A 51997-nucleotide genomic window follows, 5' to 3' on the forward strand; every position below is an offset into this window, starting at 1 on the left:
GAACCCTTCGAATACTTGTGCTGCCGGTCTCGTTGCCCGGCTGCCAAGCAAATCCAATCAGCCGTTGACGGCTTCCTTCAGGCCCTTGCCGGGCGTGAACTTCGGCACGTTGCGTGCCGGAATGTCGACTTCAGCGCCGGTCGACGGATTGCGGCCCTTGGTGGCAGCGCGATGGGAAACGGTGAAGCTACCGAAACCAGCGAGGCGAACGTCGCCCTTGCCCTTGAGTTCAGCCTGGACAACTTCGAAAACAGCGTCGACGGCCGAAGCGGCATCGGTCTTCGAGAGTCCTGCCTTTTCGGCAACTGCGGACACGAGTTCATTCTTGTTCATGTTTCCACCCCTTTCAAATGGTTCGAAACGACTCAAATCTATAGCCGGGCACGGAATTTGGTGCATCAGGCCCGCCGCACCCCAAAGAGCCTGCAAATAAAGGAAAAGCAAGCGTCTCCGTACGGTTTTCACAAAAAAAGGCTGGCAAAAATGCCAGCCTTTTCAGGGTTTTTAAGCAATAGGGCACGAATGTGGCAAACAAGGCTCAATGAGCGATGGAAGTGCCGCTTTCGTCGTGCCCTTCGACCGTTGCGATAACAGGCGTTTCCACCGTGCCATCCCACTCGATCGCCTCCGGTCTGCGGACCAGAGCATGCTTGATCACCTCGCCCATACGGGACACTGGGATGATCTCCATGTTGTTCTTCACGTTATCCGGGATCTCCGCCAAGTCCTTGGCGTTTTCTTCCGGGATCAGAACAGTCTTGATACCGCCGCGCAGTGCGGCGAGCAGCTTTTCCTTCAATCCGCCGATCGGCAGAACGCGACCACGAAGCGTGATTTCGCCCGTCATCGCCACGTCCTTGCGAACAGGGATACCGGTCATGATCGAGACGATCGCGGTGGCCATGCCGACGCCGGCCGATGGGCCGTCCTTCGGCGTGGCGCCTTCCGGCACGTGGACGTGGATGTCCGACTTGTCGAAGCGCGGCGGCTCGATGCCGAAATCGACAGCGCGCGAGCGGACGTAGGACGCCGCAGCCGAAATCGATTCCTTCATCACGTCCTTCAGGTTGCCGGTGACGGTCATGCGACCCTTGCCCGGCATCATGACGCCTTCGATCGTCAGCAACTCACCACCAACCTCGGTCCAGGCCAGACCGGTGACGACACCGACCTGATCCTCGCCCTCGGCTTCGCCGTGACGGAAGCGCGGAACACCCAGATAGTCCGAAATGTTCTCGGCGGTAACCGCGACCGATTTCGTCTTACCCTTGATGATCTCGGTGACCGCCTTGCGGGCGAGCTTCATCAGTTCGCGCTCGAACGAACGGACACCGGCTTCGCGTGTGTACTGCTGGCTGATCGCCATCAGGGCATCGTCCGAAACCGAGAATTCGTTCGGCTGCAGAGCGTGTTCCTTGATGGCCTTCGGCAGCAGGTGCCGCTTGGCGATCTCGCGCTTTTCGTCCTCGGTGTAGCCGGCGATACGGATGACTTCCATGCGGTCCATCAAGGGCGCAGGGATATTCAGCGTGTTCGCCGTCGTGATGAACATCACGTCCGACAGATCGTATTCGACCTCAAGGTAGTGGTCCATGAAGGTCGAGTTCTGTGCCGGATCCAGCACTTCGAGCAGAGCCGACGACGGATCGCCACGGAAATCCTGGCCCATCTTGTCGATTTCATCGAGCAGGAAGAGCGGGTTGGACTTCTTCGCCTTCTTCATCGACTGGATGACCTTGCCGGGCATCGAGCCGATGTAGGTGCGGCGATGACCGCGAATTTCAGCTTCGTCACGAACGCCGCCGAGCGCCATGCGGACATACTCACGGCCGGTCGCCTTGGCGATCGACTGGGCGAGCGAGGTCTTGCCGACACCCGGAGGGCCGACGAGGCACAGGATCGGACCCTTGATCTTGGTCGCGCGAGCCTGGACAGCCAGATACTCGACGATGCGCTCCTTGACCTTGTCGAGACCGAAGTGATCGGCTTCGAGGATCTTTTCGGCGTTGTTGAGATCCGTCTTGATCTTCGACTTCTTGGACCACGGAATACCGAGCAGCCAATCGAGATAGTTGCGCACGACGGTGGCTTCCGCCGACATCGGGCTCATCTGACGCAGCTTCTTCAGCTCGGCATCGGCCTTCTCGCGACCTTCCTTGGAGAGCTTGGTCTTGGAGATGCGCTCTTCCAGTTCGGCCATCTCGTCGCGGCCTTCCTCGCCGTCGCCGAGCTCCTTCTGAATCGCCTTCATCTGCTCATTCAGGTAGTATTCGCGCTGGGTCTTCTCCATCTGGCGCTTGACGCGCGAGCGGATGCGCTTCTCGACCTGAAGGACCGAGATCTCACCTTCCATGAAGCCGAGCGCCTTTTCGAGGCGTGCCTTGACGCTGGTGGTTTCCAGCATCTCCTGCTTCTCGGTGATCTTGATCGACAGGTGCGAGGCAACCGTATCGGCCAGCTTCGAGTAGTCATCGATTTGGCTGGCGGCGCCAACGACCTCGGGCGAGATCTTCTTGTTGAGCTTCACGTAGCTCTCGAATTCGGACACGACCGAGCGGCTCAGCGCTTCCAGTTCGACCGGATCGTCGTGCGGCTCTTCGAGCACATGACCGAGGGCTTCATAGAAATCCTCGCGGTCGGTGTAGGCGTCGATTTCAGCGCGCGCGCGACCTTCGACGAGAACCTTGACGGTTCCATCGGGAAGCTTCAGCAGCTGCAGAACGTTGGCGACGGTGCCGACATTGTGGATGGCGGACGGTTCGGGATCATCGTCGCTGGCATTGATCTGCGTGACGAGCATGATCTGCTTGTCCGAGCCCATGACTTCTTCGAGCGCGCGGATCGATTTCTCGCGGCCTACGAAAAGAGGTACGATCATGTGCGGAAAGACCACGATGTCGCGCAGGGGCAATACTGGATAAGCGGTGCTCGCAACTGACGTTTTCTTCGTCATTTTATTTCCTTTCCATCGTCCCGTTGCCGGGCTCTTCTGGCGCGACCGTTTGGGACCGGCCGCACTCTCACTTGGATTAACAAGTGGAGGTTCTGACTATGCTTTTCAAGCTGCCACATGGCCCGTGTCCGCTTGGACATGACAGCTATGCTACAACGGAACACCTCACTATGTCGCGCCTAGCTGGACCGGCGCTGACCATTTCCGAACCGGCTAAAATACAACGCCGAAACACACCAACGGAATCATTGCATAATTGCCAAGGGCGGATGAATTCGCAACGGCAACGAACGTGGTTTCAGGCGTCATCAGCAAGTTTTATCGGCATTTGGAGGTGCCGCGAACGGTTTTTCAAATAGAAAGGGGCCCGCCAACGGCAAGCCCCTTAAATTCACGGTTCGTATCGCGCTGATACTTAGGCCGAGGCGTTGGCCTTTTCTTCCTGGCGATCCGCGTAGATGTAGAGCGGCCGCGAGGAGCCGCGGACGACTTCGTCGGAAATGACGACTTCGCGCACGCCTTCGAGCGTCGGCAGTTCGAACATCGTGTCGAGCAGGATCTTTTCCATGATCGAACGAAGGCCGCGGGCGCCGGTCTTGCGGGTAATCGCCTTGCGGGCGATTTCGCGAAGGGCGTCCTCGTGGAAAGTCAGCTCGACGTCTTCCATCTCGAACAGGCGCTGGTACTGCTTGACGAGCGCGTTCTTCGGCTCCGACAGGATCTGGATCAGTGCGTCCTCATCGAGGTCCTCGAGCGTCGCCAAAACAGGCAGACGACCGATGAACTCAGGGATCAGGCCGAACTTGACGAGATCTTCCGGTTCCAGTTCGCGCAGCACTTCGCCGACGCGACGGTCATCCGGAGCGGCAACGCTTGCGCCGAAGCCGATCGAGGTCTTTTCGCCACGGGCAGAAATGATCTTGTCGAGACCGGCAAAGGCGCCACCGCAGATGAACAGGATGTTCGTCGTGTCGACCTGCAGGAATTCCTGCTGCGGATGCTTGCGGCCGCCCTGCGGCGGTACGGAAGCGACCGTGCCTTCCATGATCTTCAGAAGCGCCTGCTGCACGCCTTCGCCCGACACGTCGCGGGTGATCGACGGGTTGTCGGACTTGCGCGAAATCTTGTCGACTTCGTCGATGTAGACGATGCCGCGCTGCGCGCGCTCGACGTTGTAGTCGGCAGCCTGCAGAAGCTTCAGGATGATGTTTTCGACGTCTTCACCGACATAGCCGGCTTCGGTCAGCGTCGTGGCATCGGCCATCGTGAAGGGAACGTCGATGATGCGGGCGAGCGTCTGGGCAAGATAGGTCTTGCCGCAACCGGTCGGACCGACCAGCATGATGTTCGACTTCGCAAGCTCGATTTCGCCGTTCTTGGTGGCGTGCGCGAGACGCTTGTAATGGTTGTGAACGGCAACGGACAGGATCTTCTTCGCCTGACGCTGGCCGATGACGTATTCGTCGAGGACCTTGATGATGTCCTGGGGCGTGGGAACGCCATCACGGGACTTGACCATCGAGGACTTGTTTTCCTCGCGGATGATGTCCATGCACAATTCGACGCATTCATCGCAGATGAAAACTGTCGGTCCGGCAATCAACTTGCGGACTTCGTGCTGGCTCTTTCCGCAGAAGGAGCAGTACAGGGTGTTCTTAGAGTCGCCGCCGTTGCTGCCGCTGACTTTGCTCATATCACTTTCCTTCCAGCACGCCGCATTTCAAGGTGAAAGTGCGGTCAACTCATTGGCCTGCCCCACTTGGAGCTACAGCCGGCCAAGGCCGTCAAGGGGTACGAACCGGGTCCAGACTAGGCCGTCTTGGCCCCGGCGGCAACGAACTCCCCTTCGAAGCCAAATGCTATGTCATAAAAATTCAACATAGCATTAATACTTGAGAATGGTTCACCCGCCACTCGGTTTATTCCCTAGTTCGATCACAAATGAGATAGAACTGTGGCGGGGAAAACACCATCCCTAGTTCTGACTAGGCGCAGCGCCTTCGATCTCGACGCGAGACGTCAGGACCTTGTCGATCACGCCCCAGTCCTTGGCTTCCGCCGCATCCATGAAATGGTCACGGTCGAGCGTCTTTTCAACTTCCTCGTAGGTCCGGCCCGTGTGCTTGACGTACACTTCGTTCAGGCGGCGCTTCATCTTGAGAATGTCGCGTGCGTGACGCTCGATGTCCGAAGCCTGGCCCGAGAAGCCGCCCGACGGCTGGTGAACCATGATGCGCGAGTTCGGTGTCGCGAAGCGCATGTCCTTGTCGCCGGCTGCGAGAAGCAGCGAGCCCATGGAGGCGGCCTGGCCGATGCACAGCGTCGACACGGCAGGCTTGATGAACTGCATCGTATCGTAGATCGCCATGCCGGCGGTGACGACGCCACCCGGCGAATTGATGTAGAGCGCGATTTCCTTCTTGGGGTTCTCGGCTTCGAGGAAAAGCAGCTGGGCGCAGACGAGCGTCGCCATGTGATCCTCGACCGGACCCGTCAGGAAAATGATGCGTTCCTTGAGCAGGCGCGAATAAATGTCGTAGGAGCGTTCACCGCGATTGGTCTGTTCCACAACCATCGGCACGAGGGCCATAGCGGTATCGACTGGGTTTCTCATGTGCGTCCTTTGTCAACGTCTTTCCGGCCCGACGCCGGGAATCAAAGAAAATGCCTTATCCCTACATAGAACTTCCCTACCCTTCTCTTCAAGACGCGCCTTGGGATAACGTTAAGACGGTGGGAAACCATGCCTGTTTTCATAGCCCCTCTGTAGGGAGATTCTTCAAAACCGTCATTAACGGCGGCGGGCCATACTCCCGGCTCACAGCTTTTCTCTTCAGCAAGATGAAGAAATGCTGAATTCGCCCAGTATGGGACGCCTGTCATTTACCTCGTGGAAAGCCTATCGCCAGATAACGGACGAGGCCCGTGGGCTGCCGCTCCGCGATTAACAAAGTCGCCAGCTTATTTAGCGAGGATGCGGCAATACAAGGGGTATTGCCGTGTTCAATGTTACGACAGGACTGGCCATTTGGTGCTCCGAGGCTATGACGCTCGCGCTGGTCGCGTTCATTGCCTGGCGCCATAATGTCCGAGATAAAACTTATTTCTATTGGGGCTGGGGCTTTGCGCTCAGCGGCATCGGATTTGCACTGGTCGCGTTGCGCGGCCACGTTCCAAGCTACCTGTCGGTCGAGGTGGGCAATACCATCGCGCTTGTGGGCCAGAGCGCCTGGGTGGCGGGATATCTGGCGCTCGACCGGCGAAAGATCGAATGGTGGGTGCTTTTGCCGCCGGTCGTCTGGCTAGCCGGCGTGTTCCTGCCCTGGGTGCACGACGACTACCCGAACCGGGTTGCACTCTACAACCTCGCCTCGGCAACGGGCGCGACGGCGCTGACCATGGCGGTCAGTTCGCCCGGTCTCAACCGGGAATCGGCCCGCGCGAAGCTCGCGGTCATGTTTATTCTGCAGGCTTGCGTCTGTTTTATCGCCGCCGGAGCGGTTGCGGTGCTCTCGCCTGATGATATGGAAGCGGCCAATATCGCGGGCCTCGCCGCCATGGGTACGGCGCTGATGCTGACGCTCGCCTGCGCGCTGACGGTTCGTCTCATCATGGAGCGCTCGGAGCAGAAATTGCGTATTCTCAGCCTCACCGACACGTTGACTGGTGTTCTCAATCGCCGCGGCCTGTTTGCGCAGTTCACGCGCATCCAGACGAAGGCATTTGACGAGAACCGGCAGGTCGCCGTTCTCCTGTTCGATCTCGACAATTTCAAGCGCATCAATGATCGCTTCGGCCATCAGGGTGGTGACGCCGTGCTGACGGTCTTTGCCCGCATGGCGCAGCAGTTTACGCCTGCTGGCGTGTTCGGCCGCATGGGCGGCGAGGAATTCGGCGCGTTCGCAAGCGTCGCCGACCAGACGGAGGCCGAGGCGCTCGCCGAAACGATCCGCACCGAGTTCTGCCGCGTTCCCGTCAGCACCGGCGATGCCATCATTCCGGCCACCGTCAGCATCGGCGTCGCCCTTGCCTCGCCCATCGAGGCCAATATGGACAAGCTGGTATCGGCAGCCGACCGCGCGCTCTATGCCGCCAAGGCCGCGGGCCGAAACTGCACCGTCACCTTCGGCGAGGCCGAGGCGGCAGCGCCGCCACCGCCGGAAGAAAAGCCGGATCACACGACGGGCGAACTCGTGCCGACGCTCGACGACCAGATCCATGCGCTGCGTCGTGTGGGATCACTTGGACGCTGACAATAGGTTGTGCTCTCTTCCCGAGGTTGGGCAAATCCGCTAAGCCTCGGGCATGATCACATTGCCTTACATGTCCATTGACCCTGCTGCGCGCCGCGTCTCTATCGATGCGCGCAGCCCCTTGTTCTACAGCAATCCCAATGCCGCATACGCGGCACTGCATACCCACTGTCCCACATTTTACTGGGAAGAGCAGAAGCAGTGGTTTTTCACTTCATATGACCATGTGAACGCGCTGTTGCGCGACCGCCGCTTCGGCCGGCAGATCCTGCATATCGCCAGCCGCGAGGAGCTGGGGCTTCCCGAGCCCGACCAGCACGTCGTCAACTTCGATCTCGCCGAACGCTATTCCCTGCTCGAACTTGAGCCGCCGGAACACACGCGCCTGCGCACGCTCGTCAACCGCGCCTTCGTTTCGCGCCATGTCGAGAAGATGAAGCCGGAGCTCGAAGAGCTCGCCAACCGGCTGATCGACCAGTTCGAGCACAAGGGCGAGGTCGAGTTGCTCTCGGCCTTCGCCGACATCATACCGGTCACGATGATCGCGCGGATGATCGGCATCCCGGAGGAGATGGGGCCGCAGCTTCTGAAATGGTCTCACGCCTATATCCGCATGTATCTCTTCGGCCGCACCCGCGCCGACGAGGATGGCGCTGAAAAGGCCGCGAAGGAATTCTCCGACTACGTGAAGACCGTGATCGCCGAGCGCCGCGCCAATCCGCGCGACGATCTTTTGACGCACATGATCCACACCGAGCACAAGGGCCAGTATCTGACAGAGGACGAGCTCGTCTCGACGACGATCGTGCTTTTGAATGCCGGGCATGAGGCGACGGTGCACCAGATCGGCAATTCGGTGCGGATGATCCTCGACAGCGGCTTTGCGCCTTCAGAATTGTTCAAGGACGAGGAAACGACGGAGCGGACCGTCGAGGAATCGCTGCGCATCTGCGCGCCGGTTCACATCTTCCAGCGCTGGGCGCTGGAGCCGGCCGAGATCGACGGTATATCGTTCAAGCGCGGCGACAAGGTGAGCCTGATCCTGGCCGCGGCCAATCTCGATCCGCTGAAGTTCACCGATCCGCTGACCTTCAAGCCGGATCGCCGCGAAGCGGCCAACCTCTCCTTCGGCGCCGGCATTCACTTCTGCATCGGCGCGCCGCTGGCGCGGCTGGAGCTCAACGTGGTGCTGCCGATCCTGTTCGACCGCCTGCCCGGCCTGAAGTTGGCCAAGACGCCCGAGGTCAAGGACGTCTACCATTTCCATGGGCTCGACCGACTCGATCTCAGCTGGCCCTCTCGCTGAGAAACGGCCAAATAAAACGACCGCGCTCCCTCTCGGGAGCGCGGCCATCCGCCTTGGGAGGCACAGCTGCCTGTTAACGCAGGCTGTTCTTTGGTTTGTTTGCCTTACTCGGCAGCCTGCAGCGTCGGAACCGGCTGATCGAGCTCTTCCGGCAGCTGACCGGCCATGGCGGCGGCGAACTTTTCCTGGTCGAGTTCATTTTCCCAGCGGGCGACCACGACGGTGGCGACAGCGTTGCCGACCAGGTTGGTCAGAGCGCGGCATTCCGACATGAAGCGGTCGATGCCGAGGATCAGCGCCATGCCGGCGACCGGGACCGAGGGGACGACCGACAGGGTCGCGGCCAGCGTGATGAAGCCGGCGCCGGTGATGCCTGCGGCACCCTTGGACGACAGCATCGCAACGAGGAGCAGCAGGATCTGGTCGCCGAGCGACAGATCGATGCCGGTTGCCTGGGCGATGAACAACGCCGCCAGCGTCATGTAGATGTTGGTGCCATCGAGATTGAACGAATAGCCGGTCGGGATGACCAGGCCGACGACCGGGCGCTTGCAGCCGGCGCGTTCCATCTTCTGCATCAGACCCGGCAGAGCCGCTTCCGACGAGGAGGTGCCGAGGACGAGCAGCAGCTCTTCCTTGATGTAGCGGATCAGCGACAGGATCGAGAAGCCGTTATACTTCGCAACCGCACCCAGCACGACCAGCACGAAGAGAAGAGCCGTGATGTAGAAGGTGAGGATGAGGTAAGCGAGATTGGCGACCGAACCGATACCGTATTTGCCGATGGTGAACGCCATGGCGCCGAACGCTCCGATCGGGGCGGCCTTCATCAGGATGGCGACGAGGCGGAAAACCGGGGCGGTGAGCGCGGTCAGGAAATCCGTGACGGGCTTGCCCTTCTCGCCGACCATGCCGAGCGCGATGCCGAACAGAACCGAGAAGAACAGCACCTGCAGGATGTCGCCCTGGGCAAATGCGCCGACGATGGTTTCCGGGATGATGTTCATCAGGAAGCCGGTGATCGTGGTTTCATGCGCCTTGGTGGCGTAGGTCGAGACAGCCTTGCCGTCGAGCGTCGCCGGATCGATGTTCATGCCGGAGCCCGGATGCAGCAGATTGCCGACGATGAGGCCGACGATGAGCGCGAGCGTCGAGAATACGATGAAATAGAGCATCGCCTTGCCGGCGACGCGGCCGACCTTCTTCAGGTCCGACATGCCGGCGATGCCGGTTGCGACAGTGAGGAAGATGACCGGCGCGATGATCATCTTGACGAGGCGGATAAAGGCATCGCCGAGCGGCTTCAGGCTGGCGCCGAAATCAGGCCAGAAATGGCCGATCAGCATGCCGGCGATGATGGCGACGACGACCTGGAAATAGAGATGCCGGTAGAACGGCATCTTGGTCCGCGGCTCGGCGGCTGGAATTTCAACACCCATAGTGTCCTCCATAAAGCCCCCAAACCTGACCGGCCTCCCGGGGCAACTGCGTTTCAATCAACAGCCTTCCGGCTATTCGCAGCTACTTAGCAATGACCGTGCCAGTTTCCGCGCGCCGCAATATCGCCATGATTCAAAAGACTTTTCTTCCGGGCCGAAACGTAGCCGGAGCGCCATTGCGCGAATTGTCGCACAATTTCATTTGACGTATGTGCGAAAATCCGCACACTGAACCCCATGCCAAATACGCCGAGCATTCAGGGATTTGAGACCATTGACGACGTCGATCGCAGGACGCGGCGCGGCTGGATCCTCTTCGTCGCGTTCTCGGCCGCCTTGCTTGTCGCAGCCCTGATCGGTGCGGCACTTTACGGGCGCAGTTCGTCGATCAACGCGCTCGCGACCCAGAGCCAGACTGACGCCAGCCTGAAGGTGGCGCTACTGACGGCCGTGCTTGAGCGCCCGCGCGCGCTGCCATTGCTGCTCGCCGAGGACCAGCAGGTCCTCAACGCGCTGTCCTCCACCAGCGTCAACGATATCGACATATTGAACCGCAAGCTGGAGCGGCTAGTAACGGGCACGCAGGCGGCGGTCCTCTATGTCATCGGCACCGATGGCCTTGCCATCGCGTCCAGCAACTGGCGTGAACCGATCAGCTTCGTCGGTAACGACTATACATTCCGCGACTATTTCAAGCGGGCGATGCAGCAGGGAACGGCGGAGCATTTCGCGCTCGGCAGCGTGAGCAAGCGGCCGGGTCTCTACATCTCCCGCCGGGTCGGCAGCGCCGACGCGCCGCTCGGGGTCGTGGTGGTGAAGCTCGAATTCGACCAGCTCGAGACCGACTGGCGCGACACGCGCCGGCCGGTCTATGTGACCGACGAGCACGGCGTCGTCCTGATCACCAGCATCCCCTCATGGCGCTTCATGACGGCGGTGCCGGTCCCGCAGCAGGAGCTTGCCGCCATCCGCGAGAGCCTGCAATTCGGCGATGCGCCGCTGACGCCGCTGCCGGTCGTCAGGCCCGATATCATCGACCCCAAGACATCGCTGGTTTCCGCGATCCTTCCCGGCAGCAGTGCCGCGGAATATCTGCGCCTCTACGCCACGGTGCCGACGACGCCCTGGCGACTGGAGTATCTGGTGCCGACGGAGGCCGCCGTCGCCTCGTCCGTACGGGAAATGCGTTTGCTCTCGCTCGCCGTGCTGGTGCCCATCCTCGCGGTCGCGGCGTTCCTGCTCAGGCGCAGGCAGAGTGCGGCCATGCGCATCGCGGTGGAATTGTCGATGCGAGAGGAGCTCGAGCGCCGGGTCGTCGCCCGCACCGAGGACCTCAGCCGCGCGCGCGACCGTCTGCAGGAAGAGATCGCCGACCACAGGAACACCGAATCCAGGCTGCAGGTCGTGCAGCAGGAGCTTGTCCAGGCAAACCGGCTTGCCATTCTCGGCCAGGTCGCGGCCGGCGTCGCGCATGAGATCAACCAGCCGGTCGCGACCATCCGCGCCTATGCTGATAATGCGCGCGTCTTCCTCGATCGCGAACAGGCCGAGCCGGTGAAGGAGAACCTCGGCGCCATCGCTGCGCTGACCGAGCGGATCGGTTCGATCACCGAGGAGCTGAAGGCCTTCGCACGCAAAGGCCGGACGGCGCCGGAGCCGGTGGAACTGCGCGACGTGATCGAGGGCGCCGTGGTGCTGCTCAAGAGCCGCTTTGCCGGACAATTGCAGGCGCTCAGTATCAAGCTGCCGCCGCCGGGGCTGCAGGTTCTCGGCAACAGGGTTCGGCTCGAGCAGATTCTGATCAACCTGTTTCAAAACGCGCTGGAAGCGCTGGAGGGGCGCAGCGATGCGCGGGTGGAAATCTCGGCGGTCGCGACGGATGAGGACGTCGAGGTGATCGTCGCCGACAACGGCCCGGGCATACCCGCCGCCATCCTCGCCTCGCTGTTTACGCCCTTCAACACCTCCAAGGAAAAGGGCCTCGGCCTTGGTCTGGTGATCTCGAAGGACATCGTCGCCGATTACGGCGGGCGCATCGAGGTCTCGAGCAGCGACCAGGGAACAAGCTTCATCGTGCATCTCGTGAGAGCAAAGCCATGACAGACGCCGCATCCATCTTCCTCGTCGACGACGACAAGGACCTTCTGCGCGCCACCAAGCAGACGCTGGAACTGGCGGGCTTTTCAGTTTCCGCCTTTTCGTCGGCGGTCGATGCGCTGGGAGCGCTGACGGCGGATTTTCCGGGGATCATCGTCTCCGATATCCGCATGCCGCAGATGGACGGCCTGCAGCTGTTCGACCGCGTGCAGCGACAGGACCAGGATCTTCCCGTCATTCTGGTGACGGGTCACGGCGATATCCCGATGGCGGTGAAGGCGATCCAGCAGGGTGTGTATGATTTCATCAGCAAGCCCTTCCCCGCCGACCGGCTGGTGCAGAGCGTGCGCCGGGCGGTGGAGAAGCGGCGTCTGGTGCTGGAGAACCGGGCCTTGCGCAAGGCGAGCGAGCAGGTGCGCGACGACCTGCCGCTGATCGGCCAGACGCCGGCGATGGAGCGGCTGCGCCATACGCTGCGGCAGATCGCCGATACCGATGTCGACGTGCTGGTGACAGGCGAGACCGGCAGCGGCAAGGAAGTCGTGGCCAGCCTGCTGCACCAATGGGGGCGGCGCAAGGCCGGGAACTTCGTGGCGCTCAACTGCGGCGCACTGCCGGAGACGGTAATCGAAAGCGAGCTGTTCGGCCACGAGCCCGGCGCCTTTACCGGCGCGCAGAAGAAGCGTGTCGGGCGTATCGAGCACGCCAGCGGCGGCACGTTGTTCCTCGACGAGATCGAGAGCATGGCGCCATCGACGCAAGTGCAGATGCTGCGTGTGCTTGAAATGCGCGAGGTGACGCCGCTTGGGACCAACGAGGTGCGGCCGGTCGACCTGCGCGTGGTCGCCGCCGCCAAGGTCGATCTCGGCGATCCCCGGCAGCGCGGCGAGTTCCGTGAGGACCTCTATTACCGGCTGAATGTGGTGACGATCTCGATCCCGCCGCTCAGGGAACGGCGCGACGACATTCCGCTGCTCTTCGGCTATTTCGCCGAGCGGGCGGCGAAGCGCTTCAAGCGCGATATGCCGGTTGCGTCTTCCGTTGTGCACCGGCATTTGCAGGGCCACGACTGGCCCGGCAACGTGCGTGAGCTATCGCATTTTGCCGAGCGTTTCGTGCTTGGCGTCGAGCAGTTCGGCAGCAGCGCGGCCGAGGCGAAGCCCACGGATCTCGGCGAGGGCTTGCCCCTGCCCGATCGGCTGGACCGCTACGAGGCCAGCATCATCCGCGACGTGCTCGACGCCAATGACGGCGATGTGCGCAGGACGATCGCGGAACTCGGCATTCCGCGAAAGACCTTCTACGACAAACTGCAGCGCCACGGCATCGTGCGTGCCGACTTCGCGCCGAGCGACGAGCGCGGCTAACCCGCCGTCACGCTGTAACGCGCTGCCGGCTTGTTGTGCGAGAGGTTGGGCCCAAGCGCCAGGCGCGCTGTCGTTGCGGCATCGAGATCGCCGCTATCGGGCAAGGACGGGATGGTGACCAGCTCGCCCTGATCGAAGCCCGCAAGGGCCGCGTCCACCATGTCGTTCACGTCCATCACCATCGAGGGCGGCATCTGGTCGAAGGAGCGGCCGACGCGCTCGAAGATTTCCGTGCGGGTCAGGCCGGGCATGACCGCCTGAACCTTGACGCCCTTTTCCGCGACTTCCGAATGGATGGCCTGGGTCAAGTTGAGGACAAAAGCCTTGGTGGCGCTGTAGGTGCCGTTGAAGCGCTCCGGAATATAGGCGACGACCGATGCGATGTTGACGATGGCGCCCCTGCCCCGCTCGGCGAAAGCTTGGGCAGCGGCAACGGCAAGCCGATTGGCGGCAACCACGTTCAGCTCGATCATCGTCTCGAGATAATCGATGTCATCCTCCACCAGAGTACCCTTGGGGCCGATACCGGCATTGTTGACGAGCAGGCTGATATCCGTGTCCTCGCGCAGGCGCTTTTCCACAATCCTGACGTCGGCGCGATCGGTAAGGTCGGCCGGCAGCACGCTCACTTTCACACCGGTCTCACCAGTCAACCGGTCGGCCAGCGCCTGCAGGCGCGCGGCATCGCGGGCGACGAGAATGAGATCATGGCCGCGCTTGGCAAGGCGATCGGCATAGGTGGCACCGATGCCGGACGAGGCGCCGGTGACGAGTGCGGTTCCGAGAGTAGCGGTGGACATGGTGGCATTCCTTCCTTGTTTGAACTCACCCTGCCCGATCTGGCAAGGCGCGTTGAAATTTACTGGTATATGCCACTATATCTAGGTGACGGATCTGTGCGCGCAAGAGGCGATGAAAGAGATGTGCCGTTTAGCGGTTGACGGATCGCCACCAATCGGAAGACATCACCGATGGAGAACATGCGATGGCAGACAACAACACCCCTGACGGGGCATGGAATTATTGCAGCAACAGCGCGCTCAAGCGCGCCTCACGGCAATTGGGCCAGCTTTATGAAGACGTGCTGGCGCCGAGCGGCTTGAAGATCACGCAGTACACGCTGCTGACGCAGATCAAGCTTGGCCGCGAAACGCCGCTGAAGCTGCTGGCCGAGGCGATGGTGATGGATCTCTCGGCGCTTGGCCACACGCTGAAGCCGCTGCAGCGCGACGGTCTCGTCGAACTCGTGGCCGACGAGCACGACCGGCGCGTCAAGCGCGTGCGGCTGACCGAGAAGGGCAATCAGTTGTGGAGCGACACGAACGGCCTGTGGCGCGAGGCACAGGCGCGCTTCGACGCAGCATTCGGCAAGGATGCCTCCGAAAATCTGCGGCGGACCATGGACCTCATCGCATCACCCGGCTTTGCCGCGGCATTTTCCGGCGCCCGAGAGGATCAGGACTGAACGGCGCAACAAGGATGTCCCTGCACGGGGACAATGCCATCAGAGCCTGATGACATAGTCCTTGCGAGTCGTTTCAATGACTTCCCAGGTTCCCTTGAAGCCAGGTCTCAGGATCATCCGGTCGCCGGCGCGCAAGTGGACGGGCTGGCCACCGTCCTCGGTGACGATCGAGTGGCCAGAGAGAATGTTGAAATACTCCCACTCGTCATAGACGATGCGCCACTTGCCCGGCGTCGCCTCCCAGATGCCCGCATAGAGGCCACCATCGGCCTCCTCCAGGTTCCACGTCCGAAACTGCGGATCGCCCGCGATCAACCGATCCTCCGCCGGGGCGCCGACTTCAGGTTCGACGCCCGAGATATCGAGCTTGAGCTGCTTTGCCATTGCGCCTCACACCTTCGCCAGCGACTGTTCGAGATCGGCGATGATGTCCTTGACGTCCTCGATGCCAATAGACAGGCGCACGACATCCGGGCCGGCGCCGGCGGCGGTCTTTTGCTCGTCGGTCAGCTGGCGGTGGGTCGTCGAGGCCGGGTGGATGACCAGCGAGCGAGTGTCGCCGATGTTGGCGAGGTGGGAGAAGAGCTGAAGGCCCTCGACCAGCGACTTGCCGGCCTCGTAGCCGCCCTTGACGCCGAAGGTGAAGACGGAGCCCGCCCCTTTTGGCGAATAGCGCTGCTGCAACGCATGGTTCGGATCGTCCTCCAGGCCGGCGTAATTGACCCAGGCGATCTTGCTGTGCGCCTTCAGCCATTTGGCGACCGTCGCGGCGTTTTCGCTGTGGCGCTGCATGCGCAGCGGCAGCGTTTCGATGCCTGTGAGGATCAGGAAAGCGTTGAAGGGCGAGATGGCCGGACCGAGGTCGCGCAAGCCGAGCACGCGGCAAGCGATGGCGAAGGCGAAGTTGCCGAAGGTCGAATGCAGGACGACGCTGTTATATTCCGGCCGCGGGCTCGATAGCATCGGATAGTTGCCGGATTTCGACCAGTCGAAGGTGCCGCCGTCGACGATGATACCGCCCATGGAATTGCCGTGGCCGCCGAGGAACTTTGTTAGCGAGTGCACGACGATATCAGCGCCGTGTTCAACCGGGCGGATGAGATAGGGGCTGGCCATCGTGTTGTCGACGATCAGCGGCAGGCCGTGCTTGTGGGCGACATCGGCGATTGCCGCGATATCGACAAAAGTGCCGCCGGGATTGGCGAGGCTTTCGATGAAGATCGCCCGGGTGTTTTCGTCGATCTGGCTTTCGAAGCTCGCCGGATCGGCGGAATCACCCCAGCGCACCTGCCAGCCGAAATTATCGAAGGCGTGGCCGAACTGGTTGATGGAGCCGCCATAGAGGCGCTTGGCTGCGACGAAGTTTTCGCCTGGGCGCAGCAGCGTGTGGAAGACGATCATCTGCGCGGCATGACCAGAGGCGACGGCGAGCGCTGCCGTGCCGCCCTCAAGCGCTGCGACACGCTCTTCGAGCACAGCCTGGGTGGGGTTCATGATGCGGGTGTAGATATTGCCGAATTCCTGCAGGCCGAAGAGTGCGGCGGCGTGATCGGCATCGTTGAAGACGTAAGCCGTCGTCTGGTAGATCGGCGTGGCGCGGGCGCCGGTCGCCGGATCGGGCTTTGCGCCCGCATGCACGGCCAACGTATTGAAACCCGGATCATTCGCGGTCATGAAGTCCTCCCGTTCTGATTTGACATTATGGCGGCGAGCATAGCGGACGATCGGCAAAAGTTAATCGCCATCCGTTTCAACCGAGGCGCGTTTGGCGAAAAATTTGCCCTTCTCAGCCGATGAGGCGTGGGTACTCGATTGCCGGGCAGCGGTCCATGACAACCTTGATGCCGGCGGCCTCGGCTTTGGCGGCAGCGGCATCGTCGCGCACGCCGAGCTGCGCCCAGATCACTTTCGGCCGCGGGTTCATCGCTAACGCCTCGTCCACCACCTCCGACAGATAGTTTGAGGCGCGGAAGACATCGATCATGTCGACCGGCACGGGCACGTCAGCGAGGTGGCCGAAGACCTCCTGCCCCTGGATGCGCTTGCCGACCTGCCCGGGATTGACGGGCATGACCTCGTAGCCGCGCGACAGAAGATAGCCCATGACGCCATTGCTCGGCCTTGCGGGATTGGGCGACGCGCCGGTGAGCGCGATCGTCTTCACCGACCGGAGGATATCGAGGATGTATTCGTCGCTATAGTGATCGTGATCCATCTTGCCTTGTCTCCAACTCAATGACAGCGCTAAAGCGCTTCCTATATATAATAGGTACGCCGGATGCCTAAGGAGGAGATTGCCGTGAGAAAAGTGCTTGTGTTCACCGCCGCGCTGCTCGCAGCAACCCCGGCGCTCGCGATATCGCGCTATAACTCACAGACGATCAGCTGCGACCGGGCGCGCGCCGCGATCCATAACGAGGGAGCCGTCATCTTGCGCTACCCCTCCACCCGCGTTCGCGGCATGACGCTCTACGACCGCTATGTGCGCAACAGCCGGATGTGCGACGCCAACGAATATGCCGAATGGACCACTGTTCCGACCAAGGACAACCCGAAATGCAGGGTCCTGAACTGTCAGAATATCGACAACCTGGACGGGATGCTGTTCATTCCGGACTATTCGCTCTGAGACACGAAATTCCGGTCGAGCGGCTGCCCATCAGACGGGCATAAAACCCACCAATTTTGACAGGCCGGACTCGCCTCCGCGTGGTCTTTTGTGATCTATTTGCATCACCCATCCGGGTTAATGCACTCACCTCAGCCAATGTTCACTGTATATACTGTTTATGTCCTCATTTGTTCACGGCCATTTTAGAAACACCTCATAGTTGAATGAGGGAAAAATGTTTGAAACTTCTGGCGTACGTATCGCAACGGCCGCTTGACGATATGATCGTCCGAAGGTTGCATAATCGATTAAGCAGAGAGGGAACTGCATAGCTTCATCTCAATGGCCGCTGTTGCATTTTCCTGATGACGGCGTAACAAGCTTTGTCCCGTCTTTTCGCCACACCATCAGGTAGTTCTTTTGTCCCTCACCGTCATCCTGTTGGTCCTGTTCGGCGCGCTTCTTCACGCGACCTGGAACGCCTTGATCAAGGCCGGGACGGACAAATCGCTGGACGCGAGCCTGATCTCGGCGGGCGGCGCAATCGCGGCCCTGCCTTTCCTGCCCTTCCTGCCCTTTCCCGCTATCGAGGCCCTGCCCTATATCGGCGCTTCGGCGATTTTGCAGTTCGCCTATTTCCAGCTGGTCGCAGGCGCCTATCGAGCCGGCGACATCGGCCTCGTCTATCCGCTGATGCGTGGCTGCGCGCCGCTCTTGGTGGCGGCGACGAGCGGCTTTGTTCTTGGCGAGAGCCTGTCGGGCGGCGCGCTGATCGGCACGATCACCATCTGCGCCGGCATTTTGACGCTCGCCTTCGAGGCCAAGCGCGGCAGCGGCAACGCCATTCGTCTGGCGCTCGCCAATGCCGTGGTCATCGCCACCTACACTTATGTCGACGGCATCGGCGCGCGGATATCGGGCAATGCGATCTCCTATACGCTGTGGATGTCGCTGTTGCCGCCGGTGCTGCTGCTCAGCTGGGCGATCTCGCGGCGCGGCGCCTATGCGGTTGCGATGCACGTGAAGGTGAACTGGTGGCGTGGCCTGATCGGCGGCACCGGATCGATCGCATCCTATGGGCTGGCGCTCTGGGCCATGACCAAGGCGCCTGTCGCCACCGTCGCAGCGCTGCGCGAAACGTCGATCCTCTTCGCGCTCATCATCTCCGTCGTATTCCTGAAGGAGAAAGCCAGCCCCTGGCGCTATCTCGCCGGCGCGATCATCGCGCTCGGCGGGCTATTGCTGAAGCTGGCGTAGCAGGCATCATCTGAAACCAAACTCTTTGCCGAGCAGATCGAACAGTTGCTTCGCAGCACTCTCGTCGAGTTGGATGGTCTGGCTTAACTTTCCAGGCTTTTGGCGACTGTCTCTGCCATAAGTTGATATTTGCATAAGACGTCGGCCATCATACTCGTGCACGAATATCTTGGCGTCGATGGGATCGTGCAGCTGAAACCGCTGCATTGAAGCTAACTCAAACTGCGTAATTCTTGCCATTTTCTCAGTCCCTCGACCAATCCGGCATCCTGTTCTCCAGGAATGCCCCGATCCCCTCTTCCGCATCCTCCGTCATCATGCTGTCCACCATGACTTCGGCGGCATAGCCGTAAGCTTCCTCGATCGGCATTTCGACCTGTCGATAGAAGGCTTCCTTACCGATCTGGAGCGCCATAGGCGATTTGCTTGCAATCACCGACGCGTATTTGGTGACGACCTGCTGCAGGTATTGTTTCGGCACGATGCGGTTGACCAGGCCGAAATCCTTGGCTGTTGAAGCGTCGATCGTTTCGCCGGTCAAAAGCATCTCCATCGCCTGCTTGCGATGGGCGGAGCGCGTCAGCACCACCATCGGCGTCGCGCAGAAAAGCCCGATGTTGACGCCCGGCGTGCAGAAGGTCGCCGTGTCGGTGCAGATTGCGAGATCGCAGGAAGCGACTAGTTGGCATCCGGCGGCGGTCGCAAGTCCGTCGATCTCGGCGATGACGGGCTTCGGCAGCTTGGTGATCTCCAGCATCAAATCGACCGCAAGAGCGAAGGTCTCCTCGAAGAACGCCTCGCCGTCATCGGCATCGGCGCGATGCTCGGCTAGTTCCTTGAGATCATGGCCGGCCGAGAAAACATCGCCCGTCGATGCGATGATCACTACGCGCACGTCGTCGTCCTCGGCCGCATTCTGCAACTCGCCCATCAGCGTCTCCATCATGGCGAGCGACAGGTGATTGGCGGGAGGATTGTTCAGGGTCAGCCGCAGCACGCCATCGGAAAGCTGGCGCAGCACGAGCGAACCGCTGGCTTTGCCGGCATCGGTGCGGAACGATAGAACTTCGGCCATGATGAAACTCCCTGCATGTCGATTTCGTGCTATCAGTCCTGCCACAAAAGGCCAGTCATTTCGAGGACAAGCGATGCCGTTGGCGCCAAAGCGTTGACATCGAAGCGTTGAAAATTGAGGTATCAAAATACCACACACTTAACGCATTGATTTCATTTATTTGTTTTTGCGGCCGTAGCCTGCGGCAATATTGACGCTATCGGCCGCAACCTCTATACACACCGCCAGAACGCAGCCTTTCCCGGCTGCTTTCTTTTTGGTGCGCCCCAGGGCTCCCAAATCAAGCAACAAGAAACGCCCTTTCGCCTTCGGGCCAAGGGATCAAAAGAGAGTAACTACTATGGCAACCTTCTCCCAGAAGCCTGCAGAGGTAGAGAAGAAGTGGGTCATCATCGACGCCGAAGGGCTTGTCGTTGGTCGTCTCGCTTCTGTTATCGCCATGCGTCTGCGCGGCAAGCACAAGGCTACTTTCACTCCTCACGTTGACGACGGCGACAATGTCATCGTCATCAATGCCGACAAGGTCGTATTCACCGGCAAGAAGTATTCCGACAAGGTTTACTACTGGCACACGGGTTTCGCCGGCGGCATCAAGGAGCGTACCGCTCGCCAGATCATGGAAGGCCGCTTCCCGGAGCGCGTTCTTGAAAAGGCAGTCGAGCGCATGGTTCCGCGTGGCCCGCTCGGTCGTCGCCAGATGAAGAACCTGCGCGTTTACGCTGGTTCCAACCATCCTCATGAAGCTCAGCAGCCTGTCGCTCTCGACGTCGCCTCGCTGAACAAGAAGAACGTAAGGAGCGCCTAAGAATGGCTGACCTCTCCTCCCTGAAGGATCTCGGCACGACTACCGAAGCTTCGGCTCCGGCACACGTCCGTAAGGTCGATTCGCTTGGCCGCTCCTACGCGACCGGCAAGCGCAAGAACGCTGTTGCTCGTGTATGGGTCAAGCCGGGCTCCGGCAAGATCGTCATCAACGGCAAGGAATTCACGGAATACTTCGCACGTCCGGTTCTGCAGATGATTCTGCGTCAGCCGATCGTCGCTGCTGCCCGTGACGGCCAGTTCGACATCATCGCAACGGTTGCAGGCGGCGGTCTTTCCGGCCAGGCCGGTGCCGTTCGTCACGGCGTCTCCAAGGCACTCACCTACTTCGAACCGGGTCTGCGCTCGGTCCTGAAGAAGGGTGGCTTCCTGACCCGCGACAGCCGCGTCGTCGAGCGTAAGAAGTACGGTAAGGCCAAGGCCCGCCGTTCGTTCCAGTTCTCCAAGCGTTAATCGCTTCGGACTTCGGAATGTGGAAAGGTCGGGTGCAAACCCGGCCTTTTTTTTCGTTTTGGCATGCGCTTTGACAATCCGGTGCCGTGAATTATGATTCATGCATGATGGATATCGCCGCAGGCGAAAGAGATCTGAACATGCCTCTCGATATTTCTGTCGTTTCCAACAAACACCCAGTTTGACGATGTCGGATCATAAGCCCTCGCCCTTCGCCAAAACGCCACAGCCACCCTACTACGTGGTGACCTTCTCCTCGCAGCGGACCGAAGGGCAAAACGAAGCCTATTGGGAAACGGGTGACGCCATGGTGGAGCTCGCGAAGCAACAACCAGGCTATCTGGGTTTCGAAAGCGTGCGCGCTGCAAACGGCTTCGGCATTACCAATTCCTACTGGAAGGACGAAGCAAGCATCCTGGCGTGGAAGGCGCAGATCGACCACATGGAAGCGCAGCGACGTGGCCGTGTTGACTGGTATTCACACTATGAAATCCGCGTCGGCCTGGTGCAGCGCGCCTATGGATTTAGCGCAGTCGAGCCTGATGGAGAAAAAGACCTTGGCGAATAAGACAATCGATCACGCTTTCACGGCAACGAGCCTCACCTCGGCGGCAACGGACCCGACGTTCGCCGGTGCGCTGTCCTTCATGCGCCGGCGTTTCACCAAGGATCTGACCGGCGCCGACGTGGTGGTCTGGGGTGTCCCGTTCGATGCCGCGACCTCCAACCGGCCGGGTACGCGTTTCGGGCCGCAGGCGATCCGGCGGGCTTCGGCGATTTTCGACAACGATCCGCAATATCCCTTCAACCGCGACCTCTTCGCTGAGATGGCCGTGATCGACTATGGCGATTGCCTGCTCGATTACGGCAACCACCAGGAGACGCCAGCGGCAATCGAGCGGCAGGCGAAGACGATCGTCGATGCTGGCGCCTTCATGCTGACGCTCGGCGGCGACCATTACGTGACATGGCCGATCCTCAAGGCGCATGCGGCCAAGCATGGCCCGCTGGCGCTGGTGCAGTTCGACGCGCATCAGGATACGTGGTTCGACGACAGCAAGCGGATCGACCACGGTTCCTTCGTGGCGCGCGCGGTTCGCGATGGGATTATCGATCCCGATCGTTCAATCCAGATCGGCATCCGCACGCATGCGCCCGACGATTTCGGCATCAACATTCTCTACGGCCATCAGGTCGAGGAGATGAGCGCTGCCGAGATCGCCTCGACGATCATCTCTCACACCAAAGGTACGCCCAGCTATCTGACCTTCGATATCGACTGTCTGGATCCGGCTTATGCGCCTGGCACCGGCACGCCGGTTTCGGGCGGCCCGTCCAGCGCCAAGATCCTCTCGGTGCTGCAGCGGCTGCACCAGCTCGATATACGCGGCGCCGACGTGGTCGAGGTGTCTCCCGCCTACGACCATGCCGACATCACCGCCATTGCGGGGGCGACGGTCGCAATGTATATGCTGGGGCTGCATGCCGAACGACGCGCGACAGCGTCACACGGCTGACTCATCCATCTTCCAAAATGATTCCGGACTTCTTTCTAACCTATTGAAAGTGTGAGCAAGACAATGGCACCGAAGATCTTTATCGATGGCGAACACGGCACGACGGGCCTGCAGATCCGCACGCGCATGGCCGGCCGCCGCGATGTCGAGCTTCTGTCCATTCCGGAAGCGGAGCGCCGCAATGCCGCGATCCGCGAGGATATGCTGAACAGCGCCGATATCGCCATCCTCTGCCTGCCCGACGACGCGTCGAAGGAAGCCGTGCAGATGGTCTCGGCCAACAACAATGTCCGCGTCATCGACACCTCGACCGCCTACCGCGTCGACCCATCCTGGGCCTATGGCTTCGCAGAGATGGACAAGGAACAGGCTGGCAAGATCAGTTCGGCGCGCTTCGTCGCCAATCCCGGCTGCTATCCGACCGGCGCCATCGGCCTGATGCGCCCGCTGCGCGCCGCCGGCATTCTTTCGGATGGCTATCCCGTCACCGTCAACGCGGTCTCCGGCTATACCGGCGGCGGCAAGCAGATGATCGCGCAGATGGAAGACCAGAGCCGCGACGACGCGATCAGCGCGCCGCACTTCCTTTATGGCCTGACGCTGACGCACAAGCATGTGCCTGAGATGAAGATCCACGGCCTGCTTGATCGCGCGCCGATCTTTGCGCCATCGGTCGGCAAGTTCGCGCAGGGCATGATCGTGCAGGTTCCGCTGCATCTCGACATGCTGGCCGCAGGCACGACGCTGGAAAGCATTCACGCGGCGCTGACCGCGCATTATGCCGGCCAGGATATCGTCACGGTCGTGCCGCTCGCAGACAGCAGCAAGATGGCGCGCGTCGATGCCGTCGAGCTCGCCGGCAAGGACACGATGAAGCTCTTCGTCTTCGGCACGCCTGGTGGTTCGCAGGTCAATCTCGTCGCCCTGCTCGACAATCTCGGCAAGGGTGCTTCGGGTGCCGCCGTGCAGAACATGGACCTGATGCTGGCCTCCTGAGCGAGGCCGGGGTTCCATGTCGTTTTCCACTAGCATGGCCGATGTCGGTGCGTGGCTTTCCGCCGCGCTGCCGGATCATGGGCTTTATACGCTGATCGCCATCGCCTGCATTGCCGGGCTCGCTCGCGGCTTTTCCGGCTTCGGGGCGGCGCTGATCTTCATTCCGCTTGGCGGCGCTATCATCGGGCCGAAGCTGATCTCGCCGGTACTGCTCGTCATCGACGGGCTGGCGACGCTGGGCATGATCCCGCCGGCTTGGAAGCGGGCGAACCGGCGCGAGGTGTTCACCATGGCTGGCGGCGCGATGCTCGGCGTTCCCGCTGGAACCGCCGTGCTGACGCTGATGGACCCGCTGCTCTTGCGCTGGTCGATCACCGTCATCGCGCTGCTGCTGCTTGCGCTATTGGTCTCGGGCTGGCGCTATCACGGGGAACCGCATTCCTATCTGAGCGCTGCGGTCGGGCTAGTGGCCGGATTGTTCAGTGGTGCGGCCCAACTCGGTGGGCCGCCCGTCGTCGCCTATTGGCTGGGCGGAAAGACGGAGTTCACCAAGGTCCGCTCCAACATCATCATCTACTTCGCGATCTCCACCTGCTTCAGCGTCGCCAGCTATTATGCCGGCGGGCTGTTCGTCGATACGGTGTTCGCGCTGACGCTGGTCATCCTGCCGAGCTATACGATCGGCCTGTATCTCGGCTCCAAGCTTTTTGGCTTCGCCAAGGAAAGCACTTTCCGGATCATATGTTACGGACTGATCGGCGCCTCGGCCTTCCTCGGCATGCCCGCTCTCGACGGCCTACTGCGCTAGGGCGGACGGCGGGCGGGCTTGGCTGCTCTTGACGACTAGCGCCTCGCCGGGGCCGTGGACCGCCGCAAAGAGCAGGCCCGCCAGGAAGGTGAAGTGGTCGATGAAGAAGCCGAACTCCGCCTGATTGCCGGCCCAGCGTCCAGGTCCGTGGAATGCAACGGCGAGGAAGATTACATAGATCCCCGCCAGCAAGGCTGCGGGTGAAAAGAAGATGCCGGTCAGGAAAGCGAGCGCCAGCCCCAGTTCGAAGAAGGCCGCGATCCAGGCGAGAAAGAGCGGAAATGGAAAACCGGCGGCGGCGATGTAGCCGGCTGTGGCCGTGATATCCATGAACTTGAAGCTCAGCGCCATGATGAACACGCCGGCGAAGATCAGCCTTGCGATCAGAATTGCGATTGTCCTGCCCATATCTCTCTCCCTGTGCCGATAGCGGCCTGATACGTGAACTCTCCGCAGCGCGATTGCGCCGCTCATGATGCAAGGACGAACGGCATGACGCGCTCCCGACATGCCCTTGCACAATCTCCTCCCGCGCCTTGTCATTCTGATTCAAGTGCTTCGCAAGTCGAGTCCGAAACGCGCCGCAAGTCCATGATTTCGGATTCGATTTAGCGATCGCTGTCCGCCACGAGCCGGCCCCACCTTTATGAGATTTCTATTTTCACTCGAAGACCCGCGAATGGATTTCATACGCCGCGCGGCGTTAGCCTTTGGTCGAAATTCAGAGGTAGACGCCATGCGAGACTCCCTATTTTCCCACCCTCCAACCGGCCGGCCCCGACGGCCGATGGTCAAGCGACAGATGCGCGAGAAGCGCACGGCGCACCTGCTGATCATCTTTGGCATCGTGCTGGCCGCCGTCGAGATCTACGTCATCTGGGGCGGTATCTGACACGGCCATGCGGATGGATACGCGACTACGGCTCGGAACTGTCATCACGGCGCTGGTCACGCCATTCAGGAACGACCGGCTCGACCTTGCGATGCTCGAGCGCCTGGCGGAGAGGCAGATCAACTCCGGCATCGACGGACTGGCCGTCTGCACAGTCACCGGCGAAGGGCCGACACTGTCACCCACCGAGCGGGCGGCCATCATCCGCACCTGCGTGAGGGTCGCGGCCGGGCGGGTGCCCGTCATCGCCGCCACCGGCACCAATGCGACATCGACCACGATCGCGCTGACTTTGGAAGCGCGGGAGCTTGGCGCCGACGCGGCGCTCGTCACCGTGCCCTATTATTCGAAACCGGGGCAGAAGGGCATCGTCCACCATTTTGAGCAGGTGGCGGCCGCGAGCGATCTGCCTGTCATCATCGACGACAGCCCTTCGCGCTGCGCCAGCAGCCTGGCGCCTGAAAGCCTCGAGGCGCTGGCGCCCGTCGAGCGCATCCTCGGCGTCGTCCATTCGAGCGGTGAAGGGGCCCGGCTTGCGCCGCATCTGCAACGGCGCTTTGTCTCCCTTTCCTCCGATAACGGCAATGCGCTTTCGTTTCTGGCTTGCGGCGGCGACGGCATGCTGTCGTCGGCCGCGAATGTCGAGCCGCGCCTGTTTGCTTCGCTTCACCGCTCAGCGAAGGCGGGCAACATGGCGGCGGCCACGGCGCTGCGTGACCGTCTGCAGCCGCTCATCCGTGCGCTTGCTGAAGATGGCTCGCCGGGCCCCGTCAAATACGCACTGCATGTGCTGCTTGGCACATCCCCTGACGTCCGCCTGCCGATGGTCGGTCTTGACGCCGCCGAGAAGGCTGCAGTTTTCGCCGCCCTGACGGGGCTTGCCGATAGCCGTCGCCAAGCGCGCGCCGTCTAAGCCAGACAATCCCAATCACAGCCTCGATCATCCAACCTGAAAGGAAAGATCATGCCCTCCTCCAACGCGCGTGCCCTCGCCGTGACCATCGAGCCCAGCCCCCTGCCGCGCTTCACCATCGGTCGGAGCAAGGGCGGCGGATGGGTGGTTCAGGATCGCGAGGGGCGCGTCGGCGGTCTGTTTATCAGCGAGAGCGCCGCACTGCATTTCGCCTCCGACGAATGCGATCACGATGCCACGCAGATCGCGATCACCCGCACGCGAACGCTGCTGCCCTTCGATCAAGCCGATAAGGGCCGACATGTGCACTGACGGGACATGATCCACCTCAGCGGGAGCGCGCGACGGCGTTCCCGCAGGCGTTGGCGAACGCTTCCTTAACCGCCGTTCCGTATCATCTGCCCCTACCCCACGCCGAGCAGACACGATGCCGAACAAGCCGAATTTCCGCTTCACTCATTACGATCTCAAGGAACAGCGCGCCGGAACGGTCATCGAGGTGACCTTGAACGCGGTCGCCAATGTTCGGCTGATGACATCGCCGAACTACCAGCGCTTTACCGAAGTGCTCGACTTCAAATATGTGGGCGGCGTTGCGCGCAAATCTCCGATCCGGGTGCCGATCCCTGACAGCGGGCACTGGCATCTCGTGGTCGACATGGAAGGCCACCACGGTCTTGCGGAATCATCCGTCAAGATCATCACCACTCCCACGGGCCAGAAGCGGGCGTCGTGATCAGCGCGGATTGCGCTCTTTCCTGAGTTTCGACCACCATTCAAGCCGCTTGCGGATATCGCGCTCGAAACCGCGCTCGGGCGGATCGTAGAAGGTCTGGCGGCCCATCTTTTCCGGGAAGTAATCCTGGCCGGAAAAGGCATCCGGCTCGTCGTGGTCGTAGCGGTAGCCTTCGTTGTAGCCCTCATCCTTCATCAGCTTGGTCGGCGCGTTCAGGATGTGCTTGGGCGGCAGCAGCGAACCGTTCTGCTTGGCGGCCATGGTGGCGGCCTTGAAGGCGGTGTAGACGGCGTTGGATTTCGGCGCGGTGGCGAGATAGACGCAGGCCTGCGCCAGTGCCAGCTCGCCCTCGGGCGAGCCGAGATAATCGTAGGCGTCCTTGGCGGCGTTGCAGATGACAAGCGCCTGGGGATCGGCAAGGCCGATGTCCTCGACCGCCATGCGCACCAGCCGTCGGCCGAGATAAAGCGGATCCTCGCCGGCGTCGAACATGCGTGCCAGATAATAGAGCGCGGCATCGGGATCGGAGCCGCGCACGGATTTGTGCAGGGCCGAGATCAGATTGTAGTGGCCGTCCTGGGCCTTATCGTAGACGGGGGCGCGGCGCTGGACGATCTTGGTCAGTCCCTCGGTATCGAAGATTTCGTCGCGGCGGGCGGCGCGCCAGACTTCCTCGGCGAGCGTCAGCACGGCGCGGCCATCGCCATCGGCCATGCGCAACAGGCTGACGCGGGCTTCCGGCGTCAGCGGCAGTTCTCTGCCCTCGATCGCCTCGGCGCGGTTCAGGAGCTCGGCCAGGCTCTGATCGTCATGCGACTTGAAGGTCAGCACTCGGGCGCGCGATAAGAGAGCGGCGTTGAGCTCGAAGGACGGGTTCTCGGTGGTGGCGCCGACGAGGATGACAGTGCCGTCCTCCATCACAGGCAGGAAGCTGTCCTGCTGGGCGCGGTTGAAGCGGTGAATCTCGTCGACGAAGAGAAGCGTCTGGCGGCCATCCATGCGGCGCAGGCGGGCGGCCTCGAAGACTTTCTTGAGATCGGCGACGCCTGAGAAGATCGCCGAAATCTGTTCGAAGGCAAGACCCGCCTCGCCCGACAGCAGGCGCGCGACGGTGGTCTTGCCGGTTCCGGGTGGTCCCCAGAAGATCATCGATCCCAACGAGCCGCTTTCGATCATCCGCCTGAGAACACCGTCCTCACCGGTCAGGTGATCCTGACCGGTAACGTCGGCGATGGTCTGCGGGCGAAGCCGATCCGCGAGTGGCCGCCTGTTGGCGACCTCCGGCGGAATGCGCGGCGCGAAGAGATCATTGCTCATCGGAAGAACTGCCGGATGCGCTGTCCGTTGCGCTCGATCTCGACGCGCCAGAAGCTCGGGTTCTGCGCGGCAAGCGTGGCGAGATCCTTGGTGGTCTTCACATCGGCGCTGTTGACGGAGACGATGATGTCCTTCGGCTCGAAACCGAGCTGCTGGGCAACGGAGCCATCCTTCACTTCCGAAACGACGACACCCGTGCTCTCGCTTGCCATGCGCAGCTCGTCAGCCACGCGCGGCGACAGGTTCTCGACGACGGTGCCTGTGAACGGCGAGCGGCCGCCGATCGTGCGCTGGTCGCGCGGCGTCGTCTCGGGCGCCTGGCCGAGCGTCATCTTCACATGCTCTTCCTTGCCATTGTCGGTAATGGCGAGATCGACAGGCTTACCGAGACCGGCCGTGGTCAGGCGGTAATAGAGCGCGTCGGGATGCTCCACCGCGATGCCATCGACGGCGGTGATGACTTCGCCCGCCTTCAGGCCGGCCTTTGCGGCCGGGCCGCCTTCGGTGACCTTGACGACGATGGCGCCGCGCGCCTTCTCGAGGCCGAGCGCATCGGCAACGTCGGAGGTGACCGCATCGAAGGTCGCGCCGACATAGGGACGCTCGAAGGTCTTCACGCCCGCGTCGGCGGAAGCGATGAAGACTTTCACAAGGTTGGCGGGAATGGCGAAGCCGATGCCGTTGGAGCCGCCGCCGCGCGAGAAGATCGCGGTGTTGATGCCGATCAGCTCACCCTTCATGTTCATCAGCGCGCCGCCGGAATTGCCTGGGTTGATCGAGGCGTCGGTCTGGATGAAGAAGCCGAACTCGTCCTTGACGACCTGGTTGCGCGCCAGCGCCGAGACGATACCTGACGTGACCGTCTGGCCAACACCGAACGGATTGCCGATGGCAAGCACGAGGTCGCCAACTTCAACGGCGTCGGAATTGCCGATTGAAAGCGCCGGGAATGTCTGCTTGGTATCGACCTTGAGTACGGCGAGGTCCAGGCGATCGTCCTTCAGGACGACCTTGCACGGAAACTCACGACCATCCGACAGAGCGATCTTGATTTCGTCAGCGCCCTCGATGACGTGGTTGTTGGTCACGATCGTGCCGTTCGCCTCGACGATGACGCCGGAGCCGAGCGAGGACTGCTTCTGCGTACGGTTCGGCATCTGCTGGCCGAAGAACTGCTCGAAGAAGGGATCGCCGGCAAACGGCGACTGGCGGCGCACTGTCTTTTCCGCATAGACGTTCACCACCGCGCCCGCCGTCTGCTTGACGAGCGGGGCAAAGGACAGCTGCATCTCCATCTGGCTCTGCGGCACGGTCTTGGCCGTCTCGCTATTTGCCGCCGCTGTATTGGCAGTTTGGGCATGAGCATTGATCGGCAGTGCAAGCACCAGAGCAAGCAGCGGCAGAGAGGCGCGCTTCAACAGGTCGTGCATAAGAATCCCTTCTTGAAATCGTCTTGAGAGAACGTTGTAGTGCCGGACGCTAGAAAGGAAAGAGGGCAGAAGCATGGAAGAATAAGGCGGGTCAACCGATGCGCGACATACTTGCCAAACTGAGTCAGGAACGACAGGCATGCGACTGATATCAAAGGCCAAACTGTGGGCGAAATCACTGAAGCGTGACATCGTGGCCCTGTGGCTTGCCGCGCGCGACAGGCGCGTGCCCTGGTACGCCAAGGCGGTGGCTGGCGGCGTCGCCGCCTACGCGTTGTCGCCGATCGACCTGATCCCCGATTTCATTCCCGTGCTCGGCTATCTCGACGATCTCCTCATCGTGCCCTTGGGCATCACGCTCGCTGTCAGGCTCGTCCCCTCCGATGTGATGGCGGAGCTGCGTGCCGACGCGGCAGCGCGTCTGGAGCGGCCGTCCAGCCGCGCCGGGCTGATCGTCATCCTTGCCATCTGGCTTTGCTGCATCATCTTCGTCGGCATGGCATTCTTGAGAGCCAGCTAGACCAGACAGGAACCACTGCATGACGCGATATCGCCAGCCACTCCTCTTCACCGCAGCCGCCCTACTGCTTTGCTGCGCCGGGACAAGCCACGCGGCAAGCTTCGATTGCGAGGCCAAGGAGTTGAAGCCGGACGAGAAGGCGATCTGCGACAACCGCGCGCTCAACGACGCCGACGTGAAGATGGTGACCACCTTCGACCTGTTGTCGGGCCTGCTTGCCATGGGCTCGCGCGGCACGATGCAGGACGAGCAGACGGCGTGGCTGAAGAAGCGCCAGGAATGCGCCGCCGACGTCGCCTGCATCCAGGCTGCCTATGACGAGCGGCTGAAGCAACTGGCGGAAAGCTACAAAAACATAAACCGGCCGCTTTGAGGCGACCGGTTCATTAGAGCAGCTGACTCTTAATCAGCGGGTTCAGCGATCGCCGAGATCGCGAACGGCGCCACGGTCGGCGCTGGTTGCGAAGGCTGCGTAGGCCTTCAGCGCGGTCGTGACGTTGCGCTTGCGCTTTTCGGCCGGCTGCCAGCCCTTGGCGTCCTGTTCGGCGCGGCGGGTTGCCAGTTCCTGGTCGTCCACGCGCAGGCTGATCGTGCGGTTCGGGATGTCGATGTCGATCATGTCGCCTTCGCGGACCAGACCGATGGTGCCGCCATTGGCGGCTTCCGGAGAGGCGTGGCCGATCGACAGACCGGAGGTGCCGCCGGAGAAGCGGCCGTCGGTGATCAGCGCGCAAGCCTTTCCGAGGCCCTTCGACTTCAGGTAGCTCGTCGGATAGAGCATTTCCTGCATGCCCGGACCGCCCTTCGGGCCTTCGTAGCGGATAACCACGACATCGCCGGCGACGACTTCGTTGGACAGGATCGCCTTTACGGCCGCATCCTGGCTTTCATAGACTTTGGCCGGGCCGGAAAACTTCAGGATCGATTCATCGACGCCTGCCGTCTTCACGATGCAGCCGTCGAGCGCGAGATTACCCTTCAGGACGGCCAGACCGCCATCCTTGGAGAAGGGATGCTGGGCATCGCGGATGACGCCGGTTTCGCGGTCTAGGTCGAGTTCTTCCCAACGCGAGCTCTGGCTGAAGGCGACCTGCGTCGGAACACCGCCGGGAGCGGCGCTGAAGAGATCGAAGGCAGCCTTGTTGTCGGTGACAGCGACATCCCACTGCGCCAGCGCTTCGCGCATGGTCGGTGCGTGGACGGTCGGAAGATCGACATTCAGCAGGCCGGCACGGTCGAGTTCGCCGAGAATGGCCATGATGCCGCCGGCGCGGTGAACGTCTTCCATATGAACGTCGGCCTTGGCGGGCGCGACCTTCGACAGGCAGGGAACACGGCGCGACAGGCGATCGATGTCGTCCATCGTGAAATCGATCTCGCCTTCATGGGCCGCCGCAAGAATGTGCAGGACGGTGTTGGTCGATCCGCCCATGGCAATATCGAGCGCCATGGCGTTCTCGAACGCGCCCTTGCTGGCAATGGTGCGCGGCAGGGCGGTCAGATCGTCCTGCTCGTAATAACGGCGGGCGAGTTCGACGACGCGCCGACCGGCTTCAAGGAAGAGTTCCTTGCGGTCGGAATGGGTGGCGAGTGTCGAGCCGTTTCCGGGCAATGACAGCCCCAGCGCTTCCGTCAGACAGTTCATCGAATTCGCCGTGAACATGCCGGAGCAGGAACCGCAGGTCGGGCAAGCGGATCGCTCGATGACGGCGACGTCTTCATCGCTGATCTTGTCGTCGGCGGCTGCGACCATGGCATCGACGAGGTCGAGCGCGACCTTCTTGCCGTTCAGCACAACCTTGCCGGCTTCCATCGGGCCGCCGGAGACGAAGACCGTCGGGATGTTGAGGCGCAACGACGCCATGAGCATACCGGGGGTGATCTTGTCGCAGTTGGAGATGCAGACCATGGCGTCGGCGCAATGGGCGTTGACCATGTATTCGACGCTGTCGGCGATCAGTTCGCGCGAAGGCAGCGAATAGAGCATGCCGTCATGGCCCATCGCGATACCGTCGTCGACAGCGATCGTGTTGAACTCCTTGGCGACACCGCCGGCCGCTTCGATCTCGCGCGCGACGAGCTGGCCGAGGTCCTTCAGGTGGACGTGACCCGGCACGAACTGGGTGAAGGAGTTGACCACCGCGATAATCGGCTTGCCGAAATCCGAATCCTTCATGCCCGTGGCGCGCCAAAGGCCGCGCGCGCCCGCCATGTTGCGGCCGTGGGTCGTGGTTCTCGAACGATAAGCTGGCATTGGTGTTTCCTCACAACATCGGAAGTCTTGCGCGATACAGGGCGGATCTTGACGACACGCTCCTACTATCGCTGCTTTTTGGAATTGTCCTAATCCAAAGAGTATATGCTGTCACTACCGGGAAAGGCAAAAGCGGTACTCCTCGGTACGCCTGGGGCGCCCATCGACCATATACGTGGGCAGAACGCTGTTTGTTACAGGCGGAACCTATGTTTTCGCTACACGATAAGTTGGCTTCCCGGCCGGCCGCTTCAAGGCGTAAACAGTGATCCGAAACAACCTTGAATGCGTTCAAGGTCCATGCCGAGCTTCTGTCGCCCAGGAGGATATCATGCCCGTCTACCGCCCACCCAAGATCGCCTCTTCGGAGATCACGCCGAGGCAGACCTATCTCGATCGCCGTCAGTTCCTCAGCGCTGCCGCGATCGGCGCCGTCGGCCTCTTGGGTGCCGGCACGGCCAGTGCGGCCGCGCTCTCGGCGGTCGACAGCAAGTACAAGGTCGACGAGAAGCTGACGCCGATCAAGGATGTGACCACTTACAATAACTTCTACGAGTTCGGGCTCGACAAGGGTGATCCGGCGGCGCTGTCGGGCGACTTCAAGCCCACACCCTGGACGATCAAGGTCGACGGCATGGTCAACAAGCCGGGCACCTTTGATCTCGATGCGCTGATGAAGGAATTCCCGATCGAGAGCCGCACCTATCGCATGCGCTGCGTCGAAGCGTGGTCGATGGTGATTCCTTGGGATGGCTTTCCGCTGGCTTCGCTGCTCAGCAAGGTCGAGCCGCTCGGGAGCGCCAAGTATGTCGCCTTCGAGACCGTTGTGCGCCCGGAAGAGATGCCGGGGCAGAAGGGCATCTTCCAGTCGCTTGACTGGCCCTATGTGGAAGGTTTGCGGCTCGACGAAGCGAACCACCCGCTGACGCTGCTTGCGGTCGGGCTTTATGGCGAGACGCTGCCGAACCAGAACGGCGCGCCGATCCGGCTGGTCGTTCCCTGGAAATATGGCTTCAAGGGCATCAAGTCGATCGTGCGGATCACGCTGACGGACAAGGAGCCGAAGAACACCTGGCAGGTCACCAATTCGCAGGAATACGGCTTCTATGCCAATGTGAACCCCGCCGTCGATCATCCGCGCTGGAGCCAGGCGACCGAGCGGCGGATCGGCGAGAGCGGCTTCTTCGGCGCCAGCCGCCATCCGACGCTGCCGTTCAACGGCTATGGCGATGAGGTGGCGAGCCTTTATGCGGGCATGGACCTGAAGGCGAACTTCTGATGGCAACGCTCTCGTTCAGCCTGCCGAAGCGATGGCACTCGGCCTCCGTCTGGCTGCTCTACGTCGTCGGGCTGGCGCCTGCCGCCTGGACCTTCTATCTCGGCGCCACCGACCAGCTGGGGGCCGATCCGGTCAAAACCTTCGAGCTGTTCCTCGGGCTGTGGGCAATCCGCTTCCTGGTGCTGACGCTCGCCGTCTCCCCTGCCCGCGATCTGCTCGGCTGGAACTATCTGCGCTATCGCCGCGCGCTGGGGCTTCTCTGTTTTTACTACGTGGCCATGCACTTCACGGTCTACATGGTCCTTGACCAAGCGCTCGACGTGTCTGCTGTCCTCGACGATGTGATGAAGCGGCCCTTCATCATGTTCGGCATGGCCGGGCTTGTCCTGCTCGTACCGCTGGCCGTCACCTCCAACAACCTGTCGATCCGGAAGCTTGGCTCGAAATGGATCTGGCTGCACAAGCTGATCTACATCATCGCCGCCTGTGGCGCGGTGCACTTCGCGCTGTCGACGAAGCTTTTGGATCTCGAGCAGTATGTCTATGTGGGGCTGATCATCCTGATGATCCTCTATCGCTCGTATAGGCCGATCATGACGGCACGGCGACGGACGGCAAAGCGCGCCGCGACTGTCGCGCCCAAGGCCGCGTGAAAGCCCCCTGTCGCAACGATATTGACCATTCCAAGGCGACTATCGGGCCCAAGAACTGAATATGTTGATTATTTCAGAATATTAACGGCTCTCCCGTAGAAGTGGTCATCTCTGCGACGACAATCACGCGAGAACAGACGTGGCCGGTTTTTCAAGGTATTTTGTGTCGAAGTATCGTCTGGAATCCAGATGGATCCATACATCGCTTTTTACCGCGGTCGTATTGGCCGCCCTCGCCATCGTACTGGTTCGCTTCCATTTCCTCTACGGCTATCCATTCGGTGACAGCACGCGCTATAATGTCCCTTGGAGCGCGGCGTTCACATCACAAATAGCGTCCGGAGATCTCTATCCAAGGTGGCTTTTTGACTACCCGCAGAATATGGGAAGCCCCGTCTTTTATTTCTATGGGCCTTTGCCGTTCTACGTAACTTCAGCTCTCCACTTCATATCGCCCAGCCTATCTATTACGTCGCAACTCACAGCGCTCCATTTTGTCATGTACTGGCTCGCAGGGGGCACGTTTTTCTTCTTCGCTCAGCAGCTGGTCGGCAGGCGTTTCGCGCTCTTTGGTGCCATGCTGTACATGGCCTTGCCATATCACTTTCTAGACATCGAACTGCGCAATGCACTTGGCGAAGGCTTTGCGTACATTTGGTTGCCGCTGATATTTGCCGGATTGCGGCATTGCCCTGCAGGGGGAAAGCGCTGGATCATCGCAATGCCCGGATATGCGGGCATCATCTACTCCCACATTCCGAGCGCGCTTTTGGTGGTCCCAATCATGGTGGTCTGGACTGTCGTCTCATATCGTGGCGACATCAGCCGTTGTCTGATCAGGCTTGGTTTCGTGGGCTTTGGCGGCATCCTGCTCGCTGCCCCCTACCTGCTGCCGGCCATCGGGCTGCGGCCTCTCCTTCTCCAGGATGCCTGGCTTTTTGATGCCCACTTCCTGCCAGAGAATTGGTTGCTGCCGCGGGGCTTTTCATTCAGCACGGGCGTAATATTTTACAGCTCCATTCTCTCCGCAGCCCTGTTGGGTTTCGGGGCCGCTCTCTGGGTAGCCACATCGCCCAAGTCAACAATACCATTGCCCGAAGGCTCGGCCGGCAGAATGGTCCCGCTGAAAGCGACGGCTGCAGCTTGCGCGATCGGTATCGCTTTCATCCTTTTCATGATGTCGGAACCGTCGAAATGGCTTTGGCTAAACCTCGGCCCACTCAGAAGCACCCAATTCCCGTTCAGGCTGGGCGTAACGGCTGACTTTCTCTCGGCGACCGCCATTATCATCGCCTTGAGAACTACTGCGGAGAAGTTCCGATATGGTTTTCGACCGATCTGGTTTGTTTACACCCTCCTCCTGACAGTCGTCGGAACTTCCATTCTCTCTCGATTGGACGCCGTTTCATATATTTACGTCGACCGGCCACCAACGCTCGACAGCGATGCGCTTCATTGCTGCATCTTACCTCATGAATATTGGCTGCCTGCCGTCGTGCATAGCGGCCTCTACAACGAGGTCGCCGGGTCTGAACGCTATCAAGCCCTGGCGCGGGCGTTTCCACCAATTGAAGCGTTACCGCCGGCCGGTAATGACGAGCGTCTGAAGATCGAAAGAACGGGCTCGACGTTGCGGATTCACGCGCGCGTCGAGAATGCCACCGACGTTCGGATCGCACAGGCCTACTTTCCGCTATGGTCTCTGAAAGACATCTCGACTGGCAGCGAGTTGCCGCTGCGCTCCGATCCGGAGACCGGGCTGATCCTCGCTACAATCCCGCCCGACAGCAAAGAACTCCAACTTGAGCTGAAGATGACGCCGTATGAGAGATGGGGCAACGTCGCAGGGCTGTCTGGCTTGGTGCTGATGACAGCGCTGCTATGGCGGAGAACGCCGTAATTAGAAGGCGTGAGCGGAAGGTCGCCTTTGCGAACTCCTCAAACGAAAACAGCCGGGCTTTTCAGCCCGGCTGTTTTGCTTCCGGCGAACCGGAAAATATTAAGCGGCTTCAGCAGCAGCTGCTTCGGCTTCAACGCGAGCCTTGTCGGCTGCGCCCTTGGCGAAGGTGTCGCGGTCAACGAATTCGATGACGGCGAGAGCGGCGTTGTCGCCCTGGCGGAAGCCAGCCTTCATGATACGCAGGTAGCCGCCGTTGCGGGTTGCGTAGCGCGAAGCGATCGTGTCGAAGAGCTTCGAAACAACAGCGGCGTCGCGGATCTGCGAGATCGCCTGACGACGAGCGTGCAGGTCGCCGCGCTTGCCGAGGGTTACGAGCTTTTCAACGATCGGACGGATTTCCTTTGCCTTCGGCAGGGTGGTCACGATCTGCTCATGGGTGATGAGCGAAGCCGCCATGTTGGCAAACATTGCCTTGCGGTGGCTAGCGGTTCTATTCAGCTTGCGGCCGGCTTTACCGTGGCGCATTGCTATTCTCCTTCACATGCAGGCATCTCGCCCGCCGTTTGATGGTTAGTATTGGTCTTCGTAACGCTTGGCGAGATCTTCGATGTTCTCAGGCGGCCATGCCGGCACTTCCATGCCGAGGTGCAGGCCCATGGAAGCGAGAACTTCCTTGATTTCGTTCAGCGACTTGCGACCAAAATTCGGCGTGCGGAGCATTTCTGCTTCGGTCTTCTGAATGAGGTCGCCGATGTAGACGATGTTGTCGTTCTTCAGGCAGTTTGCCGAGCGAACAGACAGTTCGAGTTCGTCCACCTTCTTGAGGAGAGCCGGGTTGAAAGCGAGTTCGGTGACTGCTTCCTCTTCGGTTTCCTTCTGCGGCTCGTCGAAGTTGACGAACACGCCAAGCTGATCCTGCAGGATGCGAGCCGCGAAAGCGACGGCATCTTCGCCGGAGATCGAACCATCGGTTTCGATGGTCATGTTCAGCTTGTCGTAGTCGAGAACCTGTCCTTCGCGGGTATTTTCAACCTTGTAGGACACCTTCTTGACCGGCGAATAAAGGCTGTCGACCGGGATGAGACCGATCGGAGCATCTTCCGCACGATTGCGATCGGCCGGAACATAGCCCTTGCCGTTGTTGACGGTGAATTCCATGCGGATTTCGGCGCCCTCGTCGAGCGTGCAGATCACATGCTCGGGGTTGAGGATTTCGATATCGCCGACCGTCTGGATGTCGCCAGCCGTTACAACGCCCGGGCCCTGCTTACGCACGACCATGCGCTTTGCGTCGTCGCCATCCATCTTGATGGCGATTTCCTTGATGTTCAGGACGATGTCGGTGACATCTTCGCGAACGCCAGGGATCGACGAGAATTCATGCAGCACGCCATCGATCTGCACGGCCGTCACTGCGGCACCGCGCAGCGAGGACAGCAGAACGCGGCGAAGCGCGTTGCCGAGGGTGAGGCCGAAACCGCGCTCCAGCGGCTCTGCTACGAGCGTCGCCTTGGTGCGCGAGCTCGAAGAGAACTCGACCTTGTTCGGCTTGATCAATTCCTGCCAGTTTTTCTGAATCATATTTTTGCCTTCCGTTCGTTGCCACCATCCAATCGTGACAACCGAGCTTGAGAAGCATCGGGAGCGAGGATCCGCTCACCGATGTTGTGAATGGCGATGATCAGACGCGACGCTTCTTGCGCGGGCGGCAACCATTGTGCGGGATCGGGGTCACGTCGCGGATGGACGTGATCATGAAACCAGCAGCCTGGAGGGCGCGCAGAGCGGATTCACGACCCGAACCCGGACCGCAAACTTCAACTTCCAGCGACTTCATGCCGTGTTCCTGAGCCTTCTTGGCGCAGTCTTCAGCAGCGATCTGAGCAGCGAACGGGGTCGACTTGCGCGAGCCCTTGAAGCCCTTGGCGCCAGCAGACGACCAGGCAATGGCGTTGCCCTGTGCGTCAGTGATCGTGATCATCGTGTTGTTGAAGGTCGAGTTGACGTGAGCGACGCCCGACGAAATGTTTTTACGTTCGCGACGGCGAACGCGTACGGCTTCCTTGGCCATTTTAATCCCTTTCTTGGATCTCTGCACCGCCGTAATACCAGCGGCTACACCGGAACGAGACCTTGCGGCCCTGCCCCAAACTCAAAAGAGGCCGGCGCAGACCGCCAGCCCCCTCACCTCCGGTTTCCCGGAAATTACTTCTTCTTACCAGCGATAGCCTTTGCCGGGCCCTTGCGGGTACGAGCATTGGTGTGCGTGCGCTGACCGCGGACCGGAAGGCCACGGCGATGACGCAGGCCGCGGTAGCAGCCGAGGTCCATCAGACGCTTGATGTTCATCGAGGTCTCGCGACGCAGGTCACCTTCGACCTGATAATCGCGGTCGATGGTTTCGCGGATCTGCAGGACTTCAGCGTCGGTGAGCTGATTCACGCGACGATCAGCAGGAATACCGACCTTCTCGATGATTTCCTGTGCGAATTTCGGACCGATCCCGTGAATGTACGTCAGCGCGATTACAACGCGCTTTGCGGTCGGGATGTTGACGCCAGCGATACGTGCCACGCCTATTCTCCTTGCGTTCCAGTTGCCATCCGGCAAGTGGTGTCTCGTTACACGGCCTTGAAAGGCCGCAATTACAATTCAGGTTCTCAACAAGTCAAAACGATCGAACCCGGAACTCCTATCGGAAGTCCGCGCCGATCGCATCAGATATCGCGAGTTGGCGCGGTGTTTAACGGAATCAGTGCTGAAAAGCAACCGCTCCCGCCAAGTTTTATTTCCAAAGCCTTACAGCTTCGAAAGTATGCCCTCGATCTCGCCGGTGACGTGATCGATGTCTGCCATGCCATCCACCGACTGCAACTTGCCCTTGGCATAGTAGTAGCCGATCAGCGGCGATGTTTCCTTGTAGTAAGCGCCGAGACGCGTCACCACGGTTTCGCGGTTGTCATCGGGACGACGCTTGAAGTGAGTCGAACCACAGCGGTCGCAGACCCCCTCCACCTTCGGCTTGACGTTGGTGTCGTGATAGCCGGCACCACAGTTCGCACAGGTATAGCGGCCCGAAACGCGGTCCGCGAGGATAGCGTCGTCGACCTGGATTTCGACGACCTTCGACAGTTCGATGCCCTTGCCCTTGAGCATGGCTTCCGTCGCATCGGCCTGAACCAGCGTGCGTGGGAAACCGTCGAGGATGAAGCCATTCTCGCAATCGGGCTGGTCGATACGTTCCGACACGATTGCGATGACGATGTCGTCTGAAACCAGCTTGCCAGCATCCATGACGGCCTTGGCGCGCTTGCCAACTTCGGTACCGGCCTGAACGGCGGCGCGAAGCATGTCACCCGTGGAAAGTTGCGGAATGCCGTACTTTTCCACGATCCGCTGAGCTTGAGTCCCCTTACCCGCGCCCGGCGGCCCCAAAAGTATAAGTCTCATCGACCCCTCTTTCCTCCACGCAACTTCGATTTCTTGATCAGGCCTTCGTACTGCTGCGCGATCAGGTGACCCTGAATCTGCGCGACCGTATCAAGAGTTACGCTAACGACAATCAAAAGCGAAGTGCCACCAAGGGATAATGGAATCCCTGTCTGCGACACGAGGATTTCTGGAAGAATGCAGACGAATACCAGGTAGATCGCGCCGATGACCGTGATGCGGGTCAGCACGTAGTCAATGTACTCGGCGGTGCGCTCACCGGGACGGATGCCCGGGATGAAGCCGCCGTGCTTCTTCAGATTGTCGGCCGTGTCCTTCGGATTGAAGACGATGGCCGTATAGAAGAAGGCGAAGAAGGCGATCAGCAGACCGTAGAGGAGCATGTAGAGCGGCTGACCATGGCCAAGAGCCGCGACGATCGAGGTCACCCAGGTCGGCATGTTGGTGGTGCTGGCGAAGCCCGCGATCGTTGCCGGCAGGAGCAGCAGCGAGGACGAGAAGATCGCCGGGATAACACCCGAGGTGTTGAGCTTCAGCGGCAGGTGCGAGGTATCGCCCTGGAACATGCGGTTGCCCACCTGGCGCTTCGGATACTGGATCAGAAGGCGACGCTGAGCGCGCTCGACGAAGACGATGATCGCGATGACGGCGATCGCAACGACGATGACCAGCAGGATAAGGCTCGTCGACAGGGCGCCTGTGCGGCCGAGTTCGAGCGTACCGGCAAGAGCCGAAGGCAGGCCAGCGGCGATGCCGGCGAAGATGATGAGCGAGATGCCGTTACCGATACCGCGCGAGGTGATCTGCTCGCCGAGCCACATCAGGAACATCGTGCCGCCGAGCAGCGTGATGACCGTGGAGACGCGGAAGAAGATGCCGGGATCGACGACGAGCCCCTGCCCGCTCTCCAGACCAATGGCAATGCCATAAGCCTGCAGCGTGCCGAGAAGCACCGTGCCGTAGCGGGTGTACTGGTTGATGATCTTACGGCCCTGCTCGCCTTCCTTCTTCAGGTTCTCGAGCGCCGGGACGACCGAGGTCATCAGCTGCACGATAATCGAAGCGGAAATGTAGGGCATGATGCCGAGCGCGAAGATCGCCATGCGCTGAACAGCGCCGCCCGAGAACATGTTGAAGAGGCCGAGAATGCCGCCTGCCTGACCCTGGAAGGCCTGTGCATAGGCCTGCGGGTTGAGGCCGGGAAGCGGAATGTGCGTTCCCAACCGATAGACGAGGAGAGCTGCCAGTGTAAACCACAGGCGCTTCTTGAGATCCTCGGCTTTGGCGAAGGTCGAGAAATTGAGGTTGGAAGCCAACTGTTCCGCTGCAGACGCCATGCGTATCTCCGCGCTACCGGTTTCGGGCTCTGACCAAGCGAAAGGCAGAACGCCGGATCGGCATTTCTGAATTATTCAAAAGCGGGCTTCGGACGGATTGCGGGCGCAACCTATGCCTCACCCTGTTGTTCGTTCGACCTGTCTTGACGCACGTGCATCCGACCGGTTTTTGTGAGGCTCACATATGGGAGCAAAACCGCCCGGTGTGAAGCACCCCGGGCGGTTTATCATAGATTAAATTATTCTGCAGCTGCGGCAGAAAGAAGCGTGACGGAACCGCCAGCCTTTTCGATCTTTTCGACTGCCGGCTTGGAAGCGCCAGCAACTTCGAACTTGACCTTTGCCTTCAGCTCGCCGTCGGCGAGAACGCGAACGCCGTCCTTGACGCGACGGATAACGCCGGCAGCCTTGAGAGCTGCTGCATCAACCGTGGACTTGGCGTCGAGCTTGCCAGCGTCGATAGCAGCCTGAACACGCTCCAGGGACACGACAACGAAGTCGGCCTTGAAGATGTTGTTGAAGCCGCGCTTCGGCAGGCGACGGTAGATTGGCATCTGACCGCCTTCGAAGCCGTTGATGGCTACGCCCGAACGGGACTTCTGACCCTTGACACCGCGACCACCGGTCTTGCCGGAGCCCGAACCGATACCGCGGCCGAGGCGCTTGCGGCTATGGGTCGAACCTTCGTTGTCTTTGATTTCATTGAGTTTCATAGCGAATACTCCCTGCTTACTTCTCGTCGACGATGCGAACGAGATGCTGGACAGCACGGATCATGCCACGAACGGAAGGGGTATCTTCCAGCGTGCGACGACGGTGCATCTTGTTCAGCCCGAGACCGATCAGCGTGCGCTGCTGGACATCCGGACGGCGAATCGGGCTGCCGATCTGCTCGACGGTAACCGTCTTTGCTTCGGTCTTCTTTGTAGCCTTGGCCATGGATCAGCTCCTCTTATTCTTCAGAAGCGTTACCGGAAGCGGCACGGCGAGCCTGGAGCGTTGCATACTTGATGCCGCGCTGTGCTGCGATGTCCTTCGGGTGAACCTGGTGCTTCAGAGCGTCGAAGGTAGCGCGAACCATGTTGTATGGGTTCGAGGAACCGGTCGACTTGGCGACGACGTCGTGAACGCCGAGCGTTTCGAAAACAGCGCGCATCGGGCCACCGGCGATGATACCGGTACCGACCTTGGCCGAACGAAGCAGAACCTTGCCGGCGCCGTGGCGGCCGTGAACGTCGTGATGCAGCGTACGGCCGTCACGCAGCGGTACGAAGATCAGTTCGCGCTTGGCAGCTTCAGTTGCCTTGCGGATTGCTTCCGGCACTTCACGTGCCTTGCCGTGACCGAAGCCAACGCGGCCCTTCTGGTCACCGACGACGACGAGGGCTGCGAAACCGAAACGACGGCCGCCCTTGACGACCTTGGCGACGCGGTTGATCGCGACCAGCTTGTCGACGAATTCGCTATCGCGCTCTTCGCGGTTCTGGCGATCGTCGCGCGAACCTTTTCTTTCCTGTGCCATTGTCCTTTTCCTTTTTCTTTTGCGGGTGGAACGGCAGACAACACGAGGACCGCAGCAGCCTCCCCTATCGAGGAGCGTTTGCGGTCCGGTTAAAATCCGGCCGGAGCTTAGGGCTCCGGCCGGAAATTCATTAGAAGGTCAGACCGCCTTCGCGGGCTGCATCTGCCAGGGCCTTGATACGGCCGTGATAGATGAAGGCGCCACGGTCGAATACGACTTCCTTGACACCAGCCTTGGAGGCGCGCTCGGCGACGAGCTTGCCAACGGCGGCAGCTGCCGCGGTGTCAGCACCGGTCTTCAGAGAACCGCGCAGGTCCTTATCGAGCGTCGAGGCAGCCGCGAGGGTCTTGCCGGCAACATCGTCGATAACCTGAACGTAGATGTTCTTCGAGGAGCGATGAACCGACAGGCGCGGACGGCCATTGGCCACCGACTTGAGATGACGGCGCACGCGGTTGGCACGACGTGCAAGTGCTTCTTTCCTGCTAGCCATTTCGCGTGATCCTTACTTCTTCTTGCCTTCTTTGCGAACGATACGTTCGCCGGCATACTTGACGCCCTTGCCCTTGTAAGGCTCAGGACCGCGGTATTCGCGGATTTCAGCGGCGACCTGGCCGACCTGCTGCTTATTGATGCCAGTGACAACAATTTCAGTAGGCTTCGGCACAGCGATCGTGATGCCGACCGGCGGCTCATAAACCACGTCGTGGCTGAAACCGAGAGCGAGCTGCAGGTTCTTGCCCTGAAGCGACGCGCGGTAACCAACGCCGTTGATTTCGAGCTTGCGCTCGTAGCCGTCCTTAACACCCGTGAAGATGTTCTCGATCATCGTGCGGGACATGCCCCACTTCGAACGAGCATCCTTCGACTGCGTGAGCGGCGTCACGACAACCGCATTGTTTTCGAGCTTAACGCCGACTTCGTCGTTTGCGACGAAGAACAGCTCGCCCTTCGGGCCCTTTGCAGTAACCTTCTGGCCTTCGACCGTAGCCGTAATCCCAGCAGGAATCTGAACGGGCTTCTTACCGATACGAGACATTTTTATATCCTGTCTGTTCGCTATGGAGATCGATGCTCGGTATTAGAATACCGAGCAAAGAACCTCGCCACCAACGTTCTGTTCGCGAGCCTGGTGATCAGCCATCACACCCTTCGGAGTCGAAAGGATGGTGATGCCGAGACCGTTCGCGACCTGCGGAATGGACTTGACCGAGACATAAACCCGGCGGCCCGGCTTGGACACACGGCCGATCTCACGGATCACCGATGCGCCTTCGTAGTACTTCAGCTCGATGTTGATTTCAGACTTGCCATTGCCGAAATCGACAAGAGCGTAGCCACGGATGTAGCCTTCAGCCTGGAGAACATCGAGAACACGTGCACGGAGCTTCGAAGCAGGCGTCGAGACCGACGACTTGCGGCGGGAAGCGCCGTTACGGATGCGGGTGAGCATATCGCCCAACGGATCAGTCATTGTCATCTAACCTGCTCCTTACCAGCTGGACTTGACGATGCCCGGCACCTTGCCGAGATTGCCGAGTTCACGCAGCGCGATACGCGACATGCGCAGTTTGCGGTAGTATGCGCGCGGACGGCCCGATACTTCACAACGGTTGCGAATACGGGTCTTCGATCCATCGCGCGGCAGGGATGCCAGCTTGATCGAGGCCTTGAACCGGTCTTCGATCGGAAGAGCCTGGTTCATGATGATCGCCTTCAACTCGGCGCGCTTAGCGGCCTGGTTGGCGACCGTAATACGGCGGCGCTTGTTCTTTTCAACTGCGCTGGTCTTCGCCATGTGTGGTTCCTTTTCTACGCTCGTCGTTACGGTTACTGACGGAACGGGAAGTTGAACTCTGTGAGCAGAGCCCGTGCTTCGTCGTCCTTGGTGGCCGTCGTGCAAACGATGATGTCCATGCCCCACATCTGATCAACCTTATCGTAGTTGATCTCAGGGAACACAATGTGCTCCTTGATGCCCATGGCGAAGTTGCCACGGCCGTCAAAGCTCTTCGGGTTCAGGCCGCGGAAGTCGCGAACGCGCGGAAGCGCGATGTTCACGAGACGGTCCAGGAACTCGTACATGCGAGCGCCGCGCAGGGTAACCTTTGCGCCGATCGGCATATCTTCGCGGACCTTGAAGCCAGCGATGGAGTTGCGTGCACGGGTGATGACCGGCTTCTGACCAGCGATAGCGGCCAGGTCAGCTGCGGCAACAGTCGGCTTCTTCGAATCAGCCGTTGCTTCACCAACACCCATGTTGATTACGATCTTGTCGAGCTTCGGAATCATCATCTCGTTGGCGTAGGAGAACTTCTCCTGCATCGCCGCACGGATGCGCTCGACATATTCCTTCTTGAGCCGCGGCTCGTACTTTGCCTGAGCCATCAGATCACCTCACCGGAACGCTTGGCCACACGGACCTTCTTGCCGTCAACAACCTTGAAACCAACGCGGGTCGGCTTGCCGTCCTTGTCGATGATCGAGACGTTGGACAAGTGAACCGAGGCTTCCTTGCTGATGATGCCGGCTTCCTGGGTCTGCGTCTGGCGCTGGTGGCGCTTCACGACGTTGACGCCACGGACTACGGCGCGATCTTCCTTGGGCAGAACCTGAAGGACTTCGCCAGTGCGGCCCTTGTCCTTGCCTGCGAGCATGACGACCGTGTCGCCCTTACGAATCTTTTGCATCGTTCGTGCTCCTTACAGAACTTCTGGAGCGAGCGAGATGATCTTCATGTGGTTCTTGGCGCGAAGTTCGCGCGGAACCGGTCCGAAGATACGGGTGCCGATCGGCTCTTTCTTGTTGTCGATGAGGACTGCTGCATTGGTGTCGAAGCGGATGATGGAACCATCTACGCGACGGATTTCCTTGGCGGTGCGAACGACAACCGCCTTCATCACGTCACCCTTCTTCACGCGGCCGCGCGGAATAGCTTCCTTGATCGAAACGACGATAACGTCGCCGATCGAGGCATACTTGCGCTTAGAACCGCCCAGCACCTTGATGCACATGACACGACGTGCGCCGGAATTATCCGCCACGTCGAGGTTTGTTTGCATCTGAATCATATCAGGTCGCCTTCTTGTGTTTACCGGAATGGTTGGGCTGTCGCCCCCTACCCCGGCATATGAAAATTGTCAGCCGGCCGCTTGCCACGAGAGCAGGCGAAAACACGGCAATAGCTTGACTAGCGCGGGATCGATCGTGCCAGGGTGGTTTCCCAAACGGGACCTTCCGTGCGCTCAAAGCAAAAGAACGCTCGACGAACGAGCGTTCTGACGCTGCTTCATACAGAAATTTCCGCGAGACGCAAGGCCTCGCGAGAAATTCTTACTTTGCCTGGCCGGAAATGACCGTCCAGCACTTGTCCTTGGAGATCGGCGCGCATTCCTCGATGGATACGGTATCGCCAATCTTGTACTGATTGTTTTCGTCGTGGGCCTTGTACTTCTTGGAACGACGAACGGTCTTCTGCATCAGCGGATGAGCGAAACGACGCTCAACGCGGACAACTACAGTCTTCTCGTTCTTGTCGCCAACGACGACGCCCTGCAGGATGCGCTTCGGCATATTCTTAGGCCTTTGCTTCTGCCGCCTTCTGGCGGGCAATGGTTTTCACGCGGGCGATGTCCTTGCGAACTTCGTTGACGCGGGAGGACTTTTCGAGCTGACCGGTGGCCTTCTGGAAGCGCAGGTTGAACTGCTCCTTCTTCAGGTCGGCGAGCTTGTCCTTGAGCTGATCGGCCGTCAGGCCGCGAACTTCTTCGGCTTTCATGTGCCTTGCTCCTTACTCTGCAATGCGCTGTACGAAGCGCGTCTTGACCGAGAGCTTGGCAGAGCCGAGGCGAAGCGCTTCGCGAGCGATTTCTTCGCTGACGCCGTCGATCTCGAACATCATGCGGCCTGGCTTGACCTTGCATGCCCAATATTCAACAGAGCCCTTACCCTTACCCATACGGACTTCGGTCGGCTTTGCGGTTACCGGAACATCCGGGAACACGCGGATCCATACACGGCCAGCACGCTTCATGTAGCGCGTGATCGCGCGGCGGGCCGCTTCGATCTCGCGTGCATTTACGCGGTTTGGCTCCTGAGCCTTAAGGCCGAATTCACCGAAGGCGAGGTCGGAACCACCCTTGGCGACGCCCTTGATGCGGCCCTTAAATTGCTTGCGGTACTTGGTACGCTTTGGCTGCAACATTTTCTTATTCTCCGAACTTATCTGCCACCAACGCTATTAAGCGTTGTCGCGGCGACGATCGCGGTCACGGCTAGCCGGACCCTGAGCATCACCCTCGAGTGCGCGGCGCTCGGAGGCCATCGGATCGTGCTCAAGGATTTCGCCCTTGAAGATCCAAACCTTGATGCCGCAGATACCGAAAGCGGTTTCCGCTTCGGCTGTGCCGTAGTCGATGTCAGCGCGCAGCGTATGCAGCGGCACGCGACCTTCGCGGTACCATTCCGTACGAGCGATTTCAGCACCGCCGAGACGGCCCGCGCAGGTGATCTTGATGCCTTCGGCGCCAAGACGCATTGCGGACTGAACGGCGCGCTTCATGGCGCGACGGAAAGCAACACGACGCTCGAGCTGCTGAGCGATCGACTGAGCGACCAGTACAGCGTCGACTTCCGGCTTGCGAACTTCAACGATGTTGAGGTGCGTTTCGGAGTTCGTCATGTCCGACAGCTTCTTGCGGAGCTTGTCGATGTCTGCGCCCTTCTTGCCGATGATCAGGCCCGGACGAGCCGAGTGGATCGTAACGCGGCACTTCTTGTGCGGACGCTCGATAACCACCTTGGAGATACCAGCCTGCTTCAGTTCGCTCATGACGAACTTGCGCATCTTCAGGTCTTCGTGCAGCAGCTGACCGTATTCGGCATTGTCCGCGAACCAGCGGCTATCCCAGGTACGGTTGATGCCAAGACGGAAACCAATTGGATTGATTTTCTGACCCATTATGCGGCCTCCTCGGTGGCGGCTTCAACTTCGCGAACAACGATCGTGAGGTGCGCAAAGGGCTTTTCGATGCGCGATGCACGACCACGGCCACGAGCGTGGAAACGCTTCATGACGATCGACTTGCCGACGTAAGCTTCCGCTACGACCAGCGAGTCAACGTCGAGATCATGGTTGTTCTCGGCGTTTGCGATCGCAGATTCGAGCGTCTTCTTGACGGCGCCTGCGATGCGCTTGCGGGAGAATTCCAGCTCAGCGAGTGCGCGCTCGACCTTCTTGCCGCGGATAGCCGCGGCAACCAGGTTGAGCTTCTGTGGGCTGACGCGGAGCGTGCGGGCGACTGCTTGCGCCTCGTTGTCCTTCAGCCGGCGTTCGGCTTTTGCCTTGCCCATCGTTACTTCCTCTTTGCCTTCTTGTCCGCACCGTGACCGTAGTAGGTCCGGGTCGGAGAGAATTCACCGAATTTGTGACCGACCATGTCTTCATTGACGTTGACCGGAATATGCTTGCTGCCGTTGTAGACGCCGAAGGTGAGACCGACGAACTGGGGCAGGATCGTGGAGCGACGGCTCCAGATCTTGATTACTTCTGCACGTCCGCCTTCACGAACCTTCTCAGCCTTCTTGAGAAGATAGCCGTCAACGAACGGACCTTTCCATACTGAACGAGCCATTGGAGACTTCCTCTCTTACTTCTTACGCTGATGACGCGAGCGCATGATCATCTTGTCGGTCGACTTGTTCGACCGGGTGCGCTTGCCCTTGGTCGGCTTACCCCAAGGGGTAACCGGGTGACGACCACCGGAAGTGCGGCCTTCACCACCACCGTGCGGGTGGTCGACAGGGTTCATGACAACACCGCGGTTATGCGGACGCTTGCCGCGCCATACGGTACGACCGGCCTTGCCGTCGTTGATGTTGGCGTGGTCAGGGTTCGAAACCGCACCGATCGAAGCAAGGCAGGAGCCCGGCACGAGGCGCTGTTCGCCAGAGTTCAGACGAAGGATCGCGAGACCCGCATCGCGGCCTACGAGCTGTGCGTAGGAACCAGCGGAGCGAGCGATCTGACCGCCCTTGCCCGGCTTCATTTCCACGTTGTGGATGATGGAGCCAACCGGGATGTACTGCAGGGGCATGGTGTTGCCCGGCTTTACGTCCACAGCCTTTTCAGAGGCGATGACCTTGTCGCCGGCAGCAAGGCGCTGCGGAGCGATGATGTAGGCCTGTTCGCCGTCGGCGTAGGAGATGAGCGCGATGAACGCGGTACGGTTCGGGTCGTATTCGATACGCTCGACCGTGCCTTCAACTTCGAACTTGCGACGCTTGAAGTCGATCAGACGATACGTACGCTTGTGACCGCCGCCGATGAAGCGAGCCGTGATGCGACCGAGGTTGTTACGACCGCCGCTCTTGGTCAGACCCTGCGTCAGCGCCTTGACCGGCTTGCCCTTGTAGAGCGAAGAGCGGTCGACGATGACCAGCTGACGCTGGCTCGGGGTCGTAGGATTGAATGTTTTCAATGCCATGTTTTTATTCCTCAGAGACCGGTGGAGACGTCGATCGTCTGGCCTTCAGCCAAAGTCACGATTGCCTTCTTCACGTCCTTCTGCTTGCCGACAAAACCGCGGAAACGACGGGTCTTGCCCTTGCGGAGCAGAGTGTTGACGGCCGTGACCTTGACGCCGAAGAGCGCCTCGACTGCAGCCTTGATTTCCGGCTTCGACGCCGTCTTAGCGACGTTGAAAACAACCTGGTTGTTTTCCGATACCAGAGTGGACTTTTCGGTGATCGACGGCGAGACGATCACATCATAGTGGCGAAGATCGGTCACTTGAAACGCTCCTCTAGAGCTTCAACGGCAGCCTTGGAAAGCACGAGCTTGCCACGGCGCACGATGTCATAAACGTTGATGCCCTGGATCGGCAGAACATCGATGTTCGGGATGTTCTTGGCAGCGAGCTTGAAGTTGCCATCAAGTTCGGCGCCGCCGATGAAGAGAGCGTTGGTCAGGCCGAGCGTTGCGAAGGTCGAAGCCAGAGCCTTGGTCTTTGCTTCAGCAGCAACCAGGTTGTCGATGATGATGACATCATCGGACTTCAGCTTAGCCGACAGAGCCAGACGCAGGCCGAGAGCGCGAACCTTCTTCGGAAGGTCGTGTTCGTGGCTGCGAGCAACCGGGCCGTGAGCCTTACCACCGCCGCGGAACTGCGGAGCACGAGCCGAATGGTGACGAGCGCGGCCCGTACCCTTCTGCTTGTACATCTTGGCGCCGGTGCGCCATACGTCGGCGCGGCCCTTTGCCTGGTGGGTGCCCTGCTGCTTCTTGGCAAGCTGCCAGCGGATTACGCGGGCGAGAATGTCTTCGCGGGGCTCGAGACCGAAAATCGCGTCAGAAAGAGAAACCTTCCCTGCGTCTTTTCCCTCGAGGGTCTTGACGTTGAATTCCATTGGTCTGGCTCCCTTACTTCGCGGCCGACTTGACGGCGTCGCGCACGATGATCCAGGCACCCTTGGAACCGGGTACTGCACCCTTGATCAGGATCAGACCACGATCTTCGTCGGTCGAAACCACTTCAAGGTTCTGAGTCGTTACGCGCGTCTGGCCCATGTGACCAGCCATCTTCTTGTTCTTGAAAACCTTGCCCGGATCCTGGCGCGAGCCGGTCGAACCGTGCGAGCGGTGCGAAACCGACACACCGTGCGTGGCGCGCAGACCGCCGAAGCCGTGACGCTTCATGGCGCCGGCAAAGCCCTTACCAATCGTCGTGCCGGTGACATCGACGAGCTGACCGGTGGCGAAGTGGCCAGCCTTGAGCTCGGTGCCGACGTCAAGCAGGTTGTCTTCCGAAACGCGGAATTCAGCGAGCTTGGCCTTCGGCTCGACGTTGGCAATAGCGAAATTGCCGCGCATCGCCTTGGACGTGTTCTTGACCTTCGCCGTGCCAGCACCAAGCTGAACTGCGGCGTAGCCGTTCTTTTCTACTGTGCGCTGGGCTACGACCTGGCAGCCTTCCATACGCAGTACTGTTACCGGAACATGTTCGCCGGCGTCGTTATAGACGCGGGTCATGCCGACCTTCTGTGCAATCACACCTGAACGCATCGGTTCAATCCTTCCAACTCAGCTCGAGCTAGGCTCAGAGCTTGATCTCAACATCGACACCAGCGGCGAGATCGAGCTTCATCAGCGCGTCTACCGTCTGCGGTGTCGGGTCAACGATGTCGAGGAGGCGCTTATGCGTGCGCATCTCGAACTGCTCGCGGCTCTTCTTGTCGATGTGTGGGGACCGGTTTACCGTAAACTTCTCGATGCGAGTCGGAAGCGGAACGGGGCCCCGGACGCTTGCGCCGGTGCGCTTCGCCGTCGACACGATCTCGCGCGTCGAAGCGTCGAGAATGCGGTGATCGAACGCCTTCAGGCGAATGCGGATATTTTGGCCGTTCATTCGACGTTATCCTTGTGTTTGTTACTTACGCGCCCTTGTTCAAGGCACGGGTTGTTTTCTTCCCTAAAGGCGGACCACCGGTTTCAAAGATCGAGAGGGACGTCGGAAACCGGCATCCCTATCCAGTCTTCAGGCCTTTCGGCCACCTTTATGTTAGCTTCAGTCTGCCGCTTCGAAACAACGAAGCAGCGCGCAAACAGCGCTTGCGCGCCATGTGCCGTATTTCTTTGTAATAAGCAAGCGGCTAAAGCCACTTGCTTCATAATAATGTCATCGAAGCGGCCGTCTCTTGCGAGACGGCCGATCTCAATGATTACTCGATGATCGAGGCAACGATGCCAGCGCCGACGGTACGGCCGCCTTCGCGGATAGCGAAGCGCAGCTTTTCTTCCATCGCGATCGGAACGATCAGCTCAACAGCAACCGTGACGTTGTCGCCAGGCATAACCATTTCCGTGCCTTCCGGCAGAGAAACGATGCCGGTAACATCCGTCGTGCGGAAGTAGAACTGCGGACGGTAGTTCGTGAAGAACGGCGTATGACGGCCGCCTTCTTCCTTCGTCAGGATGTAGGCTTCAGCCATGAACTTCTTGTGCGGCTTGACAGAACCCGGCTTGCACAGGATCTGACCACGCTCAACGCCGTCACGGTTAACACCGCGAACCAGAGCGCCGATGTTGTCGCCAGCCTGGCCCTGATCGAGCAGCTTGCGGAACATTTCAACGCCGGTAACCGTCGTCTTCGAGGTGGCGCGGATGCCGACGATTTCGACTTCTTCACCAACCTTGACGATGCCGCGCTCGACGCGACCGGTCACAACCGTACCACGACCCGAGATCGAGAACACGTCTTCGATCGGCATCAGGAAAGGCTGGTCGATCGGACGCTCAGGCGTCGGGATGTAGGCGTCGACAGCGGCCATCAGTTCGCGAACGGCGTCTTCGCCGATCTTCTTGTCCGAATCGTTGAG

At 60.4% G+C, this 51997-nt stretch carries 64 protein-coding genes; 21 read left to right on the plus strand and 43 right to left on the minus strand.

Features of this window, described 5'->3' with window-relative positions; all coding sequences use genetic code 11:
* Positions 1-57: 57 nt before the first annotated feature.
* The 4 genes from hupB to clpP form a co-directional block, all read right to left on the minus strand.
* Complete coding sequence (hupB, locus tag D460_RS0119285) at positions 58-333, minus strand: DNA-binding protein HupB (protein ID WP_018900220.1); 276 nt, start codon at positions 331-333, stop codon at positions 58-60.
* Between the two features lie 205 nt (positions 334-538).
* The gene (gene lon / locus D460_RS0119290; protein ID WP_018900221.1) at positions 539-2953 is read right to left on the minus strand and encodes an endopeptidase La; all 2415 of its coding nucleotides are present in this window, start codon (positions 2951-2953) and stop codon (positions 539-541) included.
* 415 nt (positions 2954-3368) lie between these two features.
* Positions 3369-4646, minus strand: a complete 1278-nt coding sequence (clpX, locus tag D460_RS0119295; RefSeq protein WP_018900222.1) for an ATP-dependent Clp protease ATP-binding subunit ClpX — start codon at positions 4644-4646, stop codon at positions 3369-3371.
* 282 nt (positions 4647-4928) lie between these two features.
* Positions 4929-5567 (minus strand): ATP-dependent Clp endopeptidase proteolytic subunit ClpP, encoded by a 639-nt coding sequence (clpP, locus tag D460_RS0119300; protein WP_026283311.1) that lies wholly within the window; start codon positions 5565-5567, stop codon positions 4929-4931.
* Positions 5568-5952: 385 nt separating this feature from the next.
* Here clpP and D460_RS0119305 point away from each other — a divergent pair, with 385 nt between their 5' ends.
* Positions 5953-7206, plus strand: coding sequence for a GGDEF domain-containing protein (locus D460_RS0119305; RefSeq protein WP_026283312.1), 1254 nt, complete (start codon positions 5953-5955; stop codon positions 7204-7206).
* Between the two features lie 52 nt (positions 7207-7258).
* Positions 7259-8512, plus strand: coding sequence for a cytochrome P450 (locus tag D460_RS0119310; RefSeq protein WP_018900225.1), 1254 nt, complete (start codon positions 7259-7261; stop codon positions 8510-8512).
* A gap of 104 nt (positions 8513-8616) precedes the next feature.
* Here D460_RS0119310 and D460_RS0119315 read toward each other — a convergent pair whose 3' ends face one another.
* Complete coding sequence (locus tag D460_RS0119315; protein WP_018900226.1) at positions 8617-9951, minus strand: dicarboxylate/amino acid:cation symporter; 1335 nt, start codon at positions 9949-9951, stop codon at positions 8617-8619.
* Between the two features lie 237 nt (positions 9952-10188).
* Between D460_RS0119315 and D460_RS0119320 the strand changes: the two genes are divergently transcribed.
* Positions 10189-12051 (plus strand): sensor histidine kinase, encoded by a 1863-nt coding sequence (locus tag D460_RS0119320; RefSeq protein ID WP_018900227.1) that lies wholly within the window; start codon positions 10189-10191, stop codon positions 12049-12051.
* A complete protein-coding gene (locus D460_RS0119325; RefSeq protein ID WP_018900228.1) occupies positions 12048-13415 on the plus strand; it encodes a sigma-54 dependent transcriptional regulator in 1368 nt (455 codons plus the stop codon). The genes D460_RS0119320 and D460_RS0119325 overlap by 4 nt, the downstream gene beginning before the upstream one ends.
* Here the strand turns inward: D460_RS0119325 and D460_RS0119330 are convergent.
* Positions 13412-14215, minus strand: a complete 804-nt coding sequence (locus tag D460_RS0119330; protein WP_018900229.1) for an SDR family oxidoreductase — start codon at positions 14213-14215, stop codon at positions 13412-13414. The two genes, D460_RS0119325 and D460_RS0119330, sit on opposite strands and share 4 nt — an antisense overlap.
* A gap of 185 nt (positions 14216-14400) precedes the next feature.
* On the opposite strand from D460_RS0119330, the gene D460_RS0119335 reads away from it, so the two are divergent.
* Positions 14401-14880, plus strand: a complete 480-nt coding sequence (locus tag D460_RS0119335) for a MarR family winged helix-turn-helix transcriptional regulator (protein ID WP_037111652.1) — start codon at positions 14401-14403, stop codon at positions 14878-14880.
* 39 nt (positions 14881-14919) lie between these two features.
* Here D460_RS0119335 and D460_RS0119340 read toward each other — a convergent pair whose 3' ends face one another.
* The 3 genes from D460_RS0119340 to D460_RS0119350 form a co-directional block, all read right to left on the minus strand.
* Positions 14920-15264 (minus strand): cupin domain-containing protein, encoded by a 345-nt coding sequence (locus D460_RS0119340; protein WP_018900231.1) that lies wholly within the window; start codon positions 15262-15264, stop codon positions 14920-14922.
* Between the two features lie 6 nt (positions 15265-15270).
* Complete coding sequence (locus D460_RS0119345) at positions 15271-16554, minus strand: O-acetylhomoserine aminocarboxypropyltransferase (protein WP_026283314.1); 1284 nt, start codon at positions 16552-16554, stop codon at positions 15271-15273.
* Between the two features lie 112 nt (positions 16555-16666).
* Positions 16667-17095: a CoA-binding protein gene (locus tag D460_RS0119350; RefSeq protein WP_018900233.1), complete on the minus strand. Its 429-nt coding sequence runs from the start codon at positions 17093-17095 to the stop codon at positions 16667-16669.
* An 84-nt stretch (positions 17096-17179) separates the two neighbouring features.
* Here D460_RS0119350 and D460_RS0119355 point away from each other — a divergent pair, with 84 nt between their 5' ends.
* Positions 17180-17509 (plus strand): hypothetical protein, encoded by a 330-nt coding sequence (locus D460_RS0119355; protein ID WP_018900234.1) that lies wholly within the window; start codon positions 17180-17182, stop codon positions 17507-17509.
* Positions 17510-17911: 402 nt separating this feature from the next.
* A complete protein-coding gene (locus D460_RS0119360; RefSeq protein WP_018900235.1) occupies positions 17912-18748 on the plus strand; it encodes a DMT family transporter in 837 nt (278 codons plus the stop codon).
* A gap of 6 nt (positions 18749-18754) precedes the next feature.
* Here D460_RS0119360 and D460_RS0119365 read toward each other — a convergent pair whose 3' ends face one another.
* A complete protein-coding gene (locus D460_RS0119365) occupies positions 18755-18988 on the minus strand; it encodes a hypothetical protein (protein WP_018900236.1) in 234 nt (77 codons plus the stop codon).
* Positions 18989-18992: 4 nt separating this feature from the next.
* A complete protein-coding gene (locus D460_RS0119370; protein ID WP_018900237.1) occupies positions 18993-19823 on the minus strand; it encodes an enoyl-CoA hydratase in 831 nt (276 codons plus the stop codon).
* A gap of 340 nt (positions 19824-20163) precedes the next feature.
* On the opposite strand from D460_RS0119370, the gene rplM reads away from it, so the two are divergent.
* The 6 genes from rplM to D460_RS0119400 all read left to right on the plus strand — a co-directional run bounded on the left by rplM (position 20164) and on the right by D460_RS0119400 (position 24419).
* Positions 20164-20628 (plus strand): 50S ribosomal protein L13, encoded by a 465-nt coding sequence (rplM, locus tag D460_RS0119375; RefSeq protein WP_018900238.1) that lies wholly within the window; start codon positions 20164-20166, stop codon positions 20626-20628.
* A 2-nt stretch (positions 20629-20630) separates the two neighbouring features.
* Positions 20631-21098, plus strand: a complete 468-nt coding sequence (gene rpsI, locus D460_RS0119380; RefSeq protein ID WP_018900239.1) for a 30S ribosomal protein S9 — start codon at positions 20631-20633, stop codon at positions 21096-21098.
* Positions 21099-21285: 187 nt separating this feature from the next.
* Positions 21286-21666 carry an antibiotic biosynthesis monooxygenase gene (locus D460_RS0119385; protein WP_018900240.1) on the plus strand — a complete coding sequence of 127 codons (381 nt, stop codon included), beginning with the start codon at positions 21286-21288 and terminating at the stop codon, positions 21664-21666.
* Positions 21656-22615, plus strand: coding sequence for an agmatinase (gene speB / locus D460_RS0119390; protein WP_018900241.1), 960 nt, complete (start codon positions 21656-21658; stop codon positions 22613-22615). Before D460_RS0119385 ends, speB begins: the two co-directional genes overlap by 11 nt.
* Before the next feature lie 63 nt (positions 22616-22678).
* Positions 22679-23611 (plus strand): N-acetyl-gamma-glutamyl-phosphate reductase, encoded by a 933-nt coding sequence (gene argC, locus D460_RS0119395; RefSeq protein ID WP_018900242.1) that lies wholly within the window; start codon positions 22679-22681, stop codon positions 23609-23611.
* A 16-nt stretch (positions 23612-23627) separates the two neighbouring features.
* Positions 23628-24419 (plus strand): sulfite exporter TauE/SafE family protein, encoded by a 792-nt coding sequence (locus D460_RS0119400; RefSeq protein ID WP_026283316.1) that lies wholly within the window; start codon positions 23628-23630, stop codon positions 24417-24419.
* On the opposite strand, the gene D460_RS0119405 is transcribed toward D460_RS0119400, so the two are convergent.
* Entirely contained in the window at positions 24408-24827 is a 420-nt protein-coding gene (locus D460_RS0119405) for a DoxX family protein (protein WP_018900244.1), read from the minus strand. The two genes, D460_RS0119400 and D460_RS0119405, sit on opposite strands and share 12 nt — an antisense overlap.
* A 497-nt stretch (positions 24828-25324) precedes the next feature.
* On the opposite strand from D460_RS0119405, the gene dapA reads away from it, so the two are divergent.
* From dapA to D460_RS0119425, 3 genes are all read left to right on the plus strand, one after another.
* The gene (dapA, locus tag D460_RS0119415) at positions 25325-26224 is read left to right on the plus strand and encodes a 4-hydroxy-tetrahydrodipicolinate synthase (protein ID WP_245267769.1); all 900 of its coding nucleotides are present in this window, start codon (positions 25325-25327) and stop codon (positions 26222-26224) included.
* A 51-nt stretch (positions 26225-26275) separates the two neighbouring features.
* The gene (locus D460_RS33260) at positions 26276-26536 is read left to right on the plus strand and encodes a hypothetical protein (RefSeq protein ID WP_018900247.1); all 261 of its coding nucleotides are present in this window, start codon (positions 26276-26278) and stop codon (positions 26534-26536) included.
* Positions 26537-26651: 115 nt separating this feature from the next.
* A complete protein-coding gene (locus D460_RS0119425; protein WP_018900248.1) occupies positions 26652-26960 on the plus strand; it encodes a DUF1883 domain-containing protein in 309 nt (102 codons plus the stop codon).
* Here the strand turns inward: D460_RS0119425 and D460_RS0119430 are convergent, their stop codons facing one another.
* Positions 26961-28277, minus strand: a complete 1317-nt coding sequence (locus D460_RS0119430) for a replication-associated recombination protein A (protein ID WP_018900249.1) — start codon at positions 28275-28277, stop codon at positions 26961-26963.
* Positions 28274-29707 carry a DegQ family serine endoprotease gene (locus tag D460_RS0119435; protein ID WP_018900250.1) on the minus strand — a complete coding sequence of 478 codons (1434 nt, stop codon included), beginning with the start codon at positions 29705-29707 and terminating at the stop codon, positions 28274-28276. The genes D460_RS0119430 and D460_RS0119435 overlap by 4 nt, the downstream gene beginning before the upstream one ends.
* A 139-nt stretch (positions 29708-29846) precedes the next feature.
* On the opposite strand from D460_RS0119435, the gene D460_RS0119440 reads away from it, so the two are divergent.
* Together D460_RS0119440 and D460_RS0119445 are read left to right on the plus strand one after the other, a co-directional pair.
* On the plus strand, positions 29847-30227 hold the full coding sequence (locus D460_RS0119440) for a YkvA family protein (RefSeq protein ID WP_018900251.1): 381 nt from the start codon (positions 29847-29849) through the stop codon (positions 30225-30227).
* Between the two features lie 19 nt (positions 30228-30246).
* Positions 30247-30600 (plus strand): hypothetical protein, encoded by a 354-nt coding sequence (locus D460_RS0119445; protein ID WP_018900252.1) that lies wholly within the window; start codon positions 30247-30249, stop codon positions 30598-30600.
* A 42-nt stretch (positions 30601-30642) separates the two neighbouring features.
* On the opposite strand, the gene ilvD is transcribed toward D460_RS0119445, so the two are convergent.
* The gene (gene ilvD, locus D460_RS0119450; RefSeq protein WP_018900253.1) at positions 30643-32481 is read right to left on the minus strand and encodes a dihydroxy-acid dehydratase; all 1839 of its coding nucleotides are present in this window, start codon (positions 32479-32481) and stop codon (positions 30643-30645) included.
* A 331-nt stretch (positions 32482-32812) separates the two neighbouring features.
* Here ilvD and msrP point away from each other — a divergent pair, with 331 nt between their 5' ends.
* The 3 genes from msrP to D460_RS0119465 all read left to right on the plus strand — a co-directional run bounded on the left by msrP (position 32813) and on the right by D460_RS0119465 (position 36313).
* Positions 32813-33760 carry a protein-methionine-sulfoxide reductase catalytic subunit MsrP gene (msrP, locus tag D460_RS0119455; protein ID WP_018900254.1) on the plus strand — a complete coding sequence of 316 codons (948 nt, stop codon included), beginning with the start codon at positions 32813-32815 and terminating at the stop codon, positions 33758-33760.
* Positions 33760-34413, plus strand: a complete 654-nt coding sequence (msrQ, locus tag D460_RS0119460; RefSeq protein WP_018900255.1) for a protein-methionine-sulfoxide reductase heme-binding subunit MsrQ — start codon at positions 33760-33762, stop codon at positions 34411-34413. The genes msrP and msrQ overlap by 1 nt, the downstream gene beginning before the upstream one ends.
* A 139-nt stretch (positions 34414-34552) precedes the next feature.
* Positions 34553-36313 (plus strand): hypothetical protein, encoded by a 1761-nt coding sequence (locus tag D460_RS0119465; protein WP_037111645.1) that lies wholly within the window; start codon positions 34553-34555, stop codon positions 36311-36313.
* Between the two features lie 99 nt (positions 36314-36412).
* On the opposite strand, the gene rplQ is transcribed toward D460_RS0119465, so the two are convergent.
* From rplQ to D460_RS0119605, 28 genes are all read right to left on the minus strand, one after another.
* On the minus strand, positions 36413-36838 hold the full coding sequence (gene rplQ / locus D460_RS0119470) for a 50S ribosomal protein L17 (protein ID WP_018900257.1): 426 nt from the start codon (positions 36836-36838) through the stop codon (positions 36413-36415).
* 45 nt (positions 36839-36883) lie between these two features.
* Entirely contained in the window at positions 36884-37894 is a 1011-nt protein-coding gene (locus D460_RS0119475; RefSeq protein WP_007787729.1) for a DNA-directed RNA polymerase subunit alpha, read from the minus strand.
* Positions 37895-37994: 100 nt separating this feature from the next.
* The gene (gene rpsK / locus D460_RS0119480) at positions 37995-38384 is read right to left on the minus strand and encodes a 30S ribosomal protein S11 (RefSeq protein ID WP_003547577.1); all 390 of its coding nucleotides are present in this window, start codon (positions 38382-38384) and stop codon (positions 37995-37997) included.
* Positions 38385-38518: 134 nt separating this feature from the next.
* Entirely contained in the window at positions 38519-38887 is a 369-nt protein-coding gene (gene rpsM, locus D460_RS0119485) for a 30S ribosomal protein S13 (RefSeq protein ID WP_018900258.1), read from the minus strand.
* 225 nt (positions 38888-39112) lie between these two features.
* Entirely contained in the window at positions 39113-39763 is a 651-nt protein-coding gene (locus D460_RS0119490; RefSeq protein ID WP_026283317.1) for an adenylate kinase, read from the minus strand.
* A complete protein-coding gene (gene secY, locus D460_RS0119495; protein WP_018900260.1) occupies positions 39760-41100 on the minus strand; it encodes a preprotein translocase subunit SecY in 1341 nt (446 codons plus the stop codon). Before secY ends, D460_RS0119490 begins: the two co-directional genes overlap by 4 nt.
* Positions 41101-41339: 239 nt before the next feature.
* The gene (gene rplO, locus D460_RS0119500) at positions 41340-41813 is read right to left on the minus strand and encodes a 50S ribosomal protein L15 (protein ID WP_016553563.1); all 474 of its coding nucleotides are present in this window, start codon (positions 41811-41813) and stop codon (positions 41340-41342) included.
* 16 nt (positions 41814-41829) lie between these two features.
* Complete coding sequence (rpmD, locus tag D460_RS0119505; protein ID WP_016553562.1) at positions 41830-42039, minus strand: 50S ribosomal protein L30; 210 nt, start codon at positions 42037-42039, stop codon at positions 41830-41832.
* Between the two features lie 13 nt (positions 42040-42052).
* The gene (gene rpsE, locus D460_RS0119510) at positions 42053-42622 is read right to left on the minus strand and encodes a 30S ribosomal protein S5 (RefSeq protein WP_018900261.1); all 570 of its coding nucleotides are present in this window, start codon (positions 42620-42622) and stop codon (positions 42053-42055) included.
* 130 nt (positions 42623-42752) lie between these two features.
* Positions 42753-43115 carry a 50S ribosomal protein L18 gene (gene rplR, locus D460_RS0119515; protein ID WP_018900262.1) on the minus strand — a complete coding sequence of 121 codons (363 nt, stop codon included), beginning with the start codon at positions 43113-43115 and terminating at the stop codon, positions 42753-42755.
* Positions 43116-43127: 12 nt separating this feature from the next.
* Positions 43128-43661 (minus strand): 50S ribosomal protein L6, encoded by a 534-nt coding sequence (rplF, locus tag D460_RS0119520; protein WP_018900263.1) that lies wholly within the window; start codon positions 43659-43661, stop codon positions 43128-43130.
* A 42-nt stretch (positions 43662-43703) separates the two neighbouring features.
* Positions 43704-44102 (minus strand): 30S ribosomal protein S8, encoded by a 399-nt coding sequence (gene rpsH / locus D460_RS0119525; RefSeq protein ID WP_018900264.1) that lies wholly within the window; start codon positions 44100-44102, stop codon positions 43704-43706.
* Positions 44103-44114: 12 nt separating this feature from the next.
* Positions 44115-44420 (minus strand): 30S ribosomal protein S14, encoded by a 306-nt coding sequence (rpsN, locus tag D460_RS0119530; protein WP_018900265.1) that lies wholly within the window; start codon positions 44418-44420, stop codon positions 44115-44117.
* Between the two features lie 32 nt (positions 44421-44452).
* Positions 44453-45010 carry a 50S ribosomal protein L5 gene (gene rplE / locus D460_RS0119535; protein ID WP_018900266.1) on the minus strand — a complete coding sequence of 186 codons (558 nt, stop codon included), beginning with the start codon at positions 45008-45010 and terminating at the stop codon, positions 44453-44455.
* Positions 45010-45312, minus strand: coding sequence for a 50S ribosomal protein L24 (gene rplX / locus D460_RS0119540; RefSeq protein ID WP_018900267.1), 303 nt, complete (start codon positions 45310-45312; stop codon positions 45010-45012). Before rplX ends, rplE begins: the two co-directional genes overlap by 1 nt.
* 12 nt (positions 45313-45324) lie before the next feature.
* Positions 45325-45693, minus strand: a complete 369-nt coding sequence (gene rplN, locus D460_RS0119545; protein ID WP_018900268.1) for a 50S ribosomal protein L14 — start codon at positions 45691-45693, stop codon at positions 45325-45327.
* A 262-nt stretch (positions 45694-45955) separates the two neighbouring features.
* Positions 45956-46195, minus strand: a complete 240-nt coding sequence (rpsQ, locus tag D460_RS0119550) for a 30S ribosomal protein S17 (protein WP_018900269.1) — start codon at positions 46193-46195, stop codon at positions 45956-45958.
* 4 nt (positions 46196-46199) lie between these two features.
* Positions 46200-46400, minus strand: a complete 201-nt coding sequence (gene rpmC, locus D460_RS0119555; protein WP_016553554.1) for a 50S ribosomal protein L29 — start codon at positions 46398-46400, stop codon at positions 46200-46202.
* Between the two features lie 12 nt (positions 46401-46412).
* A complete protein-coding gene (gene rplP, locus D460_RS0119560; protein WP_003573792.1) occupies positions 46413-46826 on the minus strand; it encodes a 50S ribosomal protein L16 in 414 nt (137 codons plus the stop codon).
* 36 nt (positions 46827-46862) lie between these two features.
* Positions 46863-47582: a 30S ribosomal protein S3 gene (rpsC, locus tag D460_RS0119565; RefSeq protein ID WP_018900270.1), complete on the minus strand. Its 720-nt coding sequence runs from the start codon at positions 47580-47582 to the stop codon at positions 46863-46865.
* A complete protein-coding gene (gene rplV, locus D460_RS0119570) occupies positions 47582-47974 on the minus strand; it encodes a 50S ribosomal protein L22 (RefSeq protein ID WP_018900271.1) in 393 nt (130 codons plus the stop codon). The genes rpsC and rplV overlap by 1 nt, the downstream gene beginning before the upstream one ends.
* A gap of 2 nt (positions 47975-47976) precedes the next feature.
* Complete coding sequence (gene rpsS, locus D460_RS0119575) at positions 47977-48255, minus strand: 30S ribosomal protein S19 (protein ID WP_018900272.1); 279 nt, start codon at positions 48253-48255, stop codon at positions 47977-47979.
* 15 nt (positions 48256-48270) lie between these two features.
* The gene (gene rplB, locus D460_RS0119580) at positions 48271-49107 is read right to left on the minus strand and encodes a 50S ribosomal protein L2 (RefSeq protein WP_018900273.1); all 837 of its coding nucleotides are present in this window, start codon (positions 49105-49107) and stop codon (positions 48271-48273) included.
* A gap of 11 nt (positions 49108-49118) precedes the next feature.
* Positions 49119-49412, minus strand: coding sequence for a 50S ribosomal protein L23 (locus D460_RS0119585; protein ID WP_018900274.1), 294 nt, complete (start codon positions 49410-49412; stop codon positions 49119-49121).
* Positions 49409-50029: a 50S ribosomal protein L4 gene (gene rplD / locus D460_RS0119590; protein WP_018900275.1), complete on the minus strand. Its 621-nt coding sequence runs from the start codon at positions 50027-50029 to the stop codon at positions 49409-49411. Before rplD ends, D460_RS0119585 begins: the two co-directional genes overlap by 4 nt.
* 13 nt (positions 50030-50042) lie before the next feature.
* The gene (gene rplC, locus D460_RS0119595; RefSeq protein ID WP_018900276.1) at positions 50043-50684 is read right to left on the minus strand and encodes a 50S ribosomal protein L3; all 642 of its coding nucleotides are present in this window, start codon (positions 50682-50684) and stop codon (positions 50043-50045) included.
* Positions 50685-50718: 34 nt separating this feature from the next.
* The gene (gene rpsJ / locus D460_RS0119600) at positions 50719-51027 is read right to left on the minus strand and encodes a 30S ribosomal protein S10 (protein WP_003547547.1); all 309 of its coding nucleotides are present in this window, start codon (positions 51025-51027) and stop codon (positions 50719-50721) included.
* Positions 51028-51340: 313 nt separating this feature from the next.
* The coding region (locus tag D460_RS0119605) for an EF-Tu/IF-2/RF-3 family GTPase (protein ID WP_018900277.1) at positions 51341-51997 on the minus strand (657 nt) is incomplete at its 5' end.

It is taken from the genome of Rhizobium sp. 2MFCol3.1 (genome assembly GCF_000377565.1).
GTDB lineage: Bacteria > Pseudomonadota > Alphaproteobacteria > Rhizobiales > Rhizobiaceae > Rhizobium.

Coding starts and splice junctions, on each gene's coding strand:
- rpsC (WP_018900270.1), bottom strand. CDS start 47,582: ATGGGTCAGAAAATCAATCCAATTGGTTTCCGTCTTGGCATCAACCGT.
- D460_RS0119435 (WP_018900250.1), bottom strand. CDS start 29,707: ATGCACGACCTGTTGAAGCGCGCCTCTCTGCCGCTGCTTGCTCTGGTG.
- rplX (WP_018900267.1), bottom strand. CDS start 45,312: ATGCAAAAGATTCGTAAGGGCGACACGGTCGTCATGCTCGCAGGCAAG.
- D460_RS0119425 (WP_018900248.1), top strand. CDS start 26,652: ATGCCGAACAAGCCGAATTTCCGCTTCACTCATTACGATCTCAAGGAA.
- D460_RS0119330 (WP_018900229.1), bottom strand. CDS start 14,215: ATGTCCACCGCTACTCTCGGAACCGCACTCGTCACCGGCGCCTCGTCC.
- msrP (WP_018900254.1), top strand. CDS start 32,813: ATGCCCGTCTACCGCCCACCCAAGATCGCCTCTTCGGAGATCACGCCG.
- dapA (WP_245267769.1), top strand. CDS start 25,325: ATGGATACGCGACTACGGCTCGGAACTGTCATCACGGCGCTGGTCACG.
- rpsE (WP_018900261.1), bottom strand. CDS start 42,622: ATGGCACAGGAAAGAAAAGGTTCGCGCGACGATCGCCAGAACCGCGAA.
- rpsN (WP_018900265.1), bottom strand. CDS start 44,420: ATGGCGAAGACCAGCGCAGTTGAAAAGAACAAGCGCCGCCGTATTACG.
- clpX (WP_018900222.1), bottom strand. CDS start 4,646: ATGAGCAAAGTCAGCGGCAGCAACGGCGGCGACTCTAAGAACACCCTG.
- rplD (WP_018900275.1), bottom strand. CDS start 50,029: ATGGAATTCAACGTCAAGACCCTCGAGGGAAAAGACGCAGGGAAGGTT.
- rplF (WP_018900263.1), bottom strand. CDS start 43,661: ATGTCTCGTATCGGTAAGAAGCCCGTTCAGATTCCTGCTGGGATTACG.
- rplQ (WP_018900257.1), bottom strand. CDS start 36,838: ATGCGCCACGGTAAAGCCGGCCGCAAGCTGAATAGAACCGCTAGCCAC.
- rplP (WP_003573792.1), bottom strand. CDS start 46,826: ATGTTGCAGCCAAAGCGTACCAAGTACCGCAAGCAATTTAAGGGCCGC.
- argC (WP_018900242.1), top strand. CDS start 22,679: ATGGCACCGAAGATCTTTATCGATGGCGAACACGGCACGACGGGCCTG.
- D460_RS0119405 (WP_018900244.1), bottom strand. CDS start 24,827: ATGGGCAGGACAATCGCAATTCTGATCGCAAGGCTGATCTTCGCCGGC.
- D460_RS0119385 (WP_018900240.1), top strand. CDS start 21,286: ATGTCGGATCATAAGCCCTCGCCCTTCGCCAAAACGCCACAGCCACCC.
- ilvD (WP_018900253.1), bottom strand. CDS start 32,481: ATGCCAGCTTATCGTTCGAGAACCACGACCCACGGCCGCAACATGGCG.
- D460_RS0119345 (WP_026283314.1), bottom strand. CDS start 16,554: ATGACCGCGAATGATCCGGGTTTCAATACGTTGGCCGTGCATGCGGGC.
- rpmD (WP_016553562.1), bottom strand. CDS start 42,039: ATGGCCAAGGCTACAAAGAAGACCGAAGCAAAGACGGTTACCGTCGAG.
- lon (WP_018900221.1), bottom strand. CDS start 2,953: ATGACGAAGAAAACGTCAGTTGCGAGCACCGCTTATCCAGTATTGCCC.
- rpsS (WP_018900272.1), bottom strand. CDS start 48,255: ATGGCTCGTTCAGTATGGAAAGGTCCGTTCGTTGACGGCTATCTTCTC.
- D460_RS0119315 (WP_018900226.1), bottom strand. CDS start 9,951: ATGGGTGTTGAAATTCCAGCCGCCGAGCCGCGGACCAAGATGCCGTTC.
- clpP (WP_026283311.1), bottom strand. CDS start 5,567: ATGAGAAACCCAGTCGATACCGCTATGGCCCTCGTGCCGATGGTTGTG.
- rplC (WP_018900276.1), bottom strand. CDS start 50,684: ATGCGTTCAGGTGTGATTGCACAGAAGGTCGGCATGACCCGCGTCTAT.
- D460_RS0119335 (WP_037111652.1), top strand. CDS start 14,401: ATGGCAGACAACAACACCCCTGACGGGGCATGGAATTATTGCAGCAAC.
- rplV (WP_018900271.1), bottom strand. CDS start 47,974: ATGGGCAAGGCAAAAGCCGAACGCCGGCTGAAGGACAACGAGGCGCAA.
- rpmC (WP_016553554.1), bottom strand. CDS start 46,400: ATGAAAGCCGAAGAAGTTCGCGGCCTGACGGCCGATCAGCTCAAGGAC.
- D460_RS0119320 (WP_018900227.1), top strand. CDS start 10,189: ATGCCAAATACGCCGAGCATTCAGGGATTTGAGACCATTGACGACGTC.
- D460_RS0119370 (WP_018900237.1), bottom strand. CDS start 19,823: ATGGCCGAAGTTCTATCGTTCCGCACCGATGCCGGCAAAGCCAGCGGT.
- rplO (WP_016553563.1), bottom strand. CDS start 41,813: ATGAAACTCAATGAAATCAAAGACAACGAAGGTTCGACCCATAGCCGC.
- D460_RS0119440 (WP_018900251.1), top strand. CDS start 29,847: ATGCGACTGATATCAAAGGCCAAACTGTGGGCGAAATCACTGAAGCGT.
- rplE (WP_018900266.1), bottom strand. CDS start 45,010: ATGGCTCAGGCAAAGTACGAGCCGCGGCTCAAGAAGGAATATGTCGAG.
- D460_RS33260 (WP_018900247.1), top strand. CDS start 26,276: ATGCCCTCCTCCAACGCGCGTGCCCTCGCCGTGACCATCGAGCCCAGC.
- rpsI (WP_018900239.1), top strand. CDS start 20,631: ATGGCTGACCTCTCCTCCCTGAAGGATCTCGGCACGACTACCGAAGCT.
- rpsQ (WP_018900269.1), bottom strand. CDS start 46,195: ATGCCGAAGCGCATCCTGCAGGGCGTCGTCGTTGGCGACAAGAACGAG.
- D460_RS0119400 (WP_026283316.1), top strand. CDS start 23,628: ATGTCGTTTTCCACTAGCATGGCCGATGTCGGTGCGTGGCTTTCCGCC.
- rplM (WP_018900238.1), top strand. CDS start 20,164: ATGGCAACCTTCTCCCAGAAGCCTGCAGAGGTAGAGAAGAAGTGGGTC.
- rpsH (WP_018900264.1), bottom strand. CDS start 44,102: ATGACAATGACTGATCCGTTGGGCGATATGCTCACCCGCATCCGTAAC.
- rpsJ (WP_003547547.1), bottom strand. CDS start 51,027: ATGAACGGCCAAAATATCCGCATTCGCCTGAAGGCGTTCGATCACCGC.
- rplB (WP_018900273.1), bottom strand. CDS start 49,107: ATGGCATTGAAAACATTCAATCCTACGACCCCGAGCCAGCGTCAGCTG.
- D460_RS0119445 (WP_018900252.1), top strand. CDS start 30,247: ATGACGCGATATCGCCAGCCACTCCTCTTCACCGCAGCCGCCCTACTG.
- D460_RS0119350 (WP_018900233.1), bottom strand. CDS start 17,095: ATGGATCACGATCACTATAGCGACGAATACATCCTCGATATCCTCCGG.
- D460_RS0119490 (WP_026283317.1), bottom strand. CDS start 39,763: ATGAGACTTATACTTTTGGGGCCGCCGGGCGCGGGTAAGGGGACTCAA.
- rplR (WP_018900262.1), bottom strand. CDS start 43,115: ATGGCTAGCAGGAAAGAAGCACTTGCACGTCGTGCCAACCGCGTGCGC.
- rpsK (WP_003547577.1), bottom strand. CDS start 38,384: ATGGCCAAGGAAGCCGTACGCGTTCGCCGTCGCGAACGTAAAAACATT.
- D460_RS0119310 (WP_018900225.1), top strand. CDS start 7,259: ATGATCACATTGCCTTACATGTCCATTGACCCTGCTGCGCGCCGCGTC.
- D460_RS0119365 (WP_018900236.1), bottom strand. CDS start 18,988: ATGGCAAGAATTACGCAGTTTGAGTTAGCTTCAATGCAGCGGTTTCAG.
- D460_RS0119430 (WP_018900249.1), bottom strand. CDS start 28,277: ATGAGCAATGATCTCTTCGCGCCGCGCATTCCGCCGGAGGTCGCCAAC.
- secY (WP_018900260.1), bottom strand. CDS start 41,100: ATGGCGTCTGCAGCGGAACAGTTGGCTTCCAACCTCAATTTCTCGACC.
- msrQ (WP_018900255.1), top strand. CDS start 33,760: ATGGCAACGCTCTCGTTCAGCCTGCCGAAGCGATGGCACTCGGCCTCC.
- hupB (WP_018900220.1), bottom strand. CDS start 333: ATGAACAAGAATGAACTCGTGTCCGCAGTTGCCGAAAAGGCAGGACTC.
- rplN (WP_018900268.1), bottom strand. CDS start 45,693: ATGATTCAGATGCAAACAAACCTCGACGTGGCGGATAATTCCGGCGCA.
- D460_RS0119325 (WP_018900228.1), top strand. CDS start 12,048: ATGACAGACGCCGCATCCATCTTCCTCGTCGACGACGACAAGGACCTT.
- D460_RS0119340 (WP_018900231.1), bottom strand. CDS start 15,264: ATGGCAAAGCAGCTCAAGCTCGATATCTCGGGCGTCGAACCTGAAGTC.
- D460_RS0119475 (WP_007787729.1), bottom strand. CDS start 37,894: ATGATTCAGAAAAACTGGCAGGAATTGATCAAGCCGAACAAGGTCGAG.